We start from the raw sequence: 57,671 nt of genomic DNA on the forward strand, positions 1-57,671 counted from the left end.
TAAAAATCATCAATTATTTATAAATGATGTTATTGAATATAGCGTTAAGTATATCGACACAAAAAATATAAAAAAAATTGGTCATAAACACAGGGTAGAATAGGTTGTTAACATATTTATCTTAACGCCCCCACCATAATATATATTATCGGAAGTTAATTAATGAAAATTAATTCCGTCTCAATTCAAAAGAATACTCGTTATATTGAGATGGAATTAATTTTTTTATAGTGTTCCAAAGTTCATCAGTATTAAAATAATTAATGTGCAGGATAATGTTATACCCGAATTTGACATTTACTAAATCAAAAAAATACTCTTCGCTTTTTTATTTTTTAGTCACTACTAATATCCTTATTAAGTTTACATAATATTCTCATCCGTTTGTTCCTCATTGTATGTATTATCAACAATTTTAGGATTTATTTGCTTTAGTTCATAAATAAACTCGGCTTGATTTTTTGGCGAAATGATGATCGTATGCCATTTGTTATATTGAATTTCGATTCGATCCATTGATAACGCCGGGCTTGAGATAATGTTTTTTGTGCTTTCTATCGTTTTAATTTCATTTATGTCGATTATTGCATATTTAAACGGACCAGCAATAATTTTCAGCTTTCCGTTATTAATTTCATAATATGTATTCATCCATAACCAAGTAACAAAAACAAGCGAAATACTTACAATGATTAAGCCGAAAATTGAATCTGAGTCTTCGAGCCCATGAATTAATAAAATAATAATTGTCCCAAGCAAAACTATGAATAAACTCCAAGTAATAATAGTAATGATAGGTCCTTTTTTAGAATAAAAACGCATAACTCTATATTCCCCCACTTTTTATCTCTACTATTGTGTATACGAATCACAATCATAATAGTTTCAAATAAATTGGCTTTATAAATAATCAAAAAAACACAGGTAATCACCTGTGTTAAGAATTGACCGATTCTTTTTTTAAATATTTCCTTGCTGTACCCATATATAGTGTTCGATAGAACTCAGGATATTTTGCTTTTATTTCAATGTGTATCGGTGCATCCAATAGCAACGGATGATAATGTAAGAATCGCTTATCTGCGTCAATAATATGTGCGATGAGCTGAGGTAACTCTTTTTGATAAATCATATAACGAACTTGATCTAGTTTGTCGTTATAGCTATCTGAGTTTATGTTTATTCTTCCTAAAAGAATGTATTCCCCCATTTTAGTTGTCCACTCTGCCTCAATTACGCTGAAAAGACCATTTGTTAACTTCGTAAACGGAAATTGTGTTCCGATTGACAAATACCATTCACCGGTTGCTTCAGAATGTGTTAATGTGTATTTTCTTCCTTGTAAGGGATTTAAATCTGTCGCCGGTGGAATGATATTAATAGATAAATTGTCTAAATGATCCATGATAAGCATCCCCTCTTTATCTATGCTTAACATATTGTATGATACTTGCCTATAAAAGGTTACCGATCTTTCCACTTTGTTTGTATTTGATTCCATTTTCCGTTTTCATAATACCAAACAGATATAAGTGTTCCTAACGCATCTGCATGGTAGGCCCCACTAACCCTGCGATAAGATTTTAATCCAAATCCTTTTTCTCCTTTAACTTTAATAATTCTATACACGTCTACCGGATCAATCATTAATTCTGTAGGCTCGTTTAACGTTCCGTTTTTTTGAAATAGTCCTAAGCGAATATAATCTTTTTTACGATTTGATAATTTAAATTTTTTAGTAAAGCTAATTTCCGGTATTGTGAGACTGGCTTTGAATTGATCTTCAAAGTGTCCCTGAACATTTAATGCAGGCGGCATTGGGATATCAATTGCTTTATTATCTTTTAAAGTCGTTAAACGATAATTATATAACCCCCCACTTCCACCTGTACCACTAGATTCTAATAAATCTAAAACATTATCATGATTTAAATCCGCAAATTCAATTTTTGGCTTATATCCCGGTTCATAGTCAATTCGAAACTTTTTATTGTTGGATGAAGTTATTTCCGCCCAAATTTTCTCCATGTACATACTACTAGCATCGACTTGTATCCCTTTCAGGATAATTTTATCTGGCTTTCGGTCACCTGTAACATCAATTTTATATTCTTGTAGTATCTTTTCATTTGTATTGGCTGATTCTCCGGCGTATGATATTGCAACAGTACTAAGAGACATAAAGAAAAAGGCAAATACAGCAAGTACATATTCTTTTTTCATCGTCGATTCTCCTTCATTCCTTTTGCTCATTATTGTTTCCAATAATTTTTTGGTTATGTAAAAATAACCATTGATAAAACAAAAAGCATTTGCCCGAAATTTTGGACAAATGCTTTTTTATGCTTTATTCTTCTATTGTTTTATTATTAGGCTTTTCTTTCCAAACTTCTTTCACAACGCCATTTTCACTTTCATCAATAACGAAAGAACCATTTGTATATCGGTCATTGAAACGTAAAGTTGCAACGGCGATTGATTCAAGTACATCTTTTTCTGTTTGAAGCCACATTATATCTTTTTCTTTAACAATATCTAAACCGATTATTCGGTGTGGATTGTTTTTCAATTCGCGTAGCATCACTACGCCGCGTTTTGCACGTGTTGCTTTTTCAAACTCACTCAATTTCATTTTTTTAACAGCACCACGCTGGGTTGCAATAAAAACGGATTCTTCTTTGGTGTTTTCTAATATTTTACCTGATGTAACATAATCTCCATCCTTTAAGTTGATCCCCTTTACTCCAGCTGCACGAGCCCCGACGATATTTACTTCTTGTTCATCAAACCATAAGCCATAGCCTAAATGAGTAGCTATAAATATATCTTTAGAACCGTCGGTAAGATGGACATCAACTACTTCATCTTCGCCCTTTAAATTAATGGCTACAAGAGGTTTAGAATACCTTTGGGCATTATATTGATTAATTTCCGTCTTCTTAGCCATGCCGTTTTTAGTAATAAATAATAAATAGTTCGATGCATTAAAATCTTTAATTTCAATTACTTCAACAATTCGTTCATCTTTTTCAATAGGAATAATATTTGTAATGTGTTGTCCTAGATCTTTCCATCGAATATCAGGAAGCTCATGAACGGGACAGTATAAGTAATTCCCTTTGTTAGTAAATAAGAGAACGACACTTGTCGTATTAATTTCTTCTTGGAATAACACTCTATCCGTTTCTTTTATCGCAAGATCCTGTCCATTTGATGCCGAATATGACCGCATACTCGTTCTTTTAACATATCCATCCTTCGTAACTGTGACCATCACATCTTCGTTCGGAATCATAACCTCTAGGTTAATTTTGATTTCCTCAATTTTTTCCTCAATAAGAGCCCTTCGATCATTTACATATTTCTTTTTAATTTCTTTAAGTTCTTTTTTGATGACGTTTAATAAATTTTTTTCGCTATCTAGTATTGATGTAAGTTCTTCTATTTTTTTTCTAAGCTCTTCTGCTTCTTTTTGCAATGCTGTAATATCCGTATTTGTTAAACGATATAGTTGCAAAGATACGATTGCTTCAGATTGTGCTTCAGTAAATTGGAATTTCGCAATTAGATTATCTTTAGCATTGCGTTTATCCTTAGATGCACGAATCGTTGAAATCACTTCATCGAGTATTGATAAAGCTTTCATCAATCCTTCAACAATGTGTTGACGTTCTTTTGCCTTATGTAAGTCATATTTTGTCCGATTAGTTACGACTTCTTTTTGATGACTAATATAAGCATCTAATAACTCTTTCAATCCCATAAGTTTCGGTCTGCGATTAGCAATGGCCACCATGTTGAAATTGTAGGTTATTTGCAAATCCGTATTTTTAAATAAATAATTCAGAACTCCATCTGCGTGGGCGTCCTTTTTTAATTCAATGACAATGCGGAGACCCGTACGATCGGTTTCATCACGTACTTCGGAAATTCCTTCTACTTTCCGATCTAAACGTAACTCATCAATTTTTTTCACCATATTTGCCTTATTCACTTCATATGGAATTTCAGTGATAATGATTTGCTCGCGGCCGCCACGTACGGATTCAATTTCTGTCTTACCACGAACTACTATTTTTCCTTTACCAGTTTCATAAGCTTTTCTTATTCCGTCAATCCCTTGAATAATTCCACCAGTAGGGAAATCAGGTCCTTTAATGACTTTCATTAAATCATCTACGGAACAATCAGGTTTTTCAATACGCATGATCGTTCCATCTATCACTTCACCTAAATGATGCGGTGGGATATCTGTTGCATAACCTGCTGAAATTCCTGTTGATCCATTAACCAAAAGATTAGGGAATCTTGCTGGTAGAACAGTGGGCTCCTTTGATGTATCATCAAAGTTTGGGATAAAATCGACTGTATCCTTATCAATATCGCTTAAAAGCTCGGATGCAATCGCTGATAATCTCGCTTCAGTATAACGCATCGCAGCAGGAGGATCTCCATCAATACTTCCATTATTACCGTGCATTTCAATTAAACCATTTCTTACTTTCCAATCCTGGCTCATCCGAACCATTGCTTCATATACAGACGAATCACCATGCGGATGATAATTACCGATTACATTACCGACCGTTTTTGCTGATTTTCGGAAACCTTTATCATTTGTGTTTCCTTCGACATGCATCGCATATAAAATACGGCGTTGGACAGGTTTTAAACCATCACGGGCATCCGGTAATGCACGATCTTGAATAATATATTTACTATACCGTCCAAAACGATCACCTAATACTTCTTCAAGGGGCAGGTCTTGAAATTTCTCTAAACTAGTCATCAGTCTTGGTCCCCTCCTTCAACTGATAAATTTTCATTTTCTAAAATGCTTTGATCTTCTTCTAAACCAAAGGCAACATTGTTTTCAATCCATTTTCGACGCGGTTCAACTTTATCACCCATTAAAGTTGTTACACGTCGTTCTGCACGAGCAGCATCATCAATTCGTACACGTATCAATGTTCTCGAATCAGGATTCATCGTCGTTTCCCATAATTGGTCGGCATTCATTTCACCTAATCCTTTGTAACGCTGAAGTATATAACCTTTTCCTACCTTTTTCGTTACGCTTGATAGCTCATCATCCGTCCAGGCATATTCAATTATTTCCTTTTTTCCCGTCCCTTTACTCGCTTTATACAAAGGAGGTAAGGCAATATAAACCTTTCCGGCTTCGATAAGTGGTTTCATATAGCGATAGAAAAATGTAAGCAGTAACACTTGAATATGTGCTCCATCGGTATCTGCATCGGTCATGATAATCACTTTATCATAATTGACATCTTCTAAGTTAAAGTCTGGTCCAACACCTGCACCGATCGTATGAATGATTGTATTAATTTCTTCATTCTTAAAAATATCTTGCAGTTTTGCTTTTTCCGTATTGATTACCTTACCACGCAATGGGAGAACCGCTTGGAACTTTCGATCACGCCCTTGTTTCGCTGAACCTCCTGCAGAGTCACCTTCGACAAGATAAAGTTCGTTTTTTTGTGGATTCCGCGACTGTGCCGGAGTTAATTTTCCAGATAAAAGACTTTCCGACTTTTTGCGTTTTTTTCCACTGCGAGCTTCTTCGCGTGCTTTTCTTGCTGCTTCTCTTGCTTGAGCAGCTTTAATCGACTTTTTAATAAGCAAATTACTTGATTCGGGATTTTCCTCTAAAAAGTAGGCAAGATGTTCAGAAATGACAGCATCGACAGCAGATCTTGCTTCACTTGTTCCAAGCTTACCTTTCGTTTGCCCTTCGAATTGCAGTAACTCTTCCGGAATTCGGACTGAAATAACAGCTGCTAGTCCTTCACGAATATCGGTACCTTCCAAGTTTTTATCCCGCTCTTTCAATAAATTAACTTTACGGGCATATTCATTGATCACTCTTGTCATTGCTGTTTTTGCGCCAACTTCATGAGTTCCTCCATCTTTTGTTCGTACATTGTTAACAAATGAAAGCATATTTTCCGAGAATCCATCATTAAATTGAAAAGCATATTCGACCTCGATCTGACCTGCTTCTCCTTCAATAAATACGACAGGATGAAGAATGTCCTTTCCTTCATTCAAATATTCAACAAAAGCTTCGATTCCATTTTCATAAAAAAATACATCATTTTGATCGTAGCGTTCATCAATAATTTCGATTTTTAATCCTTTTAGTAAAAATGCAGACTCGCGTAAACGTTCACACAACGTATCGTAATTATACGAAGTCGTACTAAATATGGTCGGGTCTGGCTTGAAATGAATGAGTGTCCCTGTTTGGTTTGACTTTCCGATTTTTTCCAATGTTGTTTCAGGTTTTCCACCATCTTTAAATTTTTGTTGATAGACATATCCATCCCGTTTAATTGTAACAATTAGCCATTCGGATAATGCATTGACGACAGATGCACCTACTCCGTGCAAACCACCACTTGTTTTATAACCGCCCTGACCGAATTTTCCACCCGCGTGTAAAACAGTAAAAATTACTTCAGTAGTAGGCTTTCCTAGTTTATGCATACCCGTAGGCATTCCACGACCTTTATCTTCAACACTAATACTGTTGTCTTTATGTATTTTAACAATAATGTGATCTCCGTTTCCCGCTAAAGCTTCATCAACGGAGTTATCTACTATTTCATAAACTAGATGATGCAACCCGCGAGCATCTGTTGAACCGATATACATTCCCGGTCGTTTTCTTACGGCTTCCAGGCCTTCTAATACCTGTATCGCATCATCATTATACTCAATCAAGTTTTGTTTCTTTGCCACAAATATTCCCCTTTCAAAACAACACTGCTCTCTATCTACTTTCCTTATTATTTAAATACAGACGAAAAAACAAACAACTGTTCGTATATTATTATAGCATTTTCCGGACAAACGTCTAACAACTATTTTAGCGATAAATTAATATTTAGCAAACTTCTTTTAAAAATGCTTTATTAAACTATGCAAAGATAAAATAAAAAAACAAAGCAAGCGTTAAAACTACACGCTTGCTGCTAACAAAAAAGTCTATTTGGTTAGTGCATGCTCTACTTTAATACAACGATCCATTATTACTGTTTTGCCTTTTTCTTTTAATAATTGATAGGCTTCCTCATTTTCCACACCGAGCTGTGCCCAAAATACATCGGCATCAATTTCCAGAAACTCTTTAGCAAGTTCAGGTAAGTATTCGGACCGCCTAAAAATATCCACAATATCGATGTGCCCCTCAATTTCCTTTAGTGTAGATACTGCCTTAACCCCTAAAACCTCGTCCACAGTTGGATTTACTGGTATAATTTCATACCCGGCTTTTTGCATTGCTTCAGAAACCATATACGATGTACGTTCTGGATTATTACTTAAACCGACAACAGCAATTCGTTTTGCTTTTTTAAGGATTTTTCCAATTTCTTCGCGACTAGGATTTTCAATAGACATAAAAGGTCCTCCCATCTAATATTCACCTTTTTTTCTACACTTATCGTACTTCAATCTTTTAAGAACTGCAAATTAATGACTAGACACTTCCTTACGTTTCTTCCAAAGTAAATATTGCTCAGTTACAACGGCTGTAATAGTTCCTAGAATGAGACCGTTATTGATTAATGATGCAATAACTACCGGAAGACCCTCAGTTGCTCCCGCAGGAAGAAACATTACCCCTACCCCAATTAAAAAACCAATTCCTGCCGACGTATAAGTTATTTTTAGATCATTTGCTTTTTCGATTTCCGATAAAGCGATACCAACCATTTTTGTAAATATAACAAAAGTGACTGAATAACCTACAGGAGCTGGCAAAGCGGCCATAATGTTCATCAATGGGGGAAGAAGAGAAATCACCGTGACAAACAAACTTCCTAAAATGAATGGCTTTAAGGCTTTTATTCCTGTCTGGCTAACAAAACCAGCGGAACCAGAAATGGGTACTGATCCAATACTAGAGAAAATCCCGCCGGCAAATTGATTAATACCGGAAATGATGCCTGCTTGTTTAAAGCGATTCGCTTGTTTATGATCTTTTTTTAATACCTCTTCCATCACACGTATTGATGCAATCATATTTGTAACTAGTAAGATTGTAATAAAGAAAGAAGTAACAATTATCCCAGAATCTAATTTAGGAAATCCGAATGATAAAATATCCGGGAATGAAAACCAATGCCTGCTTTTTAGCACACTTGGAGATAATCCAAAAATGATAAATAAGATCCATCCGAAAATCATTCCGAGCATAATCGAAAATTGTTTAATCCACTGAATTTTAATTTGTCCTAAGTAAAAGGTTAGAATAATGATGATAAAACATAACAAAGCAGTAATAGGCTGAATAACATGGACACCATCGGTGAGACCGAGCATCCCTTTCATGAAAGAGCCGCTTAATTGTAGAATCAGCAAAAACAAATAGATGAATGTAACGGTTGGTGTGAATAATTTAGCCAACTTTTGAATTAAGCCGAATGCGGATAAGATAATAAAAAATACTCCACTAAGCATCAACCCACCCGACAATTCACGGAGTGTTTCAATATTGGAAGTATATAACGTTCCAACAAAACCGGCATAAATCGTGAAAACACCCCACCATAAACCTGCTGGACCTTCACTAATTGGCAAACGATGTCCAATGATGCCTTGCAATAAACCGGCAATTCCTAAAACAAAAATAGTTCTTTCAACAAAGGCTGATGTTTCAACTGGATTTAAATGGTATAAATCTGCTATTGCGATAGGAGCTGCAATTGCTCCTGCAATCATAAAAGCCATCCATTGGATGGCAGAAATAGTTGTTTTCACTTTAAGAACTCCTTGCTGTATGATCTTTTACCTTATTTATTATACATTGTGCCACGGTTTCATTAAACTATAGATGTTTGGAGAGGCGTAACAAAATCATTTATTTATTGCTCAATGCGGATAATGAGGATTGAAGTGCTAACCAAGCTGATTTGTCTGCAAAATATCGCGACCAGGAGGCAATTCCTGCTAGTTGATAATTTGCGGCTAATTTCGCCCGTTTATTCAAAGATAAATTGTCCTCTAGCCACATTTTATAAACAGCATTGGTTTTTGCGTCGGTATATTCAACATAGTTTTGTCCTGAATCGGCATCTTCAATTGCTGTTAATTTTCTTTCTTTCATCCATGCATTTGCTTGATCCATCGATAATGCTTTAGAAGAAACCGAAAGTTTTCCCTCTTTCATTTCTTCTTTCCATAAACGAGTAAAGAATGGGACACCAAGTATTAATTTTTCGTTCGGTACCTCATTTAACAGTTGTTTCAAATTCGATTCTACCCATGGAAGACTTGCTACACTTCCGGCTGTTTGCGCTCCCCCCCAATGTTCATCGTAAGCCATGACAATCATATAGTCGACAACCGAGGAAAGTTTTTCTCGTTCATAGAATTCAGACCAATTACCATCGGCGATAAATGTAATATCCATGGATACATATTTATGATCGTTATGGAGATAGACTGCCGCTTCCCGAACGAATTGTGTAATGAGTGGACCATCCTTAGGATCCACATTTTCAATATCGATATTTAAACCATCTAATTGATAGGTTTTCATATAACTTCGTAATTGATTAATAATTTTTGTTCGTGTTTCATAGTTGCTAAGTGCAACTTTCGTTAATTCGGGATCAAATGAGTTTGAAAAAAGTGCCCATACGTGATATCCGTTTTTTTTGGCCCACTTGACATAATCCTTTGAAGCTAAATTTGTTACATCACCATGATTATTCTTTAATTTAAACCAAGTTGGTGATACAACATTTACTCCAGGCATTTTTGGCAGTTTTGCCGGATCAGGATTTTTAGTATAAACTGCTTCCCATGTTAAATGGATAGGTACATTCATTTGCAGATTTGATTTTTTCTCCGGACGGGTTTTCGTCGCTAAACGAACTTGTTCATTTTTAACTACATATTTTTTCTTTATATAGCCGCCAATTCCTTCCTCTGTTCGTATAAGATAGAAATCCTTTTTTTGTTTTTCAATTCTTACGTTTTCTCCCTTATTTACGACTGCAACATATGGTGATTGCAAATCAGGGGTCGTACGAAGTTTTAAATAGGCTTCTTTCACCTTTTTATCGATAATCTTCCCCTTGTAATAGGTAGAATTATTTTTTTCAATCCAGACAATTTTACTATGCTTCGTCACTTTTGTTTGAATAGGATAAATTGATGTTAAAGTTTTCAAGTCTATAAATAACTGATTGTTCATATTTTTAATAATAGGTTGTTGCGCATGAACAGGTTTTTGATTAATAAAATAGGTCTTTTTATTAATAGGAATTTGGATCACTTTTTGGTTTGTCGTTATGATAACTGATTGCTTTTCAGTAAAAACGGAATCATCAATTCCACTATGGACCACTTTAATCGGGATATAAATGTTTTTCCCTTCTATCAACGCTTGATCTTGTATTTTTCCATTAAGCAAAATAGAATATTTTTTGTTCACATACGGTTCCTTCTCAGAAGATGCAAAAGGATAAAGATAGATTAGTAGACCAATGGTGCAAAGAATAAACAAAACTACTATTCCAAACATCACTTTTTTCATTCGATTGGTATTGGTTTTAACTTCTATTGTTTCCATATCATTTCCTCCCTATTTCATCCTACATGAGTACTTCATACAAGAAAAGGGGAAAATTGATAAATAATTATTTTTTTCTATCTATGCTGTACATGTGATACAATAAAAAAGCCTTAATGATATGTTTTTAAAGGGGTTATGTTAATGACGTATGCACTTATTATTATTTTAGCTTATTTACTTGGATCGATTCCTTCCGGATTAATTGTAGGGAAATTATTTTACGGAATTGATATTCGTCAACATGGGAGTGGGAACCTAGGTGCCACAAATTCATTTCGGACACTAGGAGTAAAAGCTGGTACCGTAGTAATAGTAGCTGATATTTTAAAAGGTACACTTGCTACATTATTACCTAAATTTTTCGGGGTTGATGAATCAATCCATCCGTTATTAATTGGATTAGTGGCAGTCATCGGTCATATGTTTCCTATTTTTGCGGGGTTTCGGGGAGGAAAAGCAGTAGCTACATCTGCTGGTGTATTACTTGCCTATGTACCATTACTATTTTTATTTCTTGTTGTCGTATTTATTATTAGTTTAAAAATATGTAAGTATGTATCCTTATCTTCGATGATTGCTGGTATTTTCGCAATTATTTATGCGCTAATCCGGACTTTTCTAACTGGTGATTGGCCATTATTAATTGTGGTGACTGCTTTAGCATCCTTTGTAATTTATCGACACCGAACTAATTTATCACGAATCAAAAATAAAACCGAACCAAAAGTTAAATGGCTATAGTAATTAAAGGACTCCATTATTTATAGAGTCCTTTAATTTTTTTTCAATACTTTTTAAATTATCTTAAAAAATAGTTTAATATGTTAAAATAGAAGAGATCACGAAATAAAGGCTGGTAAACAGATGACTAAAAAGCGAAATTTCCTTTTATTTTCGATAGTTACTATTTTAATAGTGTCAATTTTGGCGTTAAGCTGGATACAATATAACCAATGGAAACATTCATTTTCAAAACGAATACACTCTTCCCTTCCCCATGCTTCGAGAACATCAGGTATGGCTCCGAAGGATTTTCAATATAGTGCCGTTATCGGTGGAATTGGTGATATTCTTATACATGATTGGGTATATAAAGATGCCAAAACAGAAAAAGGGTATAATTTCAAGCCAATGTTTCAACCAGTAAAATCGATTCTTCAGAAACCTGACTTCTTAATTGCAAATCAAGAATCTATTCCTGGAGGAGAAACGCTTGGATTATCTACTTACCCTTCTTTTAACAGTCCGTATGAAATCGCCGATGCCATTATAGATGCGGGAGTGGATTTTGTATCAACGGCTAATAACCATGCATTAGATAAGGGCGAAGCAGGAATAAAGAATTCAATTTCATATTATGATAAAAAGAACTTACCATATGTAGGGACATTTAAAAATGAACAAGATCAAAATACCCTTCGGATACAAAATGTTAACGGAATAAAAATTGCGATACTTGCTTATACATACGGGACAAATGGAATTCCCGTACCGAAAGGGAAAGATTACTTAGTAAATATTATTAATAAGAAAAGAATCTTGGAGGAATTGTCTAGAGCCCGTAACAAAGCTGATTTAGTCATTCTCAATTTACATTGGGGTATAGAATATATGAGGATCCCAAATGAAGAACAAAAGGAACTAGCAAAAACCTTCACTGATGGAGGTGCTGATGTCATTCTAGGTCATCATCCTCACGTATTACAACCTATTGAAAAGCTACATACAAAAGATGGTCGGAATGCTGTTGTAATTTATTCTTTAGGGAATTTTATTTCTGGTCAAATGAGGGATTATAAAGATATAGGCGGGATGATTGATTTCAAAGTCTCTAAAAAGGTAACAAATAACGAAAACAAGGTTAAAATAAGTGATATTCATTTTACACCGACCTTTGTAGACAATAAAAACCATCATCATTATCGCGTGTATCCATTAAAGGAAGCCTATAAAAAAGGTCTAATCGATCATTCCTACAATGAAATTATGGAACATATGACAGAAAGCATGAAATAGTTGTAAGCATTTTGTTAGAATGATTCTTTTCAAAAAGCTTATAATGATAAATATTGATACTCTTTATGTGAGAGGGGACAACTTCATGGAAATACGTATAACAGATGAAGCAGTAAAATGGTTTCAGGATGAGATGTTTTTAAAAAATGGAGATAGTGTTCGATTTTTTGCAAAATATGGCGGCTCATCCCCCGTACAACAAGGATTTTCTTTAGGGATTTCAAAAGAGTCACCAAGTGATCCAGTCGTCACTACTGAACATAAAGGGATTCTTTTTTATATTGAAGAAAAGGATCTTTGGTATTTTGATCAGCATAATTTGCTTGTGGACTATGACAAAGAATTAGATGAACCTATTTATGAATACAAAAAAGGCTGAATCACAAAAAACATGCCATCCCAATCAATGGCATGTTTTTTGTGTAAGATTAAATTTTAAAATATCATCTGTCAATCCTTCAATATTTAATATTTCATATTGTTTATCGCCTAATAAATCAAAATGGGAATAGCCATCTTTCCGATGATGGATCCATTCCTCCTTTAATCCAAATTTAGCTCCCCAGTTTGCAAGTTTTTGTAAGTCTTTACATCCCACTTTCGTTACTGAGGTACTTTTCGGAAAACGCGGATCAAGCCAAAAATGAGTAATAAACGCGATTTTTCCTTCGTCTATTTCTCGTTTCCATTTTGAAAGTTCCTCTTTTGTGATTCCAAAAGCCAATAATTTTTCCCTCCCTATTATTATTTTTTTGCATTTTCATATGCACGATGCCAGTCTGGGAAAAACTTTCGAATGGACACTGGGCGAAACGACTCTTTTTTTACACATGCATGTTTTGATTTTGCTACGACAGATACTTCGCCTTTCTCCGTTAGCACTTCATAACCGTATGTAACACGTATGCCATCATATTCTTCAATCCACGTCTTTACAATAGCCGTTTCCCCGTAGCGAACAGGCATTTTATATGAAATCTCAATATCAATAACTGGGGATAAAATCCCTTCGTTTTCCATATCAGCATATTTAAATCCTAAATCTTCGATTAACTTTGTCCGCCCAAGCTCAAGCCAAACTAAATAATTGGCATGATATACAACTCCCATTTGATCTGTTTCCGCATATCTGACTTGAATTTCTGTTTCCGAAATAATCATTGTAATCCTTTTCACCTTTCCAATAAAATTCTATTTTTATCTTATCACTATTATAATTTTTGAACAAAAAATAAAGCCAGCATGTTGCTGGCTCTATTTTTCTTACTGGTAGTTATTATTTTGTGCTTGTGCTTCGTCTTTCACTTCACTGCGCATCGCCTCAATACTTTCACGACGGCGTTCATTCTTTGCTTCAATATTAGCCCGTTCTTCATTACTTGAAAGGCTTGCCGTTTCTTCAGCTTTTTCGATATTTTCAAGTGTGTTATCAATCATATTTTGCAATTTCTCTACATTATCACTACGATCATCCGGTTTTGGTTTATTCCATGCCATTTCTTCTTACCTCCTGAAATGAGTATAATGAACCACTTTTACAGCGGCACAATGTTAGTATGAGTTTTTTTAGAAAAAAAAGTATGGTGTTTATTTCTAAAAATAATTCGACTCTAAAGGGTTACTCTCCCTTAGTTTGCATTACCTGTGCATGCTGTCCAGACTTATCTTGCATTTGTTTACCTTTGTTGCCACCGAAGGATCGTGGCTGGGTTCCAATATGGTTTGGCACATAATATTTGCTTTTCTTATTTGGATTACTCATCATAACTCCCCCTTTAGTTATAAGATTTGCAAATAAAGGCGGATTATGAATGCTAAAAATCGGTTTATTTTGCTAATTTCATCGAATGCTTTTGCTCTAATTTTGTTTCGATTCTTTCTATTGCTTCTTGATCTTTTAGTAGTGCTTGTTTATTTTCTAATACTAAATCTGAAAAAGATTTTTTATTTGTTTTTCTCATTGAATATTCTACTCCTTATTATTGTAAATTTCTTTTTTTATAGTATGATCATAAAATTAAAAATTTATAATTGTTTTAGGCATTTATACAAAATAATTATCCATTTTTGCAAATTCTCAACAAAAAAATAAACACCATTATAGGTGTTTATTGGGGATTAAGCATTTTTTTCAATTGATCTTCATTTAATTCTCCAATTTGTTTGTTTATAATAATGCCTTTCTCATTCAGTAAAAACGTTGTGGGAATAGCGATAACTTGGTAATTTTCATTAACTTTTCCTCTTTCATCAATAAGGATAGGAAAAGTTAATCCAAGTCTATTGACATACTTTTTCACATTTGCCCTAGGATCAATATTAATAGCAATGATATTTAAATCGCTTTTATGTTTAATAGAAAATTTTTCCAACAATGGCATTTCTGTTTTACAAGGCGTGCACCATGTAGCAAAAAAATTGATAAGTGTTTTTTTGCCCTTTAGATCCGATAATTTCATCGTTTGTCCATCTAATGTATTTAATTGAAACATGGGAGCCTTTAATCCTATATTTAAACCTTCTTCAGGGTCCTGATCTGGTTCCTCAATTTGTGATGACATAATATCATTGTAGAGTTTGTCTAAAGCTTGATCGCTAGCAGCTGTCGGCAGTTTTTTTCCCTTTTGTACATTCTGATCTTCTTTATCTTTTTCAACTGCTTGTACAACCATAACACCGACTAAAATAAGAATAATGGCGAGTGGAATGATCTTTTTTAACATGTCATCCTCCTATAATATGAAATCGTTTATTATATTATATGTAGGTGACTAAATATTAGTATGAAAAAACACACTCTGTAAGTAACAGAGTGTGTTTTTAGTAAACAATTATGCTTGAAGTTTATCGCGAAGTACCATTTGAAGGATACCACCATGACGATAGTAATCAATTTCAACATCAGAGTCGAAACGTACTAATACTTCAAATTGTTTTTTGTTTCCTGCTTCGTCTGTAGCAGTAACAGTTAAAATATCGCGTGGTTTTACAGTTTCATCGATTTGCACATCAATTGTTTCTTTTCCAGTTAAGCCAAGAGTATCGGCATTTTCACCATTTTTGAATTGAAGTGGAAGAACACCCATCAATACAAGGTTAGAGCGGTGAATACGTTCGAAGCTTTCTGCGATAACTGTTTTAATACCAAGAAGATTTGTTCCTTTAGCTGCCCAGTCACGAGATGAACCCATACCGTAATCTTTACCTGCTAGAACAACAAGACCAGTTCCATCTTCTTTGTATTTCATACATGCGTCATACATGGAAGTAACTTCATTTGTTGGCCAGTAAGTAGAGTAGCCACCTTCTGTTCCAGGAGCAATTTGGTTACGAATACGGATATTTGCAAATGTACCGCGCATCATTACTTCATGGTTACCACGACGGGAACCGTAAGAGTTAAATTCACGAGGTTCAACACCTTTTTCACGCAAGTATTTACCTGCAGGTGTATCTTTACCGATTGCACCAGCTGGTGAAATATGGTCAGTTGTAACTGAATCACCAAATTTACCTACTACACGCATTCCAGTTAAAGGTTTTACTTCTTCTGGGTTTGGTGAAAGGTTTTCAAAGAATGGTGGGTTCGCAATATACGTTGACTCTTCATCCCAAGTGTACAATGGTTCATTGCTTGTTTTAATTTCGTTCCAGCGTTCATTATCAGCGAATACATTTTCATATTCTTTACGGAATAATTCAGGTGTAACGCTTTGTTTAACCGCTTCATTAACTTCTTCAGTTGTTGGCCAGATGTCTTTCATGAATACATCATTGCCATCTTTATCTTTTCCGATTGGATCGTTTACAAGGTCAATATTTACTGTTCCAGCTAACGCATATGCCACTACAAGTGGTGGTGATGCTAAATAGTTAGCTTTTACAAGTGGGTGAATACGGCCTTCAAAGTTACGGTTACCGGAAAGAACTGAAGTAACGAGTAGATCATTTTCAGCAATTGTTTTTTCAATTTCATCTTTAAGTGGTCCAGAGTTACCAATACAAGTTGTACAACCATATCCAACAAGGTTAAAACCAAGTTGATCGAGGTAACCTAATAAACCGGAATCTCTTAAATAACCAGTAACAACTTTAGAACCAGGTGCTAGAGAAGTTTTTACATATTTAGGAACTTCTAAGCCTTTTTCTACCGCTTTTTTCGCAACTAAGCCCGCTCCTAACATAACGTAAGGGTTAGAAGTATTTGTACAGCTTGTAATTGCAGCAATAGCAACGGCACCAGTTTTCATTGTTGATTGATCACCATTAGTAAATGTAACTACTGCTTCTTTATCGATTTCCGATTCTTTTAATCCAAATCCTTGATTTCCAACAGGTGCAGTTAATGCATCTTGAAATGCTTTTTGCATTTTAGATAATGGAATTAAGTCTTGTGGACGTTTTGGACCTGAAAGATTTGCTTCGATTTCAGATAGGTTGATTTCAACAACATCTGTATAGACTGGTTCTTCGTTTTCTGGAGTAAAGAACATATTGTTTTCTTGTAAATATTTCTCAACAAGTTTGATGTGTTCTTCTGGACGTCCAGTTAAACGTAAGTATGCCAAGCTTTCAGCATCCACTGGGAAGAAACCACAAGTAGCACCGTATTCAGGAGCCATGTTAGCAATTGTTGCACGGTCAGCAAGCGGTAATACTGCTACACCAGGACCGAAGAACTCAACAAATTTACCTACTACACCTTTTTGGCGAAGTACTTGTGTTACTTTTAAAGCTAGGTCAGTAGCAGTTGCTCCGTTTGGAAGTTCACCAGTTAGTTTTACACCGATTACTTCCGGAATTGGGAAGTATGAAGGTTGTCCAAGCATTCCTGCTTCCGCTTCAATACCACCAACACCCCAACCGAGTACACCGATACCATTAATCATTGTTGTATGAGAGTCAGTACCTACTAAAGTATCAGGGAATGCTTCAAAATCGCCTTCAGTTGTTTCAATTGCATGAACAACACTAGCTAAATACTCTAAGTTAACTTGGTGAACGATACCAGTTGCTGGTGGAACCGCACGATAATTATCGAACGCTTTAGTAGCCCAGCTTAGGAATTGATAACGCTCAGCGTTACGTTCAAATTCGAAATCCATATTTGCTTTTAACGCATCAGGAGTACCATATTTATCAACCTGTACTGAGTGGTCAATAACAAGGTCTACTGGAATTTCCGGATTAATTTTATCAGGATTTCCACCTAAATCAGCCATTGCTTTACGTAAAGACGCAAGATCAACTACTGCTGGAACACCAGTGAAATCTTGAAGAATAACACGAGAAGGTTTGAATGGTACTTCTGCATCTTTAACTTCTTCAGATCCCCATTTTGCTAAATTTTCAACATGTTCTTTTGTAATTACACGGCCATCCAGTTGGCGAATTACAGATTCTAATAATACTTTTACGGAATATGGTAAGCGTGAAACTTTCGCAATACCAGCTTCTTCAAGAGCCGCAAGACGATAATAATGATAACGTTTGCCTTCTAAGTCAAAAGAAGTACGTGCGTTAAAAACGTCATTTTTAGCCACCCGAGATTCCCCCTTTTTCAAAAATTGTCATAATCAATTAGCATTTTGACGAAAAGCTCGAATGTTGTTCCCTCACTTTTCACACATTAACATCTTAATACAAGAAATTACATAAGTAAATAAAAAGAATGTTATCGTCTTTCATAAGTAAATCTTATTGGACCTATTTGAATACTTTTATAGTTTTTCACTAAGTCCACATTAATATGATTCATTTGAAATTTTGGCAGATTATTTTGCTATTTGTTTGTATGAGTGCAATTTTTAATTTATATCATCAGTTACGATGAAAGGATCCCATAACCTCAGTTGTTTCAGTAATATTTACAAATGCATCCGGATCAGTATCTTTTATCAATGACTTAACATCCGTTAATTGGTATCGAGTGATGACTGTCATTAATATTTTTCGATTCTCTCCTGAATATGCTCCTTCCCCATCAATTAATGTGATTCCGCGATATACACTTGAAAGGAGCTTTTCTTTCATTTCTTTCCCTTTATTCGTAACAATCATTAAAGTTAATTTGATATGCTTTGTATGAATTGTATCTACTACTTTTCCAGTTGCATAAATAGCAACCATTGTATTTAAAGCAGCATCCCAGCTAAAAATAAATCCGGAGACTAACACGACAACGGCATTCATTGCTGACAATATTGCGCCTAATGGAAAATCCTTTTTTTGGTTTAATAACATAGCTAAAATGTCAAAACCACCAGAAGAACCTGAAACACGAAAAATCAGACCGATACCAACTCCTGTTAAAACCCCGCCAAATAAAGAAGATAAAATAGGTTCCGTAGATACCTGTCTAATTGGAACAACATATAATCCTATTGAAATAACAACTACGGAGAGAATGGTATAGAAAATAAAACGTTTGCCAAGTTTAAAAATCCCAAGAATGAGTAACGGAAGATTAAGTACAAAATTTAATATTCCGGTATTGATTGGTGTTATTAACCCTAACATTATGGCAATCCCACTTAGTCCACTGCTTAGTATTTCATGCGGAATGAGAAAAAAATTATAGGCCACACTCACGATTAATGACCCGATGATAATAGTAAGTATTCTATTCATAACCCAACCCCTTTTTAAACAAAGTTTCTATTACGTTGATTATAGTTGAGAAATAAAGAAATAAAGATAAAATAGTTTTTTCAGAAATTCCGGTCAATTGTTTCAACAAGAGTATTTTCATTAATGAATGCAAAGAATAATAGTGGAGGTGAAGTAGCCAATGGTAAAAAGAAAAGCAAATCACATTATTCCAGGTATGAATGCAGCAAAAGCTCAAGGAAAAGGAACGGGATACAATGAGGAAATGTCAAATGAACCGTTAACTGAAGAGCAAAAACAAAACAATAAGAAACGTAAGAAAAACCAATAAAAAAACTCGCTTTCGGCGAGTTTTTTATTCTAAATTTACCTCATTTACTATTTGCTCGATATCGGAAAGATATTTTTCTAATTGTTGACGTTGCGTTTCGCTAGCAACTTCCATTGCATTTTCAATTTGTTGATAGGTTTCGTTCACCTCTTGTTTTAAGTGCTTTAATTGTTGACCATAAGAGGCATCATCTTGGACCAAATTATTATATACATCGTCTAATTGCTTCATTCCTTGTTGTGCTGCTTGGAAAGCTTGCTGTTTATTTTTATGATATGGCATGATTTTTCTCCTTTTCAAAGATTATTGATACTTATATTGCTCTTACTTTTTATAATTTATACCGTATAAAGAGTAACGAATAGCACATTCTATGAAAAGGGAGGGATTTATTTTATGGCTAATAAAAACGATGCAAAAGCATTAAGAAAAAATTCTTCCGGACAACCGGAACCATTAAGTGGATCAAAGAAAGTAAAAAACCGCAATCACACAAGACAAAAACATAATCAGGGACATGATATGTAACCAAAGGCACTAGGTTTCCTAGTGCCTTTGATTTGTTCACTCAAAAAGTTTAAACATCTCCCTTAATGGTAATAGTATAGAACAAGTTAATAAATGAGAATAAACAATTGACAAGGAGGATAAAATGATGAGTTTTATTTTTTATTTAATTGTTGGTGGTATTATCGGATGGATAGCAGGATTAATTTTAGGTAAAGATATACCGGGTGGAATTATTGGAAATATTATTGCCGGTATAATCGGTGCTTGGCTTGGTGGGCTTCTACTAGGAGACTTCGGTCCGACGATTGCTGGTATTGCATTGATTCCGGCATTGATTGGTGCAGTTATCGTCGTTTTCATTGTAAGCTTAATTTTAAGAAGTATAAGGAAATGAATGTAAAATAGGGAGATAATTTCTCCCTATTTTACATTTTCGTTCATGATTGCTAATACGCTTTTTTATAAAGGGTAATATAGTGCATAACATCCTTTACATATTGTTCACTATGGTTGTATGAAAAAATCGCTTTTTTTAATTTTCCATTTGCTGCGCCATTTTGAAATAAATAATTTGCCGCACTAAAGATTGCATCTTCGTCATTCCATACGTCCGCTTTTCCATCACCATTAGCATCGACACCATATCCCCCATATTTTTTAATCATTTTCGGATCTTCCTTTTCGCTTTTCGAAAATTTCCCTTTTCCGTTTCCTTCACAGGATGGATGGCTCCAGCCAACAAACGTGCACGGCATAAATTGCATCGGACCTTCTGCACCAACGGGCGAAATCATTGGATTCATTGTTGAAAATCTTGTTTCGACTCTATGGTGTGCAGCAAGTACATACCAAGGGACTCCATATTTCTTTTCGGCCGCTTTATAAATAGGAATGAATTTTTCGGGAATTAAATAACCGTCAATCTCCAGCTTTTTTGGTTCTTTTATTTCATAATGCACAATACAATATAAGGATAGTACTATAATTGGAACAAGTAACAGTATGAATGGTGATTGCCTTTTCACCTTTCTTTTTTTATACTTTTTACCTTTCTTTTGTTTCATTAAGAGAAAATTTCCTTTCAAAAAATAAAATGACATAACTATCTACTATACCAATTATACATAAATATTATTTCCTAATAAAAGAATTGATAGATTATCTTTAGGATAAAACAAAAAACCTACATCTAAATGCAGGTAGATAAAAAATATTTATAAACTTTTTCCCATTCCTTTTAGAAATGCCAATAAAAAAGTTATTGCCCGATTAATGTCCGGGTCTTTCATTAGCTTCATCAATTGAAAAGTATTAAGTTCTTTTCCTGCGTTTAGTGATTCCATACTTGATTCAACACCTTTTTTTATTCCATTTGTAATCTTTCCAATTTCAGTTGAGTCATTATTGTCATTTTTAGTAAGAATAGCAGTGATCACAGGAAGAATATTTTTTTCTTTTAATACTTTAATGATTTCGACAAGATCATAAAGATCTTCTTTGTGATTCAAAAGTTCTTTATCAAAAAGTTCATGAGAATTCCCTCTTACCTTATTATTAATGACTGCTTTCCCCATCATTTCACCATGCTTTCATAAAATTAGTAATTTTATATCTTATGCCGGTGCCTATCACAAAATGTATCTTACTTAAAAATAAAAAGACCTAGGATTTTCCCTGGATTTTTTAGTCATCTCATTTTTAGGTACAAATTCAAAAATTTCTTTACTTTCAAATGTATGGCTAAGCGATTCAACCAATCGTAATAATCAATCCATTTGTTTGACTAAGTACAGAAGGTAATTTAATAGGAAACAGGAGGAAAGAGCAGGAATATTAAGAATTCTACTTATAAAGTTCATGCAATTATTTCTTTACGTACTTTACAAACTGAATATTAAGGAATTTCGCGTTTGTTTAGAGGATTGTTTATTCGTTACACTTAATAAGTGTTAAAAAAAAGGAGGACAACATGACTAGTGAAAACCCAAAAATAAAAATTGATGTGAAAAATGTTACAAAAGTTTTCGGTAAACATCCGAAAAAAGCTTTACATTTTTTATCAGAAGGAAAAACGAAACATGAAATTTTAAAAGCGACTGGTGCAACCGTTGGTGTTAACCAAGCAAACTTCCAAGTTTTTGATGGTGAAATATTTGTCATTATGGGACTTTCCGGTAGTGGTAAATCAACCTTAGTTCGTTTATTAAATCGATTGATTGAACCAACTTCGGGAGAAATATTACTCGATAATGAAAATGTAACGCAAATGAATAAAGACCAATTACGTGCTATTCGTCGTAAAAAAATAAGTATGGTATTTCAAAAATTTGCTCTCCTCCCTCATCGTACAATTCTCCAAAATACTGAATATGGATTAGAGATTCAAGGAGTAGAAAAATCAAAAAGAGAAAAAACGGCAATGGAATCCCTTAAGCTGGTCGGATTAGAAGGCTATGAAAATCAATACCCCGATCAATTGAGTGGTGGAATGCAGCAGCGTGTAGGTCTTGCAAGAGCATTGGCGAATAATCCAGATATTTTATTAATGGATGAAGCGTTTAGTGCATTAGATCCGCTAATTAGAAAAGATATGCAAGATGAATTACTTGAACTGCATAATACTGTTGGAAAAACGATTGTATTTATTACACACGATTTAGATGAAGCCCTTCGAATCGGTGATCGTATTGCATTAATGAAGGATGGCTCTATTGTACAAATAGGAACACCCGAAGAAATTTTAATGAATCCTTCGAATGAATATGTCGAACGCTTCGTTGAAGATGTAGATTTTTCCAAAGTGTTAACAGCTGGACACATTATGAAACGTGCAGAAACCGTACAAGTTGAAAAAGGACCAAGAGTCGCCTTAACACTTATGAAAAATCTAGGAATCTCTTCGATCTATGTAGTTGATAAACAAAATCGACTACTAGGCGCTGTTACCGCTCAAATAGCTCGAGAAGCTGTTGAAATGGGTAAAACCTTGCACGAAGTTCTTCAACGTAATATTACCACTGTTCAGGAAGAAACTTTATTAATGGATATGTTCGAAATGGTTTCAACAGCACAGATACCTATTGCGGTAGTAGATGAAAAAGAACGAATGAAAGGGATTGTTATAAAAGGTGCCTTAATCGGTGCACTTGCTGGAAATGACACATACATTCATTCATCTGAAACATATGAAACAATTGATCCTTCTTTAAGGGAGGTGAATTAAATGAATAATTTGATTCCAAAAATCCCTTTAGCAAGCTGGATTGATCAGTTTGTAGATTGGTTAACTTCAAAATTTGGTGGTATTTTTGATGGTCTAGCAACCGGATTAGAAAATATTGTGAACGGAATTGTTACTGGACTTGGTTTCATCCCCCCTATCCTACTCGCAATTTTAATTAGTTTACTTGCCTGGTGGTTAACCAAAAAAAGCATTGCCTTATTTTCTTTAATCGGTTTTCTGCTTATAGATTATTTAGGCTATTGGAATGCAATGCTTGATACGCTAGCACTTGTTTTAACATCGGTAATTATCTCAGTAGTAGTTGGAATTCCAATTGGAATATGGGCTTCCCAAAAAGATACAGTTCGGAAAGTAGTTACTCCTATCCTTGACTTTATGCAAACTATGCCGGCATTCGTATATCTACTTCCAGCTATTTTCTTTTTTAATATTGGTGTCGTACCTGGGGTCGTTGCATCGGTGATTTTTGCAATGCCGCCAACTATTCGTTTAACAATATTAGGAATTAAACAGGTGCCTGAAGACATCATTGAAGCAACCGAAAGTTTTGGCTCCACTACCAGTCAAAAATTGTTAAAAGTGCAACTACCTCTTGCTACACCTACAATAATGGCGGGAATAAATCAAAGTATTATGCTTGCTCTATCTATGGTGGTTATCGCATCTATGGTCGGAGCACCGGGATTAGGTGAACAAGTTTATCGAGCTGTTACTCAATTAAAAACAGGCGTTGGTGTTGAGGCTGGATTGGCCATCGTTATCGTAGCAATTGTATTAGATAGAATTACACAAAATGTGGGCAAGAAGAATCAGAGGGGGAATTTGTAATGTGGAAGAAGATTATAGGAATTGGCGCTGTAGCCGCTTTAACAATTGGGCTAACGGCTTGCGGCAGTGATAAAGCAAACTCCGATAAGGATGGTTCTGTCGGTGATAGCGTTCATTATAAAATTACAGGTATAGATCCCGGAGCGGGAATTATGACAGCAACAGAAAATGCAATAAAGGATTACAAACTTGATGATTGGCAATTAGTGACTGGTTCAAGTGCAGCCATGACTGCCGCATTAAAAAAAGCATATGATAAAAAAGAACCAATCATCATTACAGGTTGGAATCCTCACTGGATGTTTGCAAAATATGATCTGAAATATCTTAAGGATCCGAAAGGTGTATATGGAGAAGCGGAAGAAATCCACACAATTGCACGAAAAGGATTAAAGGATGATCATCCAACAGCATATAAAGTACTAAGTCAATTTAAATGGTCTGAAGATGATATGGGTGCAGTTATGCTAGATATTCAAGAAGGAACAAAGCCTGAAGAAGCTGCAGAAAAATGGGTAAAAAATAACAATGAAAAAGTTGCGGAATGGACAAAAGGCGCTGAAAAAGTAAATGGTGAAAACATTAAACTCGCATATGTTGCGTGGGATAGTGAAATTGCCAGTACAAATGTGATAGGAAAAGTACTAGAAGATTTAGGCTATAAAGTCACGCTTACACAAGTAGAGGCTGGACCTATGTGGACTGCTATCGCTGACGGTAGTGCAGATGCATCACTTGCAGCATGGTTACCATTAACTCACAAAACATACGCGGAAAAATTCAAGGGAAAATATGAAGATATCGGAACAAGTATGACTGGTGTGAAAATTGGTTTAACCATTCCAAAATATATGGATATTGATTCGATTGAAGATTTAAAATAAAACAGCCTTGGGGCTGTTTTATTTTTTGTTGAATTTGTTTTTATGGGAATACTACTACGCAAAGGAGGGAAAATCATGTCCAGAAGAAGGAAATCGCTCGTTCCGGGGGCTAGAAGTGCGTTAGACGACTTTAAGGGAAAAGTCATGGCTGAAAAAGGTTACAAAGTAGATCCGACCAAACCAAATAATGTGAAATATGAAGTAGCTAAAGAACAAGGTGTGCCACTTAAAGAAGGTTATAACGGTCAGTTAACGTCAGAGCAGGCTGGAAAAGTCGGTGGACCAATTGGTGGCAACATGGTTAAAGAAATGATTCGTATGGCGCAAGAGCAGCTTAGCCAAAAAAAATAATGCCGAGTTAGCTTGGCATTATTTTTTTCACTATCGATCACTATGATACTTTACAAGTATTCTATAAAATGTAAAAAAACACTTTTAGGTCCATGACATTGTGGATAAAAAATTTTTTATATAGTTTAAAGAAATAGAAATGCAATCGGAATTGTAATAATTAGTGTTAAAATTACACGCTCAAGCCAAATAATCAATAGCTTAGGCAATGAGATTGGTATGTCTGTAGAGACGATACATGGTATTAAGGCGGAAAAGAAAATAATAGCGGATACCGATACAACCGCAATGACAAATTTTGTTACAATAGCACTTCCGGTGACTAATAATGCTGGTAAAAACATTTCAGCAATTGATAGAGCACTAGCTTTTGCTGCTAGTAATGGATCTGGAAGATGAAATAATGCTGTGATTGGATAAAAAATGTAACCAATAATATCAAAGACTGGAGTAAATTCTGCTAAGACTAACCCTAATAATCCTACTGAGAGAATGGATGGCAAAATAGACATCGTCATAATAAATCCGTCTTTTAAATTCATCCAAATATTTTTGCCTAAACTAGGCGAATTTTGTGCTGCTTCCATCGCTTCTTTCCAAGCATGTTTAAAACGGTCGCCTTTTACAAGCTCTTCTGGTTTACCTTCTCCATCAAAATATTCATCACTCATGGAACGAAGCGGCCATATTCTTACTGTTAATGCGGTTACGATAAAAGTAATTACCAGTGTTCCCCAAAAATAAAGATTCCACATATCCATTAAATCGAGTGTTTTTGCTACAACAATCATAAAAGTCGCAGATACGGTAGAAAAGCCGGTAGCAATAATGGCTGCTTCCTTTACCGTATATTTTCCTTCTTTAAACACACGATTTGTAATTAATAAACCGATAGAATAACTTCCAACGAATGAAGCGACTGCATCCACAGCAGATCTACCTGGTGTTTTCCATACGGGTCTCATAACAGGCTGCATTAGCACACCAATAAACTCTAGTAACCCATAGCCAACAAGAAGAGCGAGAAACACTGATCCAATAGGAACGAGTAAACCTACTGATATAACTAGTTTATTAAACAAAAATGGGCCCATATCTGGATCCGCAAGCCATTTAGGTTCCAATTTAAAAACAAGTAAACAAGCAACAACTAACCCTATTATTTTAAATACTGAGAAAAATACCGATATGCCATCCTTATTCCATGTTTTTGTATAAAAAGGATAGATTGCTCCTAATAAAATAACTAGTAACGCATAATAAGGAATCACACCTGGAACCGATTTCTGAATATATGTAACGATATGGTCGAGCATGATTGACGAAGTCCCATTAATTGAAATTGGAATAAAAAACATAAAGATACCAATTGCACTGAATACGACAAACTTGAGAATATTATTTCCATTTGTCAATGGTTTTGTGTGAAGCTGACTATCTAATTGTGGGTTTGGATTTGCCATCCCTATTTCCCCCTTTGTTTAAACTCAGGCTTCTCTCTATGAGAGAAGCCTTTAGAACTCTTACTTCTTTCTTTTATAAACGCCTGATAAAAATGAAAGAAACACATGTGTTCCCGCTTTGACAGTGGGCTGAACAGTACCATCACGTGTCGGATCAAGGCAAACGATGTCCATTGCCCCAACCTTTGGATGAAGCCCGGCTGCAAAGACTGCTTCAAATAATTCATCCGTTCTCATGCCACCAGGTGTTGAAGCCGGAACTCCAGGTGCATAGGCAATATCTAATACATCCATATCTACTGTTAAATATATTCGGTCAACTTTTTTTGCTAATACTTGTAGTGCTTCTTCTACGGTCTCCCGTATACCATTTCTTCTCGCTTTAGTTAAGGTAATATAATTCACACCATATTCTTTGGCATATTCTACTAATGACGGAGCGTTGAAAAATCCATGCAAACCAATGTTATAAACATTTTCCCCTTTGATTGTTCCACTCTCTATCAAATTTCGGATAGGTGTACCATTTGTCGGTCCGTGATCCTTTAAATCACGAAGATCAAAATGCGTATCCAATTGGAGTATCCCTATCTCTTCATTTGGATACGTTTCTTTCAAGCCTTTAACAAGCATGGCTGTGATCGAATGGTCCCCACCAATTGTTACTGGGAAAGAATGCGCGAGTTCCTTCGTCACACCATGAAAAGCATCTTTAATATATTGGTGGCTTAATAGAATGTCAGTATAATGCATTTGCACATCACCAATATCGATGACTTTTAAATCACGTAAATCCAATTCTTCATCTAAATTATAAGTGTTAAAACCTTTCCATGATCGCCTAAACCACTCAGGAAATTCAGATGCTCCTGAAGCACTAATAGATGACCGTGAAAGTGGAACACCCATTAATACGATATCCCAATCATTTTGTTTCTCATCTTTATCTAAATGATGAATAGATTGAATCCATTCATTGACTTTAACATCCTTACCAGGAGTTGTTTTCTTCCAGGAAAAAGATGGACTATCTATTGGTAACTGGTTGATAATTTTCAGCATAATTGACCACTCTCAACTACAATTTTTCCATTTTTGATAACCATATCCGTATGGTTCATTCCATAATGATACTGAAGCTGCATATAATTTGGCACATTCATCATAACGATATCAGCTTTTTTACCAACTTCAATGCTGCCTATTTCTTTACTGCGATTAATCGCATGTGCCGCATTTATAGTACAAGCTGTGATTGCTTCGGCCGGTGTCATACCCATTTTCATACATGCTAGATTCATAATAAATGGAAGTGAGGTTGTCGGTGATGAGCCAGGATTACAATCCGTAGAAAGTGCAACTGGTACTCCTTCATCTATCATCTTTCTTCCTCTTGCTGATTCCGCCATTAAAAAGAATGCTGTCCCAGGTAAAAGTACCCCAATTACCTCTTTTTCAGCCATCTTTTTTATTCCATTATCTGACGCTCTTAATAAATGCTCGGCAGAAATGGCCCCAACTTCAGCTGCTAACTCAGCTCCCTCATATGGTTCAATTTCGTCTGCATGTATTTTAGGAATAAGACCATATGTTTTACCCGCTTCAAGAATTTTGCGACTTTGTTCAGGTGTAAAAACTCCTCTTTCACAAAAGACATCATTAAATTCAGCTAAATTTTCTTTTGCCACTTGAGGAAGCATTTCTTCGATTACGATTCTTACAAATTCATCTGGATTTTCTTTATAATTTGCAGGTACAGCATGGGCACCCATAAATGTCCGGACAACATCAATTACATGTTCTTCATTTAGTTGCTTTGCTACTTCTAGTTGTTTTTTTTCCGTATCCCAATCTAAACCATAGCCACTTTTTGCTTCAACGGTCGTTACTCCATGTTTTAAAAATGAATCTAGTCTTGCTTTGCTTTCTGAAAGCAGTTCTTCATAGGAAGCTGCACGCGTCCTTGTCGTCGTAGCGTGAATTCCACCGCCATTATTCATGATTTCCATATAGGTCGCACCATTTAATCGCATATTAAACTCATTTTCACGACTTCCTGCATAGACAAGATGTGTATGGGGATCAATCAAACCTGGTAATACGATTTTTCCAGTCGCATTTACAATAATTGATTCATTCAAACGATCGCTATATTTGCTTTGTATTTCTTCAGTTGTTCCAACAGCGATAATCTGTCCATTCTCTATCCAAAGTCCGCCATCTTTGACAATACGAAGATTATTCATCTCTTCTCTTTTAAATGGTTTATCCGATCCACCAGCTACTGTAATTAATTCATTTGCATGTTTAATAAAAATTGGTTTATCTGACAATTTAGTCCCTCCTTATTTCTTCGTTGATTCAAGCATTGGGATGTGGATCCCTTTTTCCTTCGCTGTTTTAATAGCTAAATCATAACCTGCATCAACATGACGAACAACACCCATTCCAGGATCAGTCGTTAATACGCGTTCTAGTCGCTTCTCTGCTTCTTTCGTTCCATCCGCAACGATGACCATACCCGCATGTAAGGAGTAGCCCATTCCAACACCACCGCCATGATGAACCGATACCCAGCTTGCTCCACCTACCGCATTAATCATTGCGTTTAATATTGGCCAATCTGCTACTGCATCACTACCGTCCTTCATGCCTTCTGTTTCACGATTTGGTGAAGCAACAGAACCTGAATCTAAATGATCACGCCCAATAACAATTGGGGCCTTTAACTCACCACTTGCTACCATGTCATTAATAATTTTTCCAAATTTCGCACGTTCTCCATAGCCAAGCCAGCAAATACGTGACGGCAGTCCTTGAAATTGAATTTTTTCTCTAGCCATTTTAATCCAGTTGCACAAATGCTTATTGTCACTAAATTCGCGTAAAATGACTTCATCTGTTTTATAAATATCCTCAGGATCACCTGATAATGCTACCCAACGGAATGGGCCTTTTCCTTCACAAAACTGTGGGCGAATATATGCTGGTACGAATCCCGGAAAATTAAAGGCGTTCTCAACACCTTCATCCTTTGCTACTTGACGAATATTGTTACCGTAATCAAAAGTGATGGCTCCTTTTTCTTGCATGATAAGCATTGATTTCACATGTTCCGCCATACTTGCTTTAGATTTTTTTACATATTCCTCGGGATGTTCATTTCGAAGTTGCGCTGCTTCCTCTAAACTATACCCAATCGGGATATATCCATTTAATGGATCATGTGCCGATGTTTGATCGGTTAGAACATCCGGAATAAATCCAAGTGCAATCATTTGTGGCAAAATTTCGGCTGCATTACCTAATAAACCAATGGATAATGCTTTACCTTCTGCCTTTGCTTCTTTTGCTAATTGAATAGCTTCTTCTAAAGATTTCGTCTTCACATCTAAGTAGCGAGTTTCAATTCGGCGGTCAATTCTTGTTTCATCAACTTCAATCGCAATACAAACCCCTTCTGCCATTGTAACAGCTAACGGTTGTGCACCACCCATTCCTCCAAGTCCTGCTGTTACTGTTATTGTTTGCTTTAGTGATTCACCAAAATGCTGCTTAGCTAATTCAGCAAACGTCTCATATGTTCCTTGAACAATCCCTTGGCTACCAATATAAATCCAGCTTCCTGCCGTCATTTGACCATACATCATTAAACCTTTTTTATCTAACTCATGAAACGTATCCCAGTTTGCCCAAGCAGGTACTAGATTGGAGTTTGCAATTAGAACTCGTGGCGCATCTGTATGGGTTTTGAATACAGCAACAGGTTTCCCGGATTGTACAAGTAATGTTTCATCAGATTCTAATTCATGTAATGTTTTTACGATGGCATCATAGCAGTCCCAGTTCCGTGCAGCTTTACCAATTCCCCCGTAAACGACAAGATCTTCAGGTCTTTCCGCTACATCTTTATCTAAATTGTTCATTAACATTCTTAAAGCTGCTTCCTGGACCCAGCCTTTAGCATGTAATTCAGAACCTTTGTATTGATGGATTTCCCTCTTTGTATCCGTTTTCATTTAAATTCCTCCTCATACATTGTTATATCTATATTATAAAGACAAAAAATTCAGTAAAGAGATAAAATAATATTCGTTCTTTTATACTTATTTTGTATTGGTTTGGAAATTTTTAAAATATTTGTTTTAATCTTTATATTTTTATGCTATTTTTATAATTTTATATTCTTTGTTTAGCTGTTTTCCAAGTAAATAATCATTTTTGTAAAATATTTATTTCATGTTTATTTACAAACTTAAATCGTGAATGCTATAGCTTTTAATAGATTCAGAATTATCTTAATATTATGTTGACAAGTTTGTTTTATTTACTTTACGATTATATTGTGGGAGAAATTACAAATAAAGGAGTGTCGACATTGGGGAAAAACATGCAAAAACGAATTGATTATGAAAAGATTACAGAAAGCAATGGATTTAAAAATTTAATAACCTCAAAGAAAAAATTCATCGTGCCATTAACCATTTTCTTCTTAGTATTTTATTTTGCTTTACCTGTACTAACATCCTACTCAACAGTCCTCAATAATAATGCATTCGGAGATATTTCTTGGGCATGGGTTTTTGCTTTTGCACAATTTATCATGACTTGGGTTCTTTGTATCGTTTACGTAAAAAAAGCATCATTTTTTGATAAGCTAGCAAACGAAATTATTGAAGAAAACTTTGAAAAAGGAGAAAAAGGTGCATGAGTCCTACTGTTATTATTCTATTTTTAATTATTGTTGGAGTGACGCTAGTAATTACCTATTATGCTGCCAAACGAACAAAAACAACAAGTGAATTTTATACTGCCGGTGGTGGGTTAACCGGCTGGCAAAATGGATTGGCAATAGCCGGTGATTATCTATCTGCAGCATCATTTCTCGGGATTGCTGGAATGATCGCTTTAAGCGGTTTCGATGGATTTTTTTATAGTATAGGGTTTTTAATCGCATATTTAGTCGTTATGTTTATCGTAGCTGAACCACTTAGAAATTTGGGTAAGTATACTTTAGCTGATATGATTAATTCCCGATTTGATGCAAAAAAAGTACGTGGCGTTGCAGCGTTAAATACAATTACCATTGTTATTTTCTATATGATCGCGCAATTAGTTGGTGCGGGTGCGCTTATTCAATTATTATTTGGAATCGATTATTGGATTGCTGTTTTAATAGTTGGAATTATGATGACGGTTTATGTCCTTTTCGGAGGTATGACCGCTACAAGTTGGGTTCAAATTATTAAAGCTGTATTGTTAATGATTGGTACGATTATCATTTCTTTTATCGTTTTGGCGAAATTCCATTTCAATATTTTTGATATGTTTAGTGAAATGAAAACGGCCACACCACTCGGAGCAGACTACTTAAAACCAGGCGTAAAATATAAAGTACCATTAGATACGATTTCCTTAATGCTTGCACTCGTTCTTGGTACTGCGGGTTTACCACATATTTTAATGCGATTTTTTACTGTAAAGGATGCGAAAACAGCAAGAAGTTCTGTTGTTACCGCTACATGGATCATCGGTATTTTTTATGTATTAACCATTTTCCTTGGTTTTGGTGCAGCATACTTTGTTGGATTTGATACGATCAAAGAAGCAAATGCAGCTGGAAATATGGCGGCACCATTACTTGCAGGTGAACTTGGCGGCGATTTTCTAATGTCCTTCGTATCTGCCGTTGCTTTTGCAACGATTTTAGCAGTTGTGGCGGGGTTAGTTTTATCAGGAGCTTCCGCATTTGCACATGATATCTATGCACAGATCATAAAAAAAGGAAAAGTGACAGAGAAAAAGCAAATGCTCGCTGCTAAATACGCTTCCATCGGAGTCGCTGTTTTATCCATTTTATTAGCATTGTTCGCTCAAAAAATGAATGTAGCATTTCTTGTTTCTCTAGCATTTTGTGTCGCAGCGAGCGCTAACCTTCCAGTAATCATCTTTACGATTTATTGGAAAAAATTTAATACGGCAGGTGCTATTACTGGAATGCTTTCCGGTTTATTGTCATCATTAATCCTTGTTATTGTTAGTCCAAATGTATTCTCCCCCATTGAAGGTGCGGCGATTTTTGTCGGGGAGCCACTAATATCTTTAACGAATCCCGCCATCATTTCGGTTCCATTAGGGTTTATCGGAGCGTATGTTGGTACGGTTGTTTCGAAAAAGCAAGATGTAAAACGTTTTGCGGAAGTAATTGTAAAAGCTAACACAGGATATAAAGAATAATGTCAAAAAGAGCGAGTTCTTTAAAATGAACTCGCTCTTACTTTATCTCATAATTAAGAACGAGAAAAGTGTTCCAAAGACTCCTTCGTTCGAAATTGCTTTGGAGGCATACCGACACTGTTTTTAAAAACTCTCGAAAAATAGTATTGATTTTGAAACCCGGTTAATGAGGCAATTTCTTTCACAACCATGTCGGTCTCAATAAGGAGTTTTTTTGCTTCTTTTATTCTTATATCAGTTAAGCATTCCCGAAATGTTTTCTTTGTTTTTTCAACGAATAAATGGCTTAAATAGGTTGAATTCCTGCCAACAAAAGTAGACAAATCACTTAAAGCAAAGTCTTTTTTCCAATAATTCAATTCCATATATTTTATACATTTCTCAATGGTATCTGTATATGAATTTTTGCTTATATCGGCAGCTGCATCTATTATTTTCGAGGTAAAAATAATTAGTTTTTGAATGATACGAAAAATGATAGATTCATATAATATCGTATCAAAAATCGTTAAGTATTCTTCCTCATATAATTTATGATCTAGATTAGTGGATTTCATGTGCCTTCGAATTTGTGCTAATATGCTCGTTAAACGAATACGGAGTAAACTTGGATCCGGAAATGGATCGGTAAATTGCAAAAATTCCCGGGATAAAAAGCTTGAAATCTCCTCTTTATTCCCTTCATTTAAATAGCTTATCCATTGCTTTTGCTCGCTTGGTGTTAAAAATGGGTCGATAAATTTCCATTGCAATTCACTCGTAAACTCTAAAACCTGCCGATAACCTACAAAAAAAGTAACCTCAGTCATTTTTTTCGTATGTAAATATTTTTCGTGTAATGATAAGTATGGATTCTCCTCTAAATTAATAATAATGACAATAGATTCGCTTTCAAATTGATCCCAATCATACATAAAACGCTTACATAGAGAATTCCAATCTAGTTCCGCTTGTGAATTAAATAGACAAATCGTCATATCACTTAATGGAAAGATCATTGGAGTAATTGGAAAGAGATATTCTTTTAAATATTGGTTTAACTTTGGAAGTATACTTACTTTTTCTGGTTGAAAAGCGACAAATACATAGGGCTCGATAAATGAACTTTCGTCTAAGAATAAATGTTCATATACTACATTTTGCTTATCGGTATTAAAGATTCTTTCTAGTTTATCTTTAGTTTGCCGTTCAAGTTCTCGAATAATTAAATTGATATTATTTAATAGTTCCTGTGGTGAAAAGGGTTTAATTAATAGGAATTTAGTACCTATATCAATTGCTTTTTTGGCTGCCTCGAATGTTGCCTCCATCGTTATAGAGATAATGTTTGGTTGATTAATCTTAATCGCCTTCAGTAATTCTTCCCCTATTCCGATATTCGTTTCATATATAAAAATATCAGGCTGTTCGTTTTCAAGAATCATTACCGAATCAATTAGGTTATGTGCTAATTTAACATTGACATTAGAGATGGAAGATTCAATTAGCCACTTCATTCCTTTAGCTTCAAATTCGTCCTTGTCTGCAATCAATAAGTTGTACATTATATCCACCTCTTAATTAAGTATACATACCTCCATTAATGTGTAACACTTGCCCATTCACATAATTTGCTAGTGGTGAGGCTAAATAAAGAATTGCAGATGCTGCTTCTTCGGGAGTACCTGCTCGTTGTTGCGGGATTGAATGTTCAAACATTTTTCTTACTTTTTCGGGTATTCCTAATGAAACACCATTAAAAGATTCCCCTTTTTCCTTCGATTGTGTTAGACGTGTATCGATTAAACCAAAAGCTACAGCATTACAATTTACATTATATGCTCCCCATTCTTTGGCGACTGTTTTAGTCAAACCAATGAGCCCGGCTTTTGCAGCAGCATAATTAGCTTGACCGATATTCCCCATCACACCTGCCACAGAGGATACATTCACTATTTTGCGATATATTTCACTTCCTACCTCTTTTCTCATATACGGTGCAGCTGCACGAATCAATTTAAATGGTGCAATTAAGTGGATATCTAGCATTGCTTGAAATTGTTCATCACTCATTTTATGAACCATGCCATCCCAAGTATATCCGGCATTATTTACTAATATGTCTAGCCCGCCAAAGGTTGTTACTGCTGTCTCAATAATATTTTCAGCAAAATGATCACTTGTCACATCACCCGGAAAAGAAACAGCATGACCGCCCTTTTCTATAATTTCGGTAACGACTGCATTTGCATGCTCTTGATCAAGATCGGAAATGACTACGTTCGCCCCTTGTTCGGCCATTAAATTTGCTACTGCTCTTCCAACACCTCGACCAGAACCTGTGACGATAGCCGTCTGATTATTTAACATCATCCTTCTTCACGCTCCTTCTTAACATGAAATTCTCCTTTTAATTTTGTTTCCCCGTCGCTATTTTTTACAAATAATTTGCCTACATATCTTAATTCTCCATCCACTTCTATTTCCTCGACGATCCTTCCTTCAATCGATAAACTTTCACCTGGTTTCGTCATCGAAGAAAAGCGTACTTTAAATTTACGTAAATTTTTTCTAGGGAACCATTTACCTAAAGCCTCCCCTGCCATACCCATAATTAACATCCCATGTGCAATTACATCACCTAACCCTGCTTTTTCTGCAATTGGGACAACTGTATGAATCGGATTAAAATCGCCTGACGCCCCTGCATACTTAACGAGCTGGGTATGCGTAATCATTGGTTTATGAACAGTATCCAAATGCTGCATGTGATCAGCCCTTTCTTTCGATAATATTTGAACGACTGATGAGAATGACTTCCTCTTCTCGTTTATAAACACTCTCAATTGTTATTAAATCCATTCTCTTTTTTTCTACATGTGAAGTAACTTTTGCAAAACAGGAAATGGTATCACCCGCATATATATCAGAAAAATATTCATATTCTTGTTCACCATGTAGAACCATTAGTGGATTTAAATCAAGTTTACGTATTATTGTTTCAAAATCGAGACCTCCCCACATTTCAATGACCGTTGGAAACGTTGGAGGGATTGGAATATCCCTAAATCCTTCCTTTTTTGCTGCTTCAAAATCATAATAGATGGGATTGTCGTCACCAATTGCTAAAGCAAATTCCTTAATTTTGCTCCGCTCGACAGTGAATGATTCGATTGAAAAGGTTAAACCCGTTCTATCCATTGAATCATCTCCTTTTATGTAAAATAAATCGTTTTCTCCTATGAAATATTCGTAATTATCTTTCTAAAATCCTGCTTTCTTCTTAATCAAAAATGAATTTCCGGTATTTCCTATGTTGAAATTGTCATAATTTGACGAAAACAACCAGGTTATTGGGTAAAATAATAAGTAAAAATTGTTTACATTTTAATCATTATTGAATAAAATAGTATCAAATCTTAATTTTTCCCTAAGGAAACTTTTTTGTTTAAGGTTTACATTTAGGTGGGGAGGAAACAAATGATGCGTGATAAAACATTAGATAAAAAATATATCCCAAAAATAAGTAAAACAAGGGTATCTGCAGATGCTGTCTTAAGGGGCGAGGTAACGGGGATAAAGAAAATTCTCCCTTTTTTAGGTCCAGCATTTATTGCAGCTGTCGCTTATATCGATCCTGGAAATTTCGCGACAAATATTACTGCGGGTTCAAAGTATGGTTACCTCTTACTATGGGTAATCGCTTTTTCTAACCTAATGGCGGTATTAATTCAATCATTATCGGCCAAATTAGGAATTGCGACAGGTAAAAATCTACCTGAAGTGGCAAGAGATCGTTTTCCAAAAGGGGTTTCCATCTTTTTATGGATTCAAAGTGAATTGGTTATTATCGCTACAGATTTAGCTGAATTTATTGGTGCTGCCCTCGGGTTATATTTATTATTTGATATACCGATGATCCCGGCTGCGCTTATTACAGCGGTAGGTTCATTTGCGATTTTAGAATTACAAAGAAGAGGTTTTCGCTCTCTGGAAGCTGGAATTGCAGCAATGGTACTAATCGTTGTTCTCGCATTTGCTTTTCAAACATTTTTAGCAAAACCGGATATGGGAGCGGTACTAGGCGGAATGGTTACTCCTAAGTTTGAAGGAGTAGATAGTATCTTACTCGCTGCCGGTATTTTAGGGGCGACGGTAATGCCACATGCAATCTACCTACACTCTTCACTAACACAAAATAGAATTGTTGGAAAAAATGAAGCAGAAAAGAAAAGAATCTTTAAATTCGAATTTATTGATATCATTATTGCAATGATTATTGCCGGAGCGATCAATATGTGTATGCTCATCGTTTCAGCGGCATTATTTTTTAAAAATGGGTTAGTTGTTGAAGATTTAGATGTAGCATTCCATCAATTTGGCCAGTATGTCAGCCCAATAGCTGCGATTTCATTCGGTCTTGGGTTACTAATTGCCGGCTTATCAAGTTCTTCAGTTGGGACGATGTCTGGTGATGTCGTCATGCAAGGATTTATTAATGTACGTATTAACTTATATTTACGACGAGCGATAACAATGATCCCTGCTCTTGCTATAATAATTTCTGGTGTGAACCCAACAAATGCATTAGTCATGAGTCAAGTCGTTTTATCATTTGGTATTGCCTTTGCATTAGTACCGCTTATTATGTTTACAAGTAATAAGAAGCTTATGGGAGGACTTACAAACCATCGTGTAACAACGATCATTTCATGGATAGTTGCAGCGTTAGTGATTTTATTAAATATCTTTTTACTTATTGAAACAGTATTTTAATAATAAATGAAAAAAGTCGTGTTCAAATACACGACTTTTTTATATACTTAGGTGCTAATTCATTCATTTTTTTCCATTGCATTGAATAATACTGAAAATCATCCCCTCCAGTGGGTCATACATATTTATCAATACCAATTACATCAATGTGTGCGTAAAAGGAAATTGTCACAGTATTTTACCTTTTAATATAGTGGCTCTCGATATACAATAACTATAGAATTTCCAAGGAGTGAAGCTACTTTGAATAATATATGGATTCCAATCCTAAGTATCATGGTCATCATTTATATCGTAATTGGTATATTCCTCGTTCGGTTTATTAAAAAAAATAAGCGTTGACGTTTTTCACCTATTCGTTTGTGTGCCTAAATTGCGATGCAGTTTACGTATAAGGTGAAAAAAAAGTAATGCGATACATTGAACAAACAAATAGACACTTTGGGAATAAATTAATTTCCAACCATGATAATTAAATACGTGTAAAACCTTATTAAGATGTTCGTAAAATGTCGCACCTATCGTGCATATTAGAAGATATAAAAGTACCCAATAACCTTTTATATTATATTTGTCATAGACATAGACAAATATATACGCAAATGGAGCATAGAGAATATATGTAATCAAGTCAAATAACTCATATTTTTCGGTATCCATGACAGTATACAAATCAAGTTTTGAAATCGCTAATAAATAATCGGAGATCCTTGCAACTGTAGTTCCAAATAACATTATTAGTATCGTTATACTTAATGGAAAACGTTTCGGTAAGAATAATATTATGGCGTATGAAATAACAATTGAAATAACAATACACCATTCGTTTTGATCAAATTTTTGTGGAAATGGTAGCATTTATTTTTCTATCCCTTCTAATTTTAATTGTTTTTGAAAGAACAATAATAAAATGTAAACAATGGATAGAATGACTAGCTGTATAATAAAGGACCCCCAATAATGCCAATTTTCATAGGTTATTACTCCCCATATTTTTAACCAGTATTCCAAAACATAAAGTACTCCAGTAAATATAACCGTATAAATCCATTTATTTATTGGGGGTTCACTTCTCAATACCACATTGAAATACAATAGGTATAAAAAAGGGGTAACGATGACCACATAAATTCGGTAAATAATGAACAATGCTATATCATCACTAATTTTCCACAAACTTAAATTTACAGTAAGAAAAGAACTATAAGTTGTTATTAAAAATTCCAAAATCATAAAAGTAAAAAAATTTACCAGTGGATTAATTTTTCTCTTAAGCATAAAAAATGATAGAAGTAGAATGATTGCTGCGTCTATAAAAATGGAGAGTTCCATTTATATCATCCCTTAAATAATTTTTCTTTCTAGTACTAGTTATTTCTCCTCTGGCATACCATCATTTCCATTTTACATGTCCATTTATAAAATATAATAAGTATTAAAAGTAGAAACGGATCAACGATTGCGGAGATCCCTAAATTCCACCATCCATAATGAAAATAACCCCAAGGTTCAGGAAGTAAAGCTACCTTTTCATAAATTAAAATGAATACATACCAACAAATAAAATATATAATTCGCTTAAATAATCGAGATTGATTTGGATACCAATTTAGAAATATCAAATTAACCGGGGGAACGATTAATGCGATTGAAGGAATAGATGTCCATTCAATTTCTTTATCAAAATACCAATAACCTTGATATTTCACATCAACAAACAAATCCACCATCATTTGCAGCGATACTGTGAAACACCAGATATGGATAATCTGATTTAGGGAAAGTTTTTTGTTGGTAGTAAAAGCAATTGTATTAAAAAGGATAATCGCAATAATAAAGCCAATCATAGAAAACGTCCTTTTTAGTTTTAAATTAACCTTACTTTGTTGTTCTAGTAAATCATTATCTGCATAAAGCCAAAAAGTATTGGATGAAATATAATATTTTCATCCAATAACAGGATTAGTAATCCTCTTTTCTTTCCTTTTGCTAATTAATTATTATTCATAAGCAAGATAAGCGTTAAACATCCAAATATGCTTTTCAAATTTTCCTTGTAATTCGTTTAACAAATCAATTGTCGGTTGATCTTGTTGCTCTTCAGCTAACTTTCTTCCTGTTTCATTCAATTCTCTTACCATTTGCCCATAATCACTGATTAATTGAGAAATAAGCTCATTTTCCTTGTCATCCGCCTGTGCCTCAACAAGAGTCGTTTCTTCTAGAAATTTGCTCATTGTTGCTAATGGCTTTCCCCCAATTGCAAGAATTCTTTCTGCAAGTGTATCTATATCTGCTGCCATTTCGGTATATAATTCTTCAAATAATTTATGTAAGTGGAAAAAATGTCTTCCTTGTACAAACCAATGGTAGCGATGAAGTTTAATATACATTACAGAGAAATTAGATAATTCTTGATTTAAGAAATTGATTAATTTTTGATTAGACACGACAACTTCTCCTTTTTCCTATAGTTTCATTTATTTTCTCCTAAATAAAATTTTTTACCCAACATTACTTATTGTTGTTTTTTAAAATAATTAAAAGGCGATTTCTACATCGCCTTTTTATTGTTCTTTAGTATTCTATTTCTTCATAATCTTTTGGTTGTGGTAAAGGATTATTAGGCTGTCTTATGTTTGCCTTTGGTTTCGCCTTATTTTGATTCGGAGTAGAATTCTTTTTACTTTTACTCAAAATTACTCACCTCAATGTATATTCTTGAGTCCAATGATCTTTTTTATACTTACCGAATATTTGTAAATTCGGTGTGTCCTTTACTAAGGCTTTTAATATTCGTATAAACAAGCAAAAACACTAAGTAGCCTAGAACACCACCAATTGTATTTAAAATAATATCATCAACATCAAAACCGCCTACATGATAGGTTAGCTGGATCGATTCAACAATGACTGTGGTGAAAAATGATAAAAATAGAACCTTTAAAAATCCGTTCAATCGTTTAATTAATAAAGGAGCAAGAAAACCTAACGGCATAAAGGCAAGAACATTTCCGAATAGATTGGAAAACCAAATAGTAAAATTAAAATGGTCATAGTAATCAATATACATTTTTATTGTTTTAAATGGGATTATATTATAATTTTCTTGTGTTGCAGGTATCCGATATCGACCTAAGAAAAGAATGTATAACATATAGCAAAAATAAACGAAAAAAATAAGCCAAAAAATGATTTTAAGTATTTTTCTTACCTTTTTAAGATTAATGATTTGGAACATCTTTCTCCCCCAACATTCTCTATTACTAAAATGTATGTATCATTTACAAAATGATGCATTACCTATTATAGACGATTTTTTTCTCTTTTTTACACAAAATCGGTAATTACCATAAATTCTATTAAAAAAAGGCAATGATATGTATATCATCACCGCTGGGATTGTTACCTTACATTTACCTTATTTAAAAATTGCAAAAGACGAGGATTATTCGATTGTCCAAACACTTCATTAGGAGTGCCCTGTTCAACGACTATCCCTTGATCCATAAATATCACCTGATCGGCAACATCTCGTGCAAATTGCATTTCATGCGTGACAACTACCATAGTCATTCCTTCATTTGCTAAATCTTTCATAACTTTTAGCACTTCTCCAACAAGCTCAGGATCAAGGGCGGATGTTGGTTCATCAAATAATATGACTTCGGGATCCAACGCCATTGCTCGTGCAATCCCAACACGTTGCTGCTGTCCACCTGAAAGTTGATGTGGATACATGTCACCACGATCTTTTAGCCCTACTTTTTCTAACAATCCTAATGCTTTTTGCTTTGCTTCTGCCTTTGAACGTTTCAATACTGTAACTTGTCCTTCCATGATGTTTTCCAGTGCTGTCAAATGCGGAAACAAATTATACCCTTGAAAAACCATACCTGTTTGTTTGCGAATAGCCATTATTTCTTGAAGCTTTATCTTTCTATTTTCTTGAAATTCCAGTTTTCGATTTCCAATCGAAAGTGAACCTTTATCTGGAGTCTCCAATAGATTTAAACAACGAAGAAGAGTTGTTTTTCCTGAACCAGATGGTCCAATGATAACAGCAGTTTGCCCTTTTTCGATTGAAAGTGTAATCCCTTTTAAAACTTCTAAATCATGAAAACGTTTATGCAATTGTTGGATAGAAATCATTCTTCGTCCCCCACTATTTTGCTACCGTTCGATTATATCGCCTTTCAAGCATAGATTGACCAAACGATAACACAGTACTAAATAGTAAATAAATGAAAGCTACTTCTATATATAGCCAAAGCGGCTCATAAGTGGCAGCAACGATTTGCTGACTTTTTTGGAACATTTCAGTAACAGTTATCGTTGCAGCAAGTGACGTATCTTTCACTAAACTGATAAAAGAATTCCCTAAAGGTGGCAAGGATACACGCATTGCTTGTGGTAATATAATTCTTCTCATCGCTTGGGATTTCTTCATCCCTATTGAGTATGCTGCTTCCCATTGGCCTTTTGGAATAGATAAAATGGATGCCCGAAAAATTTCGGAACTATATGCTCCCACATTTAAGGTGAAGCCGATGATTGCTGCAGGAAACGGATCTAACGTAACCCCTAATTTAGGCAATCCATAAAAAAGGATAAACAATTGAACGAGTAAAGGGGTCCCTCTAAAAATCCATAAATAAAATTTAGCGAGTAAGATTAATGGTTTAATTGTAGAAATGCGAATAATCGCTATCAGAAATGCTAGTACCGTTCCTAATATAAATGTAATGATTGAAAGAGGAATAGTAAAATATATGCCTGCTTTTAGTATAGGAAAAAAGGAATCACGCAGGATTCCGAGTATTCGGATGGTAGATTCATCTGTGAACATCTTTAATCGATCCCTTTACTTCGACACATCTGTGCCAAACCATTTTTTTGAAATTTTCAAATAGGTACCATCTTTTTTCATATCTGCAAGTGCTCCGTTTACAGCCTTCACTAGTTCATCTGAATTTTTCCGAAAAAGAAAAGCATTACTCGTCGCATTTTTTTCTTCATAGACGACTTTTATAGGCAAATTGGGTTGGTGTTTTTTCAAATCTAAATAAGAAAGACTATCGTTTATTGTTGCGTCAATTCGTTTTGAAGTGATCAGATCAATTGATTGATTGAATCCATCTACAACCGTATTTGTTGCACCATGGTCTTCTGCAATTTTTCGATAATTACTATCTAATGACTGCCCTACTTTTTTTCCTTTTAAGTCATTTAACGTTTTTATGTCATGATTATCTTTTCCTACAATTAAAACAGCTTTCGAGACGATATATGGATCTGACATATCATATTTTTTCAATCGATCCGTTCGAACAGCTACTTCATTGGCAACTAAGTCATAACGTTTCGCATCTAACCCTGCAATCATACCGTCCCATTTTGTTTCAATATATTTAGGTTTTATCTTTAATCGTTTAAATACCTCATTTGCAATGTCGATATCAAAACCTGTAAGCTTTCCAGATTGGTCGTGATAGGTAAATGGTGAATAGGTCCCTTCCGTTCCAATGTTTACGACTCCTTTGTCTTTAATTTTGTCATAAAGGTTTTTTTGCTCGTTTTTATTATCATTGTTTGTCCCACAAGAACTTGTAATTATTGCAAAGGTTAAAATTATGAGTGTAAATAGTAATTTTTTCATCAAGCATCCCTCATTTTTGTATTTATCATTTATTCTCGTAGTTTTGCCCTATGCAAAAAGGGATATGCATCTTGCCTATTATGAAGTATGTTCAATCATTAATTTTACTTCTAAAAATCACACTTATTTTTGTTTGTACATATAATATGACAAGGAGGTGGTTAACAATGGTTCAATTGTTTTTAGCTACAATCGTTGCTGGATTTGCGTTACTTGGCTTAAGTCTGCTTGGAGTTGTTACGGGGACATTAGCTACAGTAGTTGAATTCATTGGAGCAGGTGCCGTTATTCTGTTCGCTATCGTCTTAATTGTTAAAGCAATTATGGCTTTACTAGGGAAACTGAATGTATAAACCTTTTCCTTCATAAAATATGGAGGGTGCCCAAGCTTCTTTTTATACGGACTTATCAATATATTTTTCATTACTTGAAAAAGTGGGATGTCCCACTTTTTTTTATCTTATTTAACTTACATACTTTTTTACATATCAAAGGAAAATAAATCAAAAGGAGGGACAAACTTTGGTTAATCAAAATTTCGAAAAATTTCATAAACTACAAGAAAAGCATAAGTCGAGTTATCTCGGAAAGGATACGGACCAAAAACAATTAAATCCAGATCCGGAATATAATAATCAATCAAATACCGATAAAGCAATTGGAGCAACAGGAAGAGAACTAAAATAAGCTAGGGGTTATCCCCTAGCTGTTTCATATCAATGTTAAACATAAATTCAACTTTTTTAACGAATAAAAATACATACAATACAACTTTATAATGGCCATTCTTCTTGGTGATAGACCATATCCCAGAACATATATTCAAAGCGAGATGTCATTTGAAAATGTTTCTCTAAGGATACCAGTTCATGTTCCCGAGTTCCTTCAGTTAATTGATTCATTAACTTGATTAACCAAAGGGCAACCGATCCAAACTCATCTGATGAATAAGTTTCTATCCAATGTGAATACGGATTTGATTTTATTTGATGGTGATGCTGTTTTTTTAAAAGCTTACCAATCTCCCAATAATCCCATGCACAAGGAAGCAAACAAGAAACTACTTCCGCTAATGACCCATTTAGTGATACGTTTACCATATAATTTGTATAAGCTAGATTTATAGGTGTTGGTTTTACCTGTTCTAATTCCTCTTCAGATATCCCAAATTCTTTAGCATATTTTCTATGCAAGTCCATTTCAAAATGTAGAATTGAGTGTAATGAGTGGGAAAATTTTTGCATTGTTTGTAAATCTTTTGCTTTTTGAGTACCTATTGCAAATAACTTCGAATACTCAATTAAATACACATAATCCTGTTTCATATAATAAGCAAAAAGTTCAATTGGTAAAGAGCCGTCACCAATACCTTGAACAAATGGATGTTGATGATTTTTATTCCAAATGGGTTGAGCATTTCTATATAATCGATCGGTAAATAGCTTCCCTTGCGTCATTGTCATATTCTCCCTCTCTATTTTGCACATTGCAAATTTATTTTTTTACTGAAAAAATTTTTTCGCTGCTTCCTTTGGGTTTTTTGCCTTCATAATTGCAGAAACTACCGCAATTCCAGAAAAATTTATTTCTTTTAATTGATGAAAATTATCTAATGTTATTCCTCCGATTGCTACAGCTGGTATATTTACAGAATCTTTAATTGCTTTTAAGGTTTCCATAGATAACACAGTTGCATCTTGTTTTGTTTTAGTTGGAAAAGCAGACCCTATTCCAATATAATCAGCTCCAATTTTTTCAGCTAATTGGGCCTGCTCGATTGTTTGCGTAGACACACCAATAATCATTGACTTGGGAACTATTCGCTTTAAGGCAGAAAGCGGTATATCGTCTTGACCAACATGTATACCATCAGCTCCTACCGCTAACGCAATATCTACACGATCATTTATAATTAGAGGCACTTGATAGCTTTTTAACAACGCTTTTAAATGTTTTGCTTTTTTATAAAATGTGAGTCCATCGCTATTCTTTTCACGAAGTTGAACGATGGTCACACCACCTTGCACAGCTTCTTCAACAATTGATAAAAGTTCGCCTATTGGGGTTCGTTCATCGGTAACTAAATAAAGATTGTAATTAACATTCATGAATTTTCACCTCTTTAGCAAAAACTTCCTCATTCATTCGATAGATTTCATCCATCAGCTTTATTTTATATGTTCCAATCCCTCCATCTGTTGCCAAGTGTTTCGTTGCACGTTCCCCTGAAAGTGACATAATTGACATTCCCGTGATGGCGGCACCTAAATAATCAGATGTTACGCCAGAAAAACTGCCTATGAGTGAAGTAGACATGCATCCTGTACCTGTTATTCTTGTTAATCTTTCATCCCCATTTGATAGATAATAGTTCTTACTTCCGTTTGATACAACGTCTACTTTGCCACTTATGCCAACAACACATTGGAATGTATTTGCAGCTTGCTGAGCTATTTCAATTGATGGTACAGAGCCATCAGCGGCATCGACTCCCTTTGTTCCACCTGTACCATTAATTAATGTATGTATTTCACTGCTATTCCCACGGATGATAGCCATCTTTACTTTTTCTAATAGTTCCATAGATCGTTCTGTTCGATAACTTGTTGCGCCAACACCGACAGGATCCAATATAACTGGAATTCCTTTCTTATTAGCAGCAATCCCTGCATGTAGCATGGATTCAAAAACAACATCATGAATCGTTCCTAAATTGATAATTAGTGCATCAGCTAGATGGATCATATCTTCTACCTCTTTAATCTCTGTCGCCATTACTGGTGAAGCTCCGATTGCAAGTGTGACATTAGCACAATCATTAATAGTTACCACATTTGTCATATGGTGAATAAGTGGTTTTTTTTCTTTTACTAATGAAATTAACCGTGTCATTTTTGAAATTTCCATTGGAATCCCTCCGCTATTTATTGTCTACTAGTCCAGCACGTTCATATAAATGGTAAAAATGATTTGTTGGACCATGTCCACTGCCAAGTTCTAAGCTATGTTGAATTGCTATTGTAATATAATCTTTTGCTTTCTTAACTGCACTCAACAGGGGTTCTTCCTGAGCAACAAAAGCGGTGATAGCTGAAGATAATGTACACCCTGTTCCATGAACATTTTTCGTATGAATTCTCTTCCCAGGCAACCATGTAAAGTGATGTCCGTCAAAAAATAAATCATTTGGATCCCCTTCTAAATGGCCACCCTTTAATAAAATTTTTTTGGCACCGAGTTCCTGTAATTTGAGGCAGGCAGTATACATGTCTTCAATCGTCCAAATTTTACTGTCTGTTAAACTTTCAGCCTCAGGTATATTAGGTGTAATTAATGTCACCATTGGAAGCAATTTTTCTTTTAACGCATCTATCGCATTTTGCTGTAATAAATGGTGACCACCTTTTGATATCATGACTGGATCGAGGATGATATGCTCTGTACGGTATATATTCAATTCCTTTGCAACCACATCAATATTTTCTTTTGTTCCGAGCATTCCAATTTTAACTGCATCAACATGAATGTCGTCGAAAATAGCAGATATTTGATCACTGATTATTTGTGAATCAATCATTTGTACAGATTTTACTTCCATTGTGTTTTGGGCGGTAACTGCAGTAATAACCGACATTCCAAACACACCTAAGGAAGAAAATGTTTTAATATCTGCTTGGATCCCAGCTCCACCTCCTGAATCAGATCCTGCGATTGTAAGTGCTGTTTTCATGAATGATTCCTCCAAACGTTTGATTTCGTAATAATACTTTCATTAAAAATATGGCAATTAGTGCTCCTGCAAAGGAACTAACTATAAATGAAGGGATAAATCCAAATAAAGCTACATTCTTTCCTAATAGTAGCCTTGCTACTGGATATGCTGCGAGTGCCCCAAGAATGCCAGTTCCAATAACTTCACCCGTAAACGCCCAACTAAGCTTTCTTGTTTTCATAAACAAATAGCCTGATAGAAATGCACCAATCATACTTCCGGGAAAAGCAAATAGGGAGCCGGTTCCTGTGAAATTTCGGATGATTGACACGATAAATGCTTGTGCAATTGAATAAAACGGACCCAATAGGATAGCGGTTAATACATTAGCCATATGTTGGATAGGGAAAATTTTTGCAAATCCCACTGGGATAAAAACGATATTACTTATTAAAGTAGTTATCGCAATAATAACTGCAGTTATCGTCATTTTTTTTAACTTATTCATCTTTACACACCTCCATCATTTGATTTTTGTGAGGAAGCTTTTCTTTCTCCAACAAAAAAACCGCCTTCCTCAATAGAAAGCGGCAATAACAACTGTAACTAGAAAATACAGAATAGCTATTTAGACCGCTTCCCTACGCCGGTATAATCCGGATCAGGTACAAAGGGTTTCAATCAATGATATCTCTCAGCCTATGGCTCCCCTAGCAGAAAAAATTATGAAATTGTACACAAAAAAGCCCATCGTAAGCAGTTAGATGGGCAGAATTGATTATATCTCTTACTCCCACTTCCTTACGCCAGCATAAACTGGATCAAGTTCAAAGGGTCCAGAACATCTCTGTCTCAGTCTTATTTAGACTCCCCTAGCGATAAAATTATTCATTTATGTATATGTTAGCATAAATTAGATAAAAAGAAAGGATAATTTTCCTTTTTAAAATTTGGTTCTTATTATATAATTCCATACATTATTCTCTGTATAAAAAAACCAGTTCCCGATTGGAAACTGATTTGGAAGTTGTCATTTATAAGGCCGCCTTTGCCGTATGAGTATTAAGAAAGTTTTAAACCACCACTCCTCAAAGTGGGTGTTTGCAGAAACGTTCTTGCTTGTCTTCCATGCCATGTAGGCGAAAGCTTGTCATTCCAGTTTCAATATAAAACTCCCTGTTACAGCTTAAAGGTTAAAACTTTATTATCAATACGTACAATGCAGCTTGTATTGTTATATTACTTTATTTTTATCATTTTTTCAAGTGAAATGATTTACTGGAATAATAAACTACCTCATTTTTATGAATTCCTTTGCAATATTATTTTGCAATTATTAAGGATGGTCGTCTAAATCCACTGACTTGTTTGATATCTGCGGTTATAATGTTTTTTTAATCCAACGGCTAAAAGTTGAAATGATACAATCGCAAACAGTAAGCATACTAATGGAATGAAAAGAACGAACTGATTTCCCCACAAATGATCCCTTGCCTGTCCTACTAAACCAGCCCATTCTTTCGTAATCGAATGATATAAAGTTGGTGAGGTTTCTAGCTTCGTTCCTCCTATAAAAATATTAAATAATGCTAATTGTCCCATCACAGTGATTGCGGTAACAATTTCGAGAACAAATAATATAACAATATCTTCTATTAAATGTGGAATGATGTGGCGCTTAATTATTTTCCATTTTGAAGACCCTGTCGTAATGGCGGCTTCAATAAAAGGCAAGCGATACACTTGTATCGTTTTTTCCCGAATCGATGCGGCTACACTCGGAAATCCGATTATGGTCGATACGATGATAAATAATACGATTAATGATATAGGCTTAATAGTTGGATTAAAAGAAATCGGCCACAAAACGAAATAAATGATTAAAAACGATGGAATATACGATAAAGAATGTTCAAATGACTCCCAAATGTGGAGCCTCTTTTTCATTATCCCTGTAAATAATCCAATTCCTAAACCAAGAGCAATTTTTAATAAGGCAATCGAAATTGAAATAAAGACAGTATATTTTGCACCATAAATTAGTAATGTAAGTAAATCGTATCCCCATTTGTCTGTTCCTAACGGATATTCTTTGTATGTAAAGGGGGCTAGCGGTGGAAATGCCATATTTTTTTCCCCATATTGATAAATCGTAATACTGTCTGTTAATTTATGTGGGGCAAACAATGGACCGACTATTGATATTGCGAATAAAAAAAATACCATAATTACGCTGATGATTAAATATGGATTCCATGTTCTTTTTTCATGCATTGATAAACACCCGCTCAATAAAATAGAAAAGTAATTTGATAAACAAATAGCAAAGAGTTGCAATGGTCAATAAGATTAATAATGATAAAAAGACTTTCTGAAATTGATAATCATCAAAAATAAAAATGGTTAATCCTTTTATATTAAACAAATATTCGATAATAAATAAATTTCCTATTGTAAATGATATGGCTTTTTTTAAATCAGCAAAAATATAAGGAATTAAGTTTTTCAATATATGCCGGCTATTAATATAGTGTCTATCCAGTCCTTTGCCTACGGCTGTTCTTATGTAGTCCAATCCGGTTATTTCTATATATCTAGCAGAAATCATTTTAAATAAATAAAATGTTGGCATTAATGAAAGGATGGCAATCGGAAACCATAGATTGACTGAATCGGAAAATGGGGACAACGTAATTACACGTATATCTGTCCACTTGTAAAATTCAACAGCAAGTGCAATCGATAAAATAATAATGATAAAATCTGGAACTAGGGAAAATATATTTATAATCCAACGAAACAGTTTTGTCATTTTTAAGGAACTTAAGAATACACCAAAGCTAAGAGAAAATAATAAAGCAACTAAGATGCTTGAAAATAAAAGAATTCCCGAGTTTATCGAAAATGATTGAATATCGTTTAGTACAGAGTGTGAGATACCATTTATACTGTATGTGCCAAAAGTTCCATCTTGAAAGGACGTAAAAAACACTGGAATATTCATAATCATAACTTCGGGATGAAATTGTAGGTATGCCTCTCCATGATTGTTACTAACTATAAACATGGATGGAAGACTAGTCACTAAAAAGATGATTACTACTATTAAAAAGATTTGCAAAAACTTTTTTATCAAACACCATCACCTCCATCATTGTTACATTAGTTCATTTGGAATATATTTTACCAAAATACGTAGAATTTTTGTTCTATTTAAAAAATATATAATTAAACTTAATGTTATATGCAGATGAATCATATGAAGGCTTTTTCCTAATAAAAAACCCTACTTTTGTCATGATGTACAGATTGATTAAATTTATATAAAATAGACATTGGGGCGATTTTGTGAGGTATCTAATCAATCAATTCCAATTAAAGGTTATTGTTTGAATATTATATTTTTATTGGATATAATAAGAAAAGATAAAAAAAGAACATTGGTTGGGAGCCAATGTTCTTACACAGCATACCTGCATGGAAGTGCAGTGGCCCTATAAGGAAAGCTTGGAACCTACCCTAAAACCATGGCCTGGCAGGGTGGGTTATTTCTTTTTTGTAAGAGAAATAACAACGGTAATCACGGTAACGATTAATGACCCAAACATCATCATTAGTGACAACGCTTCGTAAAATGTGACCATCAGTGATCTCCCCCCTTTAATTTAGGAGTAACCACCACCACCCTGCTATACTGTGCTAATAACATTATAGCACAAGCTTTTAAATTTTTTAGAAAATTTTTACAAAATTAATTCCATAGACCTACAATTTATGTTAAAATAAGATGTTTGGTCTATTAAAATGTGTTTACATAATAAATTTATGTTAAATAAATACTATACCTTATTCAAAAAAACGACTAAAACAAATAATGTTATAGCCGTTTTATGAGTAACAATTAGATTATATTAATTTTACACTAAGTTGATCGCGAATATGCTTGATAGCTTCTTCAACATTTTTTGCTTTAATATAAATCTTACTTTTTTCTGGATATTGTTCCGCTGTATGTTCGTATAAAGGATCATAATAATATTCTAAGAGCAATTTAACGGCTGAAGAATAATCACCTAATTTTAAATCTGTCTCAATCTTGCTTGCAATTGGTGTATGGATTCGTCTTTTTATTCTTGAAAAAGCTTCAAAGCATTCCTTTTCATAATTCCATGGCTGATAATCCTCTAAAATATGACGTACCCGCTCTTCAATTGGTATTTCAATAAATAACTGTACTCCCTGCTCTTTTTTTTCGATTAAAAAATCTGGTAAGGAGACTTTTCCAATTCTTTTGCTTTCCCCTTCAAATAGGATATATGGCGAATGATTAAGTGAAAGAATCTCTTCAAGAAGCTGTGCATCAAATGTTTTTTGATTATTTGGTTCCAATCCGATTTGACCAAATATTGAACCTCTATGTTTCGCCAACCCTTCAAGATCTAGAACTGGATACCCCTCCTGATCAAGGCGATGAAGAATCGTTGTCTTCCCTGAACCGGTATAACCATTTAGGATATAAGCTTTCGGTCGTAATTCGAATGTCTCCAGTGTATCTACTACCCAATTTCTATATGAACGATAGCCGCCATTTAAACGAAAAACATTGATGCCCATTAGTCCAAGAACAGTTGCTGTTGTTTTACTCCGCATCCCTCCACGCCAGCAAAAAACCGCTTTTTTACCATTTAATTTCGCAAATTCCTTTACAAAACCCGGCAACTTTGCCGACATAATTTCAAGGCCGCGTTCCTTTGCAGCTTGTGGACTTATTTGTTTATAAATAGTACCAATTTCAGCTCTTTCATCATCATTAAAAAAAGGAATATTTATGCTTCCCGGAATCGTTGCATCTTTATATTCAGACTGAGAGCGAACATCAATCACAGTTAGCTCATTGTTATTTTTTAATGATCTTAATTCTTCAATTGATATGTCATGGAACATAATGTTCCCACCTTTCCCAATCACACTAGTCTATAATACGACGATATGCCCTGGATTTTCCTCGTTCACCTCACCAATAATTGCTGCTTCTACCCCAGCATTTATTAAATCCGTAAGAAGTTCTTCGCCTTCTTCACCAGCCACAGATATTAATAGTCCGCCTGACGTTACCGCATCACATAAGATCCATTGATCGATTTGATCCATAGTTTCAGGGTAAGTGACATCTCCTTCAAGGTGAGCAAAGTTATTTTTTGTTCCACCCGGAACAGCTCCCGCTTCAGCTAGCTCTCTAACTCTAGGAAGCATTGGTACTTGTTCTTTATGGATATGAAGTCCAACACCACTGCCTTTTGCCATTTCTGACGCATGTCCTAATAATCCAAATCCAGTAACATCGGTACAGGAATGTACATTATAATTCCCCATCGTTTCAGCGGCAGTTTTATTTAATGTTGTCATTACATTTGTTACACGGTTGATTTCTTCCTCAGATAATAAATCACGTTTAATTGAAGTAGTTAATATCCCAACACCAATAGGTTTTGTTAAGATTAATTTATCTCCTGCTTTTGCTCCTGCATTAGTACGTACTTTATCAGGATGGACGATTCCCGTTACGGCTAAACCAAATTTCGGTTCTTTATCATCAATTGAGTGTCCCCCAACAAGTGTTGCCCCTGCTTCTTTTAATTTATCTCCTGCCCCGCGCAGAATATCAGCTAATATTTCCTTTTCTAATGTGTGTATTGGAAAGGCCACAATATTCAATGCAGTTAACGGTGTTCCTCCCATGGCATAAATATCACTGATCGCATTTGCCGCTGCTACTTGTCCAAATGAATAAGGATCATCCACAATTGGTGTGAAAAAATCAACTGTTTGGACAATGGCTAAATCGTCTGTTAAACGATAAACACCCGCATCATCACTAGTATCTAATCCGACTAATAAATTTGGGTTTGGTGTAGCAGGTGGCAACGTTCGAATAACGGCAGCTAAATCAGCTGGTCCGATTTTACAACCACAACCGCCTTTCGAAGATAATGAAGTAAGTTTTACTGTACTTGTCATATGATAACAACCTTTCGATTATTTTTTGCTTTAATTATAGAACAGGAAAATAAAAAATGCATATTTTAGGATTTAATTGAGGGATTCATTAAAAATCTTTCAACGAAAAAATATAAATTATGATATAATATAATGTCTTTTATTATTATTTTACCATTATTTGGGGGTTGTTTTTTATGCCACAGCTTGATCATTCTTTACAACCACATCAAGCATATAAGAAAAAAACGTTTTGGTTCGTTTTTGCTTTTATCATTATCGCCGCTGCCGGATTGTTTTATGTGAAGTGGTGGCCATATTATCATAAGGTAATTTTAGCAGCTAATACTCATTCAATTGGCTCATCGATTTTAGGTGACCAATCAAAAGGAGCCCCATCATGGCAAACAGCTTGGGACTATGCAAAGGTTTATTTTCAATCCGTTTGGAAGGCTGCGGTACTTGGTATTTTATTAGGTTCCTTACTTCAAGTATTACTTCCGGCAAAATGGCTTTTAAAAGTGCTTGGTAAAACTTCGTTCGGAAGTACTGCAGTTGCGGGGCTTGCTTCGATTCCCGGGATGATGTGTACGTGTTGTGCAGCACCTATGGCTGTGGGACTCCGTAAAAAAAATGTATCGGTTGGAGCAGCACTAGCATTCTGGATTGGGAATCCGATGATTAATCCCGCCACACTCGTCTTTATGACGTTTGTATTGTCTTGGAAATTCACTTTATTGCGTTTGATTATTGGTCTCGTATTAACTTTCGGTGTGAGTTATGTAGCGAATCGTTTTGTAAAAGACGTACAACCGATTGACATGGATCAAGTTTTTCATCCCGAAGAACCTAAGGGGCATTTTTTCACTCGATGGATGAAAAGCATTTGGATGATGATCATATATATTGTTCCCGCCTATGTTCTCTCAGTACTCGTTTTAGGTGCTGGTCGCGCTTGGCTGTTCCCTCATTTAAGTACTTCGATGGCGAATAGCCTTATAGGAATCATTATTTTTGCTATTGCAGGAATGCTTTTCGTAATTCCTACTGCTGCAGAAATTCCAATTATCCAGACTTTTATTACAATGGGACTTGGTGGAGGACCTGCTGCAGCACTATTAGTTACATTACCTGCGATTAGCCTACCTTCTTTATTGATGGTTGCAAAATCATTTCCGAAAAAAGTGTTGTTTTTTGTGATATTATCCGTTGTTGTATTAGGAATAATTAGCGGCGTCGTAGGACTGTTCGTTTTATAAACTTTACTATCATTTTTAGTTCTTTCACAATAGATGTTTTCAATTATATTTCGATTTTATAGTTTATTCATTTTATATCATTATTAAAGTCCAATTCTTATGAGAATTGGACTCTTACTTTATGAATGAAATATTTGATTTCCTTTCATCCCTACCCATATATCTGATTGTTCCATTTCACTAGCTATTCTTAATAACCAGTCTTCTCTTCCTTTTGGTGCCATGAATTGAACACCTAATGGCAATCCATTTACAGTTAAGTGGATAGGAACGGAGATTGCTGGTTGACCAGTAAGATTAGCTAATTGTGTAAATGGCGTATAAGTTAGACTTGGTTCAAACATTTCATAAACGAGCTTTTGTTGTTCAAATTTATTTAGCGTAGATATTTTTAAAAGCTCTGCTATTTCTTTTTCGGAATGGGTTAATTCTCCTACTTGTGGAGCTGAATAAGCCGTCGCCGGTGTCAGGTATAAATCATAGCTTTCATGAAATTGTGCCATTTGCGCCGCGGCTACATCCCACTCGGCAATACTTTGTGTAAATTCCGCTGCTGTAACAGATTTACCTGCAACCGTTAGTATCCATGAAACGATCTCCATGTCACTTGCAGTAATCGCTCTCCCTAATGCTTTTTCCATTGAATCTACCATACCGGCCATTTCACCATTATTCATGATATAATAATTTTCCATTAAACGGATGCCGTCGACATTGTTCTTTTTTTCTTCCACAATATGACCTTGTTCTTCTAGCCATTGAACTGTTTTATATACCGCGTGTTTTGCTTCCTCACTGACTGGTGTTCCCACCGGTGATTCCGTTGTGAAAGCTATTCGAAATTTTGGGTTGGTTCGCTTTGTGATTTCATTTAAGAAGCTACCCGGAAATAATGGCGTCTGAAATGCAGCCTCAGGCTGTACTGTTTGTAAAACATCTAAAAGCGCGGCGCTGTCACGAACGGAGCGAGATAAAACGAAATCAATGGATGCACCTTGCCATTGGCGGCCAACACCCGGGCCAACCGGTGTACGTCCCCTTGTCGGTTTCAAACCTACAAGACTTGTAAAAGATGCCGGAATCCGAATTGATCCTCCGCCATCGCTTGCACCTGCAATCGGAACGATTCCGGCAGCTACACTTGCAGCCGCGCCACCACTTGAACCACCTGATGAATAATTCGTATTCCATGGGTTTCGTGTCGGTCCATGGATTTCCGGTTCTGTTATATTTTTCAACCCAAATTCCGGCGTATTCGTATGACCGATAAATAGAAAACCTGCTTTACGGAGTTTTGCTACAAAATTTGAGTCTCGTCTTGCAATATTATCTAAAAACAGCTTTGATCCTGATGTCAGTGGTTCACCTTCCACTGCTTGTGAAATATCTTTTAAAACGATAGGAACTCCTGCAAAAGGCTGTTCCCCAATATGTAAATCGTCCATTTCTTCTAACACTTTTTCTTTACGTGTACGCACCACGGCATTTAATTGCGGGTTTACCTCTTCGATTCGATTATATGCCGCTTCTACCAATTCCTTTGGCGATACTTTTTTCTTTTTTATTAATTCAGCCAAACCAATCCCATCTTCTGAAATATACGAATGCTTGTCCATTTCTCCACCTCTTAATTCATAGTTCTTCAATTATTTTCTAATAGAAACTAACAATTTACAAATCATTTATTTCTCACATTTAATTACAGTCAAAAATAAAGCAGTGAAATCAAATTCTATTTGAACTTCACTGCTTCGGATAGTTTATTATTGCAGTTCCACATTCCTTGTTTCTTTTCCTAAAAAGAGAACGGATGCAGCTCCAATTAATACTGATATACAGAAAATCGTAAATATGATTGTAAATGAAATATTTTGCTCAACTAGATACGGAACTAATAACGGCCCAAGAATACCTCCGACGCGTCCAAAAGACGTAGCCATTCCTGTACCTGTTCCCCTAATTTTTGTTGGGTATTGTTCAGGCGTATAGGCATATAATGCACCCCATGCTCCAAGATTGAAAAATGATAATAGGATTCCTGAAATAATTAATAAAGATAACGTACCGGCTGTACCAAATAAATAGGCGCTTAATGCTGTACCGATTAAATAAACAACAAGAACAAATTTTCTACCAACTTTTTCAATAAGCCATGCTGCTGTAAAATATCCCGGTAATTGGGCAAGAGTCATGATTAACACATATTCAAAACTCTTTATCATACTGAAACCTTTCATTACCATCACACTTGGTAACCATAGGAACATTCCGTAATATGAAAATACTACACAAAACCAAAGTATCCATAACATAAGGGTTGTTCGAGTATACTTTTTTGACCAAACCGCTGTAATGCTTTGAATAATTGTTGGCCGTTCTTTCTTTTGTATCGTTACAAAACGATCTGAATCTGGTAAGTGCAGTCGCAAGTATAATGCATAGAACGCGGGAATAACACTAATTAGTAAAGCAATTTGCCAGCCAAAGTGCGGAATGACAAAATAAGAAATAATGGCAGCAATCAACCAGCCAAAGGCCCAAAAGCTTTCTAATAATACGACAATTCTTCCTCGTTTTTCAGTAGGTACACTTTCTGATACAAGTGTTGAAGCAACCGGCAATTCTCCCCCAAGCCCCATTCCAATAAGAAATCGTAAAATTAAAAAAATCGAAAAAGAGGTTGTAAATGCTGATGCGCCGCTTCCTAACGAAAATAATAATAATGTAATAATAAATACATGCTTTCGCCCAATTCGATCCGCTAATAAACCGAAAAGAAAAGCACCTACAGCCATACCGATAGAATTGATACTCCCTATCCATCCCATCTGCCCGACGGTTAAATCCCAATCTACCTTCAAAGCAGCGATAATAAATGAGAGCATTCCTACATCCATCGCATCAAACATCCATCCTAATCCAGCAATCCCTAGTAGTTTTTTGTTAGAAATCTCATTTTTACTTTCCATTTTGTCCTCCAGTTCTCCATATAAATAGTAGTTTACCCCTTTTATTCTATTTACATAAAATCGGCAAATCCACATAAATATTAACACGTGTCTTTACACTTGTCATCACTTTTTTATTCATCATTTATCACTTCACTCCGTTCCAGTGATAGTGAATCTTTTCTGTTTGCTCTATTTTTATGATAAAATGCATGTAGGAATTGACGAAAATAAAGAGATGGAGCAGTGAGATGTCTGA

64 protein-coding genes, 1 other RNA gene and 2 riboswitches (2 of these 67 running past the window's edge) are annotated in these 57,671 nt (G+C 35.0%); of the genes, 18 read left to right on the forward strand and 47 right to left on the reverse strand.

Going from position 1 to position 57,671, the window contains the following annotated elements:
- Window positions 1-103, forward strand: the 3' end of a protein-coding gene (locus B5V89_RS09105) for an rRNA methyltransferase (RefSeq protein WP_066233640.1). Its footprint begins 269 nt before the window's first position; only the last 103 of its 372 coding nucleotides appear in the window; its start codon lies off the left edge, out of view; the stop codon is at window positions 101-103.
- Between the two features lie 260 nt (window positions 104-363).
- Here the strand turns inward: B5V89_RS09105 and B5V89_RS09110 are convergent, their stop codons facing one another.
- From B5V89_RS09110 to B5V89_RS09145, 8 genes are all read right to left on the reverse strand, one after another.
- Complete coding sequence (locus tag B5V89_RS09110; protein WP_066233643.1) at window positions 364-822, reverse strand: PH domain-containing protein; 459 nt, start codon at window positions 820-822, stop codon at window positions 364-366.
- A gap of 115 nt (window positions 823-937) precedes the next feature.
- On the reverse strand, window positions 938-1,405 hold the full coding sequence (locus tag B5V89_RS09115) for a staygreen family protein (protein WP_066233646.1): 468 nt from the start codon (window positions 1,403-1,405) through the stop codon (window positions 938-940).
- A gap of 59 nt (window positions 1,406-1,464) precedes the next feature.
- Entirely contained in the window at window positions 1,465-2,223 is a 759-nt protein-coding gene (locus B5V89_RS09120) for a hypothetical protein (protein WP_108071594.1), read from the reverse strand.
- Window positions 2,224-2,347: 124 nt separating this feature from the next.
- Window positions 2,348-4,789: a DNA topoisomerase IV subunit A gene (gene parC / locus B5V89_RS09125; RefSeq protein WP_066233652.1), complete on the reverse strand. Its 2,442-nt coding sequence runs from the start codon at window positions 4,787-4,789 to the stop codon at window positions 2,348-2,350.
- Window positions 4,789-6,765, reverse strand: a complete 1,977-nt coding sequence (gene parE / locus B5V89_RS09130; protein ID WP_066233655.1) for a DNA topoisomerase IV subunit B — start codon at window positions 6,763-6,765, stop codon at window positions 4,789-4,791. The genes parC and parE overlap by 1 nt, the downstream gene beginning before the upstream one ends.
- A 246-nt stretch (window positions 6,766-7,011) precedes the next feature.
- Window positions 7,012-7,425 carry a CoA-binding protein gene (locus tag B5V89_RS09135; protein WP_066229354.1) on the reverse strand — a complete coding sequence of 138 codons (414 nt, stop codon included), beginning with the start codon at window positions 7,423-7,425 and terminating at the stop codon, window positions 7,012-7,014.
- A 72-nt stretch (window positions 7,426-7,497) separates the two neighbouring features.
- Window positions 7,498-8,787 carry a purine/pyrimidine permease gene (locus B5V89_RS09140; RefSeq protein ID WP_066229356.1) on the reverse strand — a complete coding sequence of 430 codons (1,290 nt, stop codon included), beginning with the start codon at window positions 8,785-8,787 and terminating at the stop codon, window positions 7,498-7,500.
- A 100-nt stretch (window positions 8,788-8,887) separates the two neighbouring features.
- Window positions 8,888-10,606, reverse strand: a complete 1,719-nt coding sequence (locus B5V89_RS09145) for a glycosyl hydrolase family 18 protein (RefSeq protein WP_108071596.1) — start codon at window positions 10,604-10,606, stop codon at window positions 8,888-8,890.
- A gap of 144 nt (window positions 10,607-10,750) precedes the next feature.
- Between B5V89_RS09145 and plsY the strand changes: the two genes are divergently transcribed.
- From plsY to B5V89_RS09160, 3 genes are all read left to right on the forward strand, one after another.
- Window positions 10,751-11,350, forward strand: a complete 600-nt coding sequence (gene plsY / locus B5V89_RS09150) for a glycerol-3-phosphate 1-O-acyltransferase PlsY (protein ID WP_066229368.1) — start codon at window positions 10,751-10,753, stop codon at window positions 11,348-11,350.
- 276 nt (window positions 11,351-11,626) lie between these two features.
- A complete protein-coding gene (locus tag B5V89_RS09155) occupies window positions 11,627-12,625 on the forward strand; it encodes a CapA family protein (RefSeq protein WP_244913476.1) in 999 nt (332 codons plus the stop codon).
- A gap of 85 nt (window positions 12,626-12,710) precedes the next feature.
- Complete coding sequence (locus B5V89_RS09160) at window positions 12,711-13,004, forward strand: HesB/YadR/YfhF family protein (RefSeq protein ID WP_066229375.1); 294 nt, start codon at window positions 12,711-12,713, stop codon at window positions 13,002-13,004.
- A gap of 24 nt (window positions 13,005-13,028) precedes the next feature.
- Here B5V89_RS09160 and B5V89_RS09165 read toward each other — a convergent pair whose 3' ends face one another.
- The 8 genes from B5V89_RS09165 to B5V89_RS09200 all read right to left on the reverse strand — a co-directional run bounded on the left by B5V89_RS09165 (window position 13,029) and on the right by B5V89_RS09200 (window position 19,255).
- A complete protein-coding gene (locus B5V89_RS09165) occupies window positions 13,029-13,349 on the reverse strand; it encodes a hypothetical protein (RefSeq protein ID WP_066229378.1) in 321 nt (106 codons plus the stop codon).
- A gap of 20 nt (window positions 13,350-13,369) precedes the next feature.
- The gene (locus tag B5V89_RS09170) at window positions 13,370-13,786 is read right to left on the reverse strand and encodes an acyl-CoA thioesterase (RefSeq protein WP_066229381.1); all 417 of its coding nucleotides are present in this window, start codon (window positions 13,784-13,786) and stop codon (window positions 13,370-13,372) included.
- Between the two features lie 102 nt (window positions 13,787-13,888).
- Window positions 13,889-14,122 (reverse strand): small acid-soluble spore protein Tlp, encoded by a 234-nt coding sequence (gene tlp / locus B5V89_RS09175; RefSeq protein ID WP_066229384.1) that lies wholly within the window; start codon window positions 14,120-14,122, stop codon window positions 13,889-13,891.
- A gap of 121 nt (window positions 14,123-14,243) precedes the next feature.
- A complete protein-coding gene (locus B5V89_RS09180; protein ID WP_066229388.1) occupies window positions 14,244-14,387 on the reverse strand; it encodes an acid-soluble spore protein N in 144 nt (47 codons plus the stop codon).
- Between the two features lie 64 nt (window positions 14,388-14,451).
- Window positions 14,452-14,586, reverse strand: a complete 135-nt coding sequence (locus B5V89_RS09185; RefSeq protein WP_084347521.1) for an FbpB family small basic protein — start codon at window positions 14,584-14,586, stop codon at window positions 14,452-14,454.
- Between the two features lie 147 nt (window positions 14,587-14,733).
- Window positions 14,734-15,348: a TlpA family protein disulfide reductase gene (locus tag B5V89_RS09190; protein WP_066229391.1), complete on the reverse strand. Its 615-nt coding sequence runs from the start codon at window positions 15,346-15,348 to the stop codon at window positions 14,734-14,736.
- A 108-nt stretch (window positions 15,349-15,456) separates the two neighbouring features.
- Window positions 15,457-18,168 (reverse strand): aconitate hydratase AcnA, encoded by a 2,712-nt coding sequence (acnA, locus tag B5V89_RS09195; protein WP_066229395.1) that lies wholly within the window; start codon window positions 18,166-18,168, stop codon window positions 15,457-15,459.
- Window positions 18,169-18,445: 277 nt separating this feature from the next.
- The gene (locus tag B5V89_RS09200; protein ID WP_108071600.1) at window positions 18,446-19,255 is read right to left on the reverse strand and encodes a YitT family protein; all 810 of its coding nucleotides are present in this window, start codon (window positions 19,253-19,255) and stop codon (window positions 18,446-18,448) included.
- A 160-nt stretch (window positions 19,256-19,415) separates the two neighbouring features.
- Here B5V89_RS09200 and sspO point away from each other — a divergent pair, with 160 nt between their 5' ends.
- Window positions 19,416-19,565, forward strand: coding sequence for a small acid-soluble spore protein O (gene sspO, locus B5V89_RS09205; protein WP_066229400.1), 150 nt, complete (start codon window positions 19,416-19,418; stop codon window positions 19,563-19,565).
- 24 nt (window positions 19,566-19,589) lie between these two features.
- Here the strand turns inward: sspO and B5V89_RS09210 are convergent, their stop codons facing one another.
- Window positions 19,590-19,847 (reverse strand): hypothetical protein, encoded by a 258-nt coding sequence (locus tag B5V89_RS09210; protein WP_066229402.1) that lies wholly within the window; start codon window positions 19,845-19,847, stop codon window positions 19,590-19,592.
- 114 nt (window positions 19,848-19,961) lie between these two features.
- Between B5V89_RS09210 and B5V89_RS09215 the strand changes: the two genes are divergently transcribed.
- Both B5V89_RS09215 and B5V89_RS09220 read left to right on the forward strand, forming a co-directional pair.
- The gene (locus B5V89_RS09215; protein WP_066229405.1) at window positions 19,962-20,093 is read left to right on the forward strand and encodes a small acid-soluble spore protein P; all 132 of its coding nucleotides are present in this window, start codon (window positions 19,962-19,964) and stop codon (window positions 20,091-20,093) included.
- Window positions 20,094-20,220: 127 nt separating this feature from the next.
- Window positions 20,221-20,469, forward strand: a complete 249-nt coding sequence (locus tag B5V89_RS09220; protein ID WP_066229408.1) for a GlsB/YeaQ/YmgE family stress response membrane protein — start codon at window positions 20,221-20,223, stop codon at window positions 20,467-20,469.
- A gap of 52 nt (window positions 20,470-20,521) precedes the next feature.
- Here the strand turns inward: B5V89_RS09220 and B5V89_RS09225 are convergent, their stop codons facing one another.
- A complete protein-coding gene (locus tag B5V89_RS09225; RefSeq protein WP_108071602.1) occupies window positions 20,522-21,139 on the reverse strand; it encodes a lytic transglycosylase domain-containing protein in 618 nt (205 codons plus the stop codon).
- Between the two features lie 150 nt (window positions 21,140-21,289).
- A complete protein-coding gene (locus tag B5V89_RS09230) occupies window positions 21,290-21,649 on the reverse strand; it encodes a helical membrane plugin domain-containing protein (protein WP_066229413.1) in 360 nt (119 codons plus the stop codon).
- A 395-nt stretch (window positions 21,650-22,044) separates the two neighbouring features.
- Between B5V89_RS09230 and B5V89_RS09235 the strand changes: the two genes are divergently transcribed.
- The 4 genes from B5V89_RS09235 (at window position 22,045) to B5V89_RS09250 (ending at window position 25,382) form a co-directional block, all read left to right on the forward strand.
- Window positions 22,045-23,298: a quaternary amine ABC transporter ATP-binding protein gene (locus tag B5V89_RS09235; protein ID WP_066229415.1), complete on the forward strand. Its 1,254-nt coding sequence runs from the start codon at window positions 22,045-22,047 to the stop codon at window positions 23,296-23,298.
- Entirely contained in the window at window positions 23,299-24,147 is an 849-nt protein-coding gene (locus B5V89_RS09240; protein ID WP_066229418.1) for an ABC transporter permease, read from the forward strand.
- Window positions 24,147-25,031, forward strand: coding sequence for a glycine betaine ABC transporter substrate-binding protein (locus B5V89_RS09245; RefSeq protein WP_066229421.1), 885 nt, complete (start codon window positions 24,147-24,149; stop codon window positions 25,029-25,031). The genes B5V89_RS09240 and B5V89_RS09245 overlap by 1 nt, the downstream gene beginning before the upstream one ends.
- A gap of 75 nt (window positions 25,032-25,106) precedes the next feature.
- The gene (locus B5V89_RS09250) at window positions 25,107-25,382 is read left to right on the forward strand and encodes an alpha/beta-type small acid-soluble spore protein (protein WP_066229424.1); all 276 of its coding nucleotides are present in this window, start codon (window positions 25,107-25,109) and stop codon (window positions 25,380-25,382) included.
- Between the two features lie 125 nt (window positions 25,383-25,507).
- On the opposite strand, the gene B5V89_RS09255 is transcribed toward B5V89_RS09250, so the two are convergent.
- From B5V89_RS09255 to hutU, 4 genes are read right to left on the reverse strand one after another with little or no spacing between them, the layout of a single operon-like run.
- Window positions 25,508-26,845, reverse strand: a complete 1,338-nt coding sequence (locus B5V89_RS09255) for a YjiH family protein (RefSeq protein ID WP_108071604.1) — start codon at window positions 26,843-26,845, stop codon at window positions 25,508-25,510.
- 60 nt (window positions 26,846-26,905) lie between these two features.
- A complete protein-coding gene (locus B5V89_RS09260) occupies window positions 26,906-27,907 on the reverse strand; it encodes an agmatinase family protein (protein WP_108071605.1) in 1,002 nt (333 codons plus the stop codon).
- Window positions 27,901-29,178, reverse strand: coding sequence for an imidazolonepropionase (gene hutI, locus B5V89_RS09265; RefSeq protein WP_066229434.1), 1,278 nt, complete (start codon window positions 29,176-29,178; stop codon window positions 27,901-27,903). Before hutI ends, B5V89_RS09260 begins: the two co-directional genes overlap by 7 nt.
- A gap of 12 nt (window positions 29,179-29,190) precedes the next feature.
- Window positions 29,191-30,864 carry a urocanate hydratase gene (gene hutU, locus B5V89_RS09270; protein ID WP_066229437.1) on the reverse strand — a complete coding sequence of 558 codons (1,674 nt, stop codon included), beginning with the start codon at window positions 30,862-30,864 and terminating at the stop codon, window positions 29,191-29,193.
- A gap of 371 nt (window positions 30,865-31,235) precedes the next feature.
- Here hutU and B5V89_RS09275 point away from each other — a divergent pair, with 371 nt between their 5' ends.
- Window positions 31,236-31,556: a DUF485 domain-containing protein gene (locus B5V89_RS09275; protein ID WP_066229603.1), complete on the forward strand. Its 321-nt coding sequence runs from the start codon at window positions 31,236-31,238 to the stop codon at window positions 31,554-31,556.
- Window positions 31,553-33,082 carry a solute symporter family protein gene (locus tag B5V89_RS09280; protein ID WP_066229440.1) on the forward strand — a complete coding sequence of 510 codons (1,530 nt, stop codon included), beginning with the start codon at window positions 31,553-31,555 and terminating at the stop codon, window positions 33,080-33,082. The genes B5V89_RS09275 and B5V89_RS09280 overlap by 4 nt, the downstream gene beginning before the upstream one ends.
- A gap of 53 nt (window positions 33,083-33,135) precedes the next feature.
- Here B5V89_RS09280 and B5V89_RS09285 read toward each other — a convergent pair whose 3' ends face one another.
- From B5V89_RS09285 to B5V89_RS09300, 4 genes are read right to left on the reverse strand one after another with little or no spacing between them, the layout of a single operon-like run.
- The gene (locus B5V89_RS09285; RefSeq protein ID WP_108071607.1) at window positions 33,136-34,626 is read right to left on the reverse strand and encodes a helix-turn-helix domain-containing protein; all 1,491 of its coding nucleotides are present in this window, start codon (window positions 34,624-34,626) and stop codon (window positions 33,136-33,138) included.
- 16 nt (window positions 34,627-34,642) lie between these two features.
- Window positions 34,643-35,434 carry an SDR family NAD(P)-dependent oxidoreductase gene (locus B5V89_RS09290; RefSeq protein ID WP_108071609.1) on the reverse strand — a complete coding sequence of 264 codons (792 nt, stop codon included), beginning with the start codon at window positions 35,432-35,434 and terminating at the stop codon, window positions 34,643-34,645.
- Window positions 35,431-35,829, reverse strand: a complete 399-nt coding sequence (locus tag B5V89_RS09295) for a MaoC/PaaZ C-terminal domain-containing protein (RefSeq protein WP_108071611.1) — start codon at window positions 35,827-35,829, stop codon at window positions 35,431-35,433. The genes B5V89_RS09290 and B5V89_RS09295 overlap by 4 nt, the downstream gene beginning before the upstream one ends.
- A 4-nt stretch (window positions 35,830-35,833) precedes the next feature.
- Window positions 35,834-36,262: an FAS1-like dehydratase domain-containing protein gene (locus B5V89_RS09300; protein WP_108071613.1), complete on the reverse strand. Its 429-nt coding sequence runs from the start codon at window positions 36,260-36,262 to the stop codon at window positions 35,834-35,836.
- Window positions 36,263-36,544: 282 nt separating this feature from the next.
- Between B5V89_RS09300 and B5V89_RS09305 the strand changes: the two genes are divergently transcribed.
- Complete coding sequence (locus B5V89_RS09305; protein ID WP_107920651.1) at window positions 36,545-37,837, forward strand: Nramp family divalent metal transporter; 1,293 nt, start codon at window positions 36,545-36,547, stop codon at window positions 37,835-37,837.
- A gap of 348 nt (window positions 37,838-38,185) precedes the next feature.
- Here B5V89_RS09305 and B5V89_RS09310 read toward each other — a convergent pair whose 3' ends face one another.
- The 7 genes from B5V89_RS09310 to B5V89_RS09345 all read right to left on the reverse strand — a co-directional run bounded on the left by B5V89_RS09310 (window position 38,186) and on the right by B5V89_RS09345 (window position 43,496).
- Window positions 38,186-38,695: a hypothetical protein gene (locus B5V89_RS09310; protein ID WP_108071615.1), complete on the reverse strand. Its 510-nt coding sequence runs from the start codon at window positions 38,693-38,695 to the stop codon at window positions 38,186-38,188.
- Between the two features lie 509 nt (window positions 38,696-39,204).
- Complete coding sequence (locus B5V89_RS09320; protein WP_108071619.1) at window positions 39,205-39,684, reverse strand: hypothetical protein; 480 nt, start codon at window positions 39,682-39,684, stop codon at window positions 39,205-39,207.
- Window positions 39,685-39,837: 153 nt separating this feature from the next.
- A complete protein-coding gene (locus B5V89_RS09325; protein ID WP_084347525.1) occupies window positions 39,838-40,287 on the reverse strand; it encodes a Dps family protein in 450 nt (149 codons plus the stop codon).
- Between the two features lie 296 nt (window positions 40,288-40,583).
- The gene (locus B5V89_RS09330; protein ID WP_066229464.1) at window positions 40,584-41,078 is read right to left on the reverse strand and encodes a VanZ family protein; all 495 of its coding nucleotides are present in this window, start codon (window positions 41,076-41,078) and stop codon (window positions 40,584-40,586) included.
- A 164-nt stretch (window positions 41,079-41,242) separates the two neighbouring features.
- Window positions 41,243-41,989, reverse strand: coding sequence for an amino acid ABC transporter ATP-binding protein (locus tag B5V89_RS09335; protein ID WP_108071621.1), 747 nt, complete (start codon window positions 41,987-41,989; stop codon window positions 41,243-41,245).
- 13 nt (window positions 41,990-42,002) lie between these two features.
- Window positions 42,003-42,686 (reverse strand): amino acid ABC transporter permease, encoded by a 684-nt coding sequence (locus B5V89_RS09340; RefSeq protein WP_066229474.1) that lies wholly within the window; start codon window positions 42,684-42,686, stop codon window positions 42,003-42,005.
- A 15-nt stretch (window positions 42,687-42,701) separates the two neighbouring features.
- Entirely contained in the window at window positions 42,702-43,496 is a 795-nt protein-coding gene (locus B5V89_RS09345; protein ID WP_108071623.1) for an amino acid ABC transporter substrate-binding protein, read from the reverse strand.
- Window positions 43,497-43,663: 167 nt separating this feature from the next.
- Here B5V89_RS09345 and B5V89_RS09350 point away from each other — a divergent pair, with 167 nt between their 5' ends.
- Both B5V89_RS09350 and B5V89_RS20075 read left to right on the forward strand, forming a co-directional pair.
- Entirely contained in the window at window positions 43,664-43,849 is a 186-nt protein-coding gene (locus B5V89_RS09350) for a hypothetical protein (RefSeq protein WP_108071625.1), read from the forward strand.
- A gap of 169 nt (window positions 43,850-44,018) precedes the next feature.
- Window positions 44,019-44,183, forward strand: coding sequence for a hypothetical protein (locus B5V89_RS20075; RefSeq protein ID WP_181294639.1), 165 nt, complete (start codon window positions 44,019-44,021; stop codon window positions 44,181-44,183).
- 86 nt (window positions 44,184-44,269) lie between these two features.
- Here the strand turns inward: B5V89_RS20075 and tenA are convergent, their stop codons facing one another.
- The 11 genes from tenA to selD all read right to left on the reverse strand — a co-directional run bounded on the left by tenA (window position 44,270) and on the right by selD (window position 53,226).
- A complete protein-coding gene (gene tenA, locus B5V89_RS09355) occupies window positions 44,270-44,959 on the reverse strand; it encodes a thiaminase II (RefSeq protein WP_066229482.1) in 690 nt (229 codons plus the stop codon).
- Window positions 44,960-44,998: 39 nt separating this feature from the next.
- The gene (thiE, locus tag B5V89_RS09360) at window positions 44,999-45,604 is read right to left on the reverse strand and encodes a thiamine phosphate synthase (protein WP_108071627.1); all 606 of its coding nucleotides are present in this window, start codon (window positions 45,602-45,604) and stop codon (window positions 44,999-45,001) included.
- Window positions 45,594-46,403, reverse strand: a complete 810-nt coding sequence (gene thiM, locus B5V89_RS09365) for a hydroxyethylthiazole kinase (RefSeq protein WP_108071629.1) — start codon at window positions 46,401-46,403, stop codon at window positions 45,594-45,596. Before thiM ends, thiE begins: the two co-directional genes overlap by 11 nt.
- A 13-nt stretch (window positions 46,404-46,416) precedes the next feature.
- Window positions 46,417-47,226 carry a bifunctional hydroxymethylpyrimidine kinase/phosphomethylpyrimidine kinase gene (thiD, locus tag B5V89_RS09370; protein WP_108071631.1) on the reverse strand — a complete coding sequence of 270 codons (810 nt, stop codon included), beginning with the start codon at window positions 47,224-47,226 and terminating at the stop codon, window positions 46,417-46,419.
- The gene (thiW, locus tag B5V89_RS09375) at window positions 47,195-47,716 is read right to left on the reverse strand and encodes an energy coupling factor transporter S component ThiW (RefSeq protein WP_066229494.1); all 522 of its coding nucleotides are present in this window, start codon (window positions 47,714-47,716) and stop codon (window positions 47,195-47,197) included. Before thiW ends, thiD begins: the two co-directional genes overlap by 32 nt.
- Before the next feature lie 113 nt (window positions 47,717-47,829).
- A riboswitch (TPP riboswitch) is annotated at window positions 47,830-47,930 on the reverse strand.
- Between the two features lie 59 nt (window positions 47,931-47,989).
- Window positions 47,990-48,092, reverse strand: a riboswitch (TPP riboswitch).
- A 151-nt stretch (window positions 48,093-48,243) separates the two neighbouring features.
- A non-coding RNA gene (ssrS, locus tag B5V89_RS09380) (6S RNA) lies at window positions 48,244-48,439 on the reverse strand.
- Between the two features lie 119 nt (window positions 48,440-48,558).
- Complete coding sequence (locus tag B5V89_RS09385) at window positions 48,559-49,482, reverse strand: ABC transporter permease (protein ID WP_066229498.1); 924 nt, start codon at window positions 49,480-49,482, stop codon at window positions 48,559-48,561.
- A complete protein-coding gene (locus B5V89_RS09390; RefSeq protein ID WP_066229502.1) occupies window positions 49,475-50,344 on the reverse strand; it encodes an ABC transporter permease subunit in 870 nt (289 codons plus the stop codon). Before B5V89_RS09390 ends, B5V89_RS09385 begins: the two co-directional genes overlap by 8 nt.
- Window positions 50,345-50,753: 409 nt before the next feature.
- Window positions 50,754-50,852: a putative holin-like toxin gene (locus B5V89_RS20450; RefSeq protein WP_219909935.1), complete on the reverse strand. Its 99-nt coding sequence runs from the start codon at window positions 50,850-50,852 to the stop codon at window positions 50,754-50,756.
- Window positions 50,853-51,114: 262 nt separating this feature from the next.
- Window positions 51,115-52,152: a tRNA 2-selenouridine(34) synthase MnmH gene (gene mnmH, locus B5V89_RS09395; protein ID WP_107920269.1), complete on the reverse strand. Its 1,038-nt coding sequence runs from the start codon at window positions 52,150-52,152 to the stop codon at window positions 51,115-51,117.
- A gap of 30 nt (window positions 52,153-52,182) precedes the next feature.
- Complete coding sequence (selD, locus tag B5V89_RS09400) at window positions 52,183-53,226, reverse strand: selenide, water dikinase SelD (RefSeq protein ID WP_107920268.1); 1,044 nt, start codon at window positions 53,224-53,226, stop codon at window positions 52,183-52,185.
- A 176-nt stretch (window positions 53,227-53,402) separates the two neighbouring features.
- On the opposite strand from selD, the gene B5V89_RS09405 reads away from it, so the two are divergent.
- Entirely contained in the window at window positions 53,403-54,464 is a 1,062-nt protein-coding gene (locus B5V89_RS09405) for a permease (protein WP_107920267.1), read from the forward strand.
- A gap of 119 nt (window positions 54,465-54,583) precedes the next feature.
- Here the strand turns inward: B5V89_RS09405 and B5V89_RS09410 are convergent, their stop codons facing one another.
- Together B5V89_RS09410 and B5V89_RS09415 are read right to left on the reverse strand one after the other, a co-directional pair.
- Entirely contained in the window at window positions 54,584-56,080 is a 1,497-nt protein-coding gene (locus B5V89_RS09410; RefSeq protein WP_108071633.1) for an amidase, read from the reverse strand.
- Between the two features lie 147 nt (window positions 56,081-56,227).
- On the reverse strand, window positions 56,228-57,433 hold the full coding sequence (locus B5V89_RS09415) for an MFS transporter (RefSeq protein ID WP_108071635.1): 1,206 nt from the start codon (window positions 57,431-57,433) through the stop codon (window positions 56,228-56,230).
- Between the two features lie 230 nt (window positions 57,434-57,663).
- On the opposite strand from B5V89_RS09415, the gene B5V89_RS09420 reads away from it, so the two are divergent.
- Window positions 57,664-57,671: the beginning of a Cof-type HAD-IIB family hydrolase gene (locus B5V89_RS09420; RefSeq protein WP_108071637.1), read on the forward strand. 787 nt of this gene lie beyond the right edge of the window; the window shows 8 of its 795 coding nt (coding positions 1-8); the start codon lies at window positions 57,664-57,666; the stop codon falls past the right edge of the window.

It is taken from the genome of Heyndrickxia sporothermodurans (assembly GCF_003055045.1).
Lineage (GTDB): Bacteria > Bacillota > Bacilli > Bacillales > Bacillaceae_C > Heyndrickxia > Heyndrickxia sporothermodurans.

Coding starts and splice junctions, on each gene's coding strand:
- B5V89_RS09110 (WP_066233643.1), bottom strand. CDS start 822: ATGCGTTTTTATTCTAAAAAAGGACCTATCATTACTATTATTACTTGG.
- B5V89_RS09115 (WP_066233646.1), bottom strand. CDS start 1,405: ATGGATCATTTAGACAATTTATCTATTAATATCATTCCACCGGCGACA.
- B5V89_RS09120 (WP_108071594.1), bottom strand. CDS start 2,223: ATGAAAAAAGAATATGTACTTGCTGTATTTGCCTTTTTCTTTATGTCT.
- parC (WP_066233652.1), bottom strand. CDS start 4,789: ATGACTAGTTTAGAGAAATTTCAAGACCTGCCCCTTGAAGAAGTATTA.
- B5V89_RS09135 (WP_066229354.1), bottom strand. CDS start 7,425: ATGTCTATTGAAAATCCTAGTCGCGAAGAAATTGGAAAAATCCTTAAA.
- B5V89_RS09145 (WP_108071596.1), bottom strand. CDS start 10,606: ATGGAAACAATAGAAGTTAAAACCAATACCAATCGAATGAAAAAAGTG.
- plsY (WP_066229368.1), top strand. CDS start 10,751: ATGACGTATGCACTTATTATTATTTTAGCTTATTTACTTGGATCGATT.
- B5V89_RS09155 (WP_244913476.1), top strand. CDS start 11,627: ATGGCTCCGAAGGATTTTCAATATAGTGCCGTTATCGGTGGAATTGGT.
- B5V89_RS09160 (WP_066229375.1), top strand. CDS start 12,711: ATGGAAATACGTATAACAGATGAAGCAGTAAAATGGTTTCAGGATGAG.
- B5V89_RS09170 (WP_066229381.1), bottom strand. CDS start 13,786: ATGATTATTTCGGAAACAGAAATTCAAGTCAGATATGCGGAAACAGAT.
- tlp (WP_066229384.1), bottom strand. CDS start 14,122: ATGGCATGGAATAAACCAAAACCGGATGATCGTAGTGATAATGTAGAG.
- B5V89_RS09180 (WP_066229388.1), bottom strand. CDS start 14,387: ATGAGTAATCCAAATAAGAAAAGCAAATATTATGTGCCAAACCATATT.
- B5V89_RS09185 (WP_084347521.1), bottom strand. CDS start 14,586: ATGAGAAAAACAAATAAAAAATCTTTTTCAGATTTAGTATTAGAAAAT.
- B5V89_RS09190 (WP_066229391.1), bottom strand. CDS start 15,348: ATGTTAAAAAAGATCATTCCACTCGCCATTATTCTTATTTTAGTCGGT.
- B5V89_RS09200 (WP_108071600.1), bottom strand. CDS start 19,255: ATGAATAGAATACTTACTATTATCATCGGGTCATTAATCGTGAGTGTG.
- sspO (WP_066229400.1), top strand. CDS start 19,416: ATGGTAAAAAGAAAAGCAAATCACATTATTCCAGGTATGAATGCAGCA.
- B5V89_RS09210 (WP_066229402.1), bottom strand. CDS start 19,847: ATGCCATATCATAAAAATAAACAGCAAGCTTTCCAAGCAGCACAACAA.
- B5V89_RS09215 (WP_066229405.1), top strand. CDS start 19,962: ATGGCTAATAAAAACGATGCAAAAGCATTAAGAAAAAATTCTTCCGGA.
- B5V89_RS09220 (WP_066229408.1), top strand. CDS start 20,221: ATGAGTTTTATTTTTTATTTAATTGTTGGTGGTATTATCGGATGGATA.
- B5V89_RS09225 (WP_108071602.1), bottom strand. CDS start 21,139: ATGAAACAAAAGAAAGGTAAAAAGTATAAAAAAAGAAAGGTGAAAAGG.
- B5V89_RS09230 (WP_066229413.1), bottom strand. CDS start 21,649: ATGGGGAAAGCAGTCATTAATAATAAGGTAAGAGGGAATTCTCATGAA.
- B5V89_RS09235 (WP_066229415.1), top strand. CDS start 22,045: ATGACTAGTGAAAACCCAAAAATAAAAATTGATGTGAAAAATGTTACA.
- B5V89_RS09240 (WP_066229418.1), top strand. CDS start 23,299: ATGAATAATTTGATTCCAAAAATCCCTTTAGCAAGCTGGATTGATCAG.
- B5V89_RS09245 (WP_066229421.1), top strand. CDS start 24,147: ATGTGGAAGAAGATTATAGGAATTGGCGCTGTAGCCGCTTTAACAATT.
- B5V89_RS09250 (WP_066229424.1), top strand. CDS start 25,107: ATGTCCAGAAGAAGGAAATCGCTCGTTCCGGGGGCTAGAAGTGCGTTA.
- B5V89_RS09255 (WP_108071604.1), bottom strand. CDS start 26,845: ATGGCAAATCCAAACCCACAATTAGATAGTCAGCTTCACACAAAACCA.
- B5V89_RS09260 (WP_108071605.1), bottom strand. CDS start 27,907: ATGCTGAAAATTATCAACCAGTTACCAATAGATAGTCCATCTTTTTCC.
- hutU (WP_066229437.1), bottom strand. CDS start 30,864: ATGAAAACGGATACAAAGAGGGAAATCCATCAATACAAAGGTTCTGAA.
- B5V89_RS09275 (WP_066229603.1), top strand. CDS start 31,236: ATGCAAAAACGAATTGATTATGAAAAGATTACAGAAAGCAATGGATTT.
- B5V89_RS09280 (WP_066229440.1), top strand. CDS start 31,553: ATGAGTCCTACTGTTATTATTCTATTTTTAATTATTGTTGGAGTGACG.
- B5V89_RS09285 (WP_108071607.1), bottom strand. CDS start 34,626: ATGTACAACTTATTGATTGCAGACAAGGACGAATTTGAAGCTAAAGGA.
- B5V89_RS09290 (WP_108071609.1), bottom strand. CDS start 35,434: ATGATGTTAAATAATCAGACGGCTATCGTCACAGGTTCTGGTCGAGGT.
- B5V89_RS09295 (WP_108071611.1), bottom strand. CDS start 35,829: ATGCAGCATTTGGATACTGTTCATAAACCAATGATTACGCATACCCAG.
- B5V89_RS09300 (WP_108071613.1), bottom strand. CDS start 36,262: ATGGATAGAACGGGTTTAACCTTTTCAATCGAATCATTCACTGTCGAG.
- B5V89_RS09305 (WP_107920651.1), top strand. CDS start 36,545: ATGCGTGATAAAACATTAGATAAAAAATATATCCCAAAAATAAGTAAA.
- B5V89_RS09310 (WP_108071615.1), bottom strand. CDS start 38,695: ATGCTACCATTTCCACAAAAATTTGATCAAAACGAATGGTGTATTGTT.
- B5V89_RS09320 (WP_108071619.1), bottom strand. CDS start 39,684: ATGATTGGCTTTATTATTGCGATTATCCTTTTTAATACAATTGCTTTT.
- B5V89_RS09330 (WP_066229464.1), bottom strand. CDS start 41,078: ATGTTCCAAATCATTAATCTTAAAAAGGTAAGAAAAATACTTAAAATC.
- B5V89_RS09335 (WP_108071621.1), bottom strand. CDS start 41,989: ATGATTTCTATCCAACAATTGCATAAACGTTTTCATGATTTAGAAGTT.
- B5V89_RS09340 (WP_066229474.1), bottom strand. CDS start 42,686: ATGTTCACAGATGAATCTACCATCCGAATACTCGGAATCCTGCGTGAT.
- B5V89_RS09345 (WP_108071623.1), bottom strand. CDS start 43,496: ATGAAAAAATTACTATTTACACTCATAATTTTAACCTTTGCAATAATT.
- B5V89_RS09350 (WP_108071625.1), top strand. CDS start 43,664: ATGGTTCAATTGTTTTTAGCTACAATCGTTGCTGGATTTGCGTTACTT.
- tenA (WP_066229482.1), bottom strand. CDS start 44,959: ATGACAATGACGCAAGGGAAGCTATTTACCGATCGATTATATAGAAAT.
- thiE (WP_108071627.1), bottom strand. CDS start 45,604: ATGAATGTTAATTACAATCTTTATTTAGTTACCGATGAACGAACCCCA.
- thiM (WP_108071629.1), bottom strand. CDS start 46,403: ATGGAAATTTCAAAAATGACACGGTTAATTTCATTAGTAAAAGAAAAA.
- thiD (WP_108071631.1), bottom strand. CDS start 47,226: ATGAAAACAGCACTTACAATCGCAGGATCTGATTCAGGAGGTGGAGCT.
- thiW (WP_066229494.1), bottom strand. CDS start 47,716: ATGAATAAGTTAAAAAAAATGACGATAACTGCAGTTATTATTGCGATA.
- B5V89_RS09385 (WP_066229498.1), bottom strand. CDS start 49,482: ATGCATGAAAAAAGAACATGGAATCCATATTTAATCATCAGCGTAATT.
- B5V89_RS20450 (WP_219909935.1), bottom strand. CDS start 50,852: ATGGTCACATTTTACGAAGCGTTGTCACTAATGATGATGTTTGGGTCA.
- mnmH (WP_107920269.1), bottom strand. CDS start 52,152: ATGTTCCATGACATATCAATTGAAGAATTAAGATCATTAAAAAATAAC.
- selD (WP_107920268.1), bottom strand. CDS start 53,226: ATGACAAGTACAGTAAAACTTACTTCATTATCTTCGAAAGGCGGTTGT.
- B5V89_RS09405 (WP_107920267.1), top strand. CDS start 53,403: ATGCCACAGCTTGATCATTCTTTACAACCACATCAAGCATATAAGAAA.
- B5V89_RS09410 (WP_108071633.1), bottom strand. CDS start 56,080: ATGGACAAGCATTCGTATATTTCAGAAGATGGGATTGGTTTGGCTGAA.
- B5V89_RS09415 (WP_108071635.1), bottom strand. CDS start 57,433: ATGGAAAGTAAAAATGAGATTTCTAACAAAAAACTACTAGGGATTGCT.